Genomic DNA, 51,148 nt, shown 5'->3' with positions numbered 1-51,148 from the left:
GCCAGTTAAGGCTTAAGCTGGTCAGCTACCTGAAAGGGGGGCACGAAGCCCCCGTGCTTCAGTCGGGGGTGCTGACTAGAACTACCTCTATTTCTGTCTCAAAGGTACAGCCGTGCTGGAAGCACGGGGTTGGAAACCGATGATTTCCGATGATAACATAGATTTTCGTAATGTTATCAATTTATCTTTAAGGTTCTTTACAGAACTTTGGGTTACGCAAAAAAACTTTACAAAAAACCATTTACAAGAATGGGGGTCTTAGCTTTACTGTTAAGAAATTAACATATAAGACCAAGATTCTTTTAACTCGATGTCAAAAGAAGTCCCACACCACGCCGTTGGGTTAATGAGAGGCAGTGTAGCAAGAGACTGATATCATTAACACACTATTGGCATTCATTGTCAAAAATGTAATCTTATTGAAACTATGCCCAATCCATTCCTAGGTGTCAGGATTCCTTCTGAGGTACACGAAGCACTCATGGCGCGGGTAAAAATCACTGGACAATCCAAGTCCGATCTGGTCATTGATGCCTTGAGATCCTATCTGGGAATATCACCTCAGCAGGAAAAACTTGATCAATTAGAAGTCAGACTATCGGCCTTAGAATTTAAATTGGAACAGTTGGGGGAAGAATCCCATTCAGATGATTAGACCTACCATGAGCCATTTTAATCTGCTCAAATCGGGTGATTCTGGGCGGTTTTCATCTGCCAAATTTTTGGGTTTGATGTTTCCTAATTTGAGGGATTATCAGCTAGGGTAAAGACCGTAAAATAGGATGACCAATGAAGGAACAGCAATGGTCATTAAGAGGGTGAGAAGAAAGCCAACTCGTGTAAAGTCGGAGAATTTATAACCTCCGGGACTATAAACCATGGTATTAGTTTGGTAGCCAATGGGGGTCATAAAGCTACAGGAAGCGGCGAGAGTGACTGCAAACATAAAGGCATAGGGATTTAATTGCAGGGTTTCAGCTACTCGGACAGCAATGGGAATCATGAGTACTACGGTGGCATTATTGGAGAGAATTTCTGTTAATAAAACTGTGATGATAAAGAAAAATGTTAACACCCAATACCCGGAAAGATGACCCCCGACAGACACTAAATTCTTAGCCAGCCATTCAGTTGCGCCGGAATTTTCCATAGCAATTCCTAGGGGAATTAATCCGGCTAATAGAAAAATTACATCCCAACGAACAGCACCATACATTTCACCGGGTTTTAGACATCCAGTGGCGACCATCAAAATAACTCCGGCTAAAGCACTAACTAAAATGGGAACTATTTTGAAGGCTGCTAGTGCAATTACGCCTAAAATAATGCCAATGGCGATCGCAGCTTTATCGGTGCGTAAGTTTTCGATCTCTCTCTCTTCTAAGACTAACAGTTCCCTAGTGGTTTGTAAACCAATAAAACTCTGTTTTGGGCCTTGGACTAATAATAAGTCACCAAATCTGAGTTTGATTTTTCCTAAGCGTCCTTGGACTAATTCGGCACCGCGACGTATGGCTAATACGGTGACATTATACCGCTGTCTAAAGCGTAAATCTTTGAGGGTAGTACCAATTAGACGGGAGTTGGATAAAATCAAGACTTCGGCGATTTTTTCTTCTCCAGAACTCAGGACTGTTTCTAGGGATTGTTCCCTAAATTTGACATCAGGTAAAAGATCTAAACCTCTTTCGTTTTTAATTTTGAGTAAATCTTCACGGGTGCTACGAATAATCAGAATATCTCCGGGTTTTAAGACTTTATCGGCTACGGGTTGGGGGAGGTGAATTTTGTTGCGAACTAACTCTAATACGTCTAGGTCAAATTTGCGTTGAATTTCACTTTGGCGGAGGGTTTGTCCGACTAAGCTGGATGTATTAGTGACGACTACTTCGCTGAGATATTCCTGCAAATCATAGCTGTTATCGATGCCACTATTCATGCGTGATTCTCGTTTGGGTAGAAGTTTGGGGGCAACGAAGGAAATGTATAATAAACCAATGATAAAGGTTAATAATCCGACACTGGTAAATTGGAAAATATGAAAGTTCTCATAACCTAATTGTTCAGAGATGCCACCAGCGAGGATATTAGTTGATGTGCCAATTACGGTAATCATTCCCCCTAGAATTGAAGCGTAAGAAAGAGGAATCAGGAATTGGGAGGGTGAGTTTTTTTGCTGTTTACACCAGTCTTCGATGATGGGTAGAAAAATAGCGATAACGGCGGTATTATTAATAAAGGCTGAAATGGGTGCGACTAAGCCAACCATCACAAAAAGCTGTTGATTGATGCCGTTTCCTCCCCATTTAATTAGTCGATCGCGTATAATTTGAATGACTCCGGTGCGGGTAATTCCGGCGCTGAGGATAAACATAGCCATAACGGTAATGGTGGCTGAATTGCCAAAGCCAGAAATTCCCTGTTCGGGAGTGACTAAACCCAGGAACATTAATAAAACTGTAACAGCGATCGCCGTTAAATCTACCGGTAGCCATTCAACTATAAAACTAATCAGGGCGAGAACAACTATAGACAGAGTAAGAAAAACTTCCATGGGTGAAGATATGGTAAGGTGGCTGTTCACAAAGGTAACGTTTGATCATACAGCCAATTAGAACAGGTGTCAGGTATAGGGGAGTGAATAACCCTAGACCTGCGAAAAAGGACGATCAGTAGATCGTCCCTTGGGTTAAAGGCTGGGGGCTACAATGAGTTAATTTTTGGATTTGCTATTTCCGCCGCCATTGCTATCATCAGCAACAGTAGCTAAAACTCTTTGGGCTAGTTGTTCGGGGACTTCCTGTAAATGGTCAAATTTCCAGTTAAAGTAACCGACCCCCATAGTTAGCGATCGCAATTCTACAATCAGATCTTGCATTTCCGCCTGTGGTAAATAAGCCGACACCTGATCCCAACCTTTCCAGTCAGCCACAGGTTCATAGCCCAAAATTTGACCACGGCGAGTAGTAATCAATTGGAACAGTTGAGAGGTAAAGTCATTAGGGGCGCATACTTCCACCGTAACAATAGGTTCAAGCAAAGTGGGGTTACATTTAGCCATACCCGTTTGCATAGCCAGCCTGGCGGCTTGTTTAAAAGCCTGTTCGGAACTATCCACAGAGTGATAGGAACCATTAGTCAGGGTGACAGAAACATCAACGACGGGGAACCCTAGGGGACCTTGTTGGAGGTATTCTCGCACGCCCATTTCCACGCCGGGAATGTATTGTTTTGGCACCGCGCCGCCGACAATGGTTTCACTAAAGTTAAAACCTTCACCGCGAGGTAAGGGGGTAATATCTAAATAAACATCACCAAATTGTCCATGTCCGCCGCTTTGGTGTTTGTAGCGCCCGTGGGAGTTGGTATTAGAACGGATCGTTTCTTTATAGGGAATTTGAGGCGGCGAGGTAACTATGGGTAAGTTGTACTTGCGGCGTAGGCGATCGAGGGTTACTTTTAGGTGAATTTCTCCCTGTCCCCAGAGGATAACCTGGTGAGTGTCGGTGTTTTGTTCCCAAGTTAGAGAGGGATCTTCCTCGATCATTTTGGTGAGGGCGGCGCTGAGTTTTACTTCATCTTTGCGATTTTCTGGGGCGATCGCAAATGCCAATACTGGTGGCAAAACCTGGGCTTTCGGTAACGGTGCTTTGAGGCGATCGGGTTGAGTGGTCAAAGTATCCCCGGTTTTGATGCCTTCCATACGCGCCAAGGCGACAATTTCCCCGGTTTTGGCAACTTGCACGCCCTGGGTTTGTTGTCCCAGCAGACGGTACATTCCGGCTGCGCGTATACCATTAAGAACAATGCCCTCGGTAAGTTCTCCCTGCCAGACTCGCACTAGGGAGAGTTTACCACCTTGGGGGGTGTAAAAGGTTTTCAGGACTTGGGCGATCGGGATATCGCTGGTTCCTTTGAGTCCCCGACGTTCGGCGGTTAAGCTGGGTTCTGGGGCTTCTCGGACTAGGGCATCAAGAAGCGATCGCACTCCATATTCTAATTCAGCCGCTCCGAAAAATACGGGAACAATCAAATCCGCGCCCAATTCCATTTTTAGGTCTTTGACAATTTCCTCCGTGGGCGGTTCAATTTCTTCGAGAAGTTCTTCCAAAAGGTGATCATCAAAGTTAGATAATTGTTCTAACATCTCCTGGCGGGCGGCGTGTTCCAGGTCTTTTAGTTCTTCCGGCATGGGAACCGGATCTGAGGCGGCACCAGGATGGTAGTTATAGGCTTGTTCTGTGACCAAATCGATAAAACCAATTAATTCTGAACCTTTGGCGATCGGATATTCTTGGGGAACTATGGGGCGACTCGATACAGTTTTCAGGGCATTTAATAACTCTAAAAAGTTGAGGTTGCAGCCTTCTTCATCAGAGAAAGCCCGATCCATTTTATTAATGAACACAATATGGGGAATTTCCCAATCATCCAAAAATTTGAATAACGGGGATAGGGTGAGGATGCGTAATGGTTCCGGTTCACAAACCACTATTGCTAATCCTGCACCCATCAGGGCGTTATAGGTTTCTTGGGCAAATTCTACCGAACCTGGACAGTCGAGGAAGGTAAAGTTAATGCCGCCATATTGAGTATAAGCGGCATTGATTTCTACACTCATATTGCGATCGCGAGCCTCAGCTACGCTATCCCCGATCCGATTGCCTTCTTTAGCCGTACCTTTACGGGTAATCGTTCCCGTCGCAAACAGCAGACTTTCTAGCAGCGCTGTTTTGCCGCTCAAATAGGGGCCGACAATCGCGACATTACGATTTTCTGATGCAACATTATTTGTCATCTGACGCTCTCCTGAAACCGGATAAATCAATCATTATAACACGGTGGCAATTGTGATTTTTTGAACGAGAAATCATCTCTCGGAAACTTAATATTTTTTCAACAATTCACAACCGGGATACCGTGGGACTTTGCTGCTCTCAGTTTCCCTTAGTCTCCGGCTCATATTAGGATAGATACTTCCGGTTAGGGATTGAGAGTGAACTACCTTTTAATTTAGGATATTTTGTCACCAATTTTACACCTAGTTAATCAAACAAAACATTATTAATTTTTGCGAATTTTTGTAAATCAATATGGCGTTTTTTCAGGTTAATTTAAGATTTGCTCTCAGACAGAATACCCCCCCATAAAGCACTAAGGGGGGGTGAGGGGTTAGAGCAACTAACTGGATAAACCCATCATGTCGCTGTTATCGTGACCGGGGGCTACCATCGGGTAACAGTCCTCATCACGGGTAACCCGAACATCTAGGATCATCGGACCCTTGTGAGATAGAGCTTTAGCGATCGCCTTTGGTAAATCTTCCCGTTGGCGGACTGTCATAGCCTCAATGCCATAAACATCAGCTAACCGGGCAAATTCTGGGGTTCCATCTTCCAGGTTAGTAGCCTCATAGCGGTCATTATAAAACATATGTTGCCACTGGCGCACCATTCCCAACCAGCCATTATTGAGAATAATCACCTTAACCCCAATACCATACTGAGCAATAGTTCCCAATTCTTGCATATTCATTTGGAAACTACCATCACCGCTAATACAGATAACCGTATCATGAGGATGAGCCACCTTAACCCCCACAGCAGCAGGTAAACCGTAACCCATAGTCCCTAAACCGCCGCTAGTCATCCAACGTCGGGGGCCATTTTTGACGAATTGCGCCGCCCACATTTGATGCTGACCCACATCAGTAGTATAGAAAGCATCAGGACATTGATGGCTAAGTTCCACAATCACCTCTTGAGGAGAGATACCATCTTCCGGGTGAGGAACCGTCAGGGGGTATTGGTTACGCAATTGATTAAGGTGCGAGTGCCATTCCTGGGTTTGTTCCGGCTTAATTTCCGTTCCCAACTGATAGCTACGTTGTAGCATATCCCCCAAAACCTGTCGCACATCTCCCACAATAGGAACATCAGTAGTGCGATTTTTGCCCACTTCCGCCGGGTCAATATCAATATGAATCACCTTAGCGCTATGGGCGAATTGATCTCCAGTACCCGCCACCCGGTCATCAAAGCGAACCCCCACCGCGATCAGCAAATCACATTCACTCACCGCAAAATTAGCATAGGCGGTTCCGTGCATTCCCAGCATTCCCAGAGATAGGGGGTGATTTTCATCAAAAGCACCTTTTCCCATCAAAGTGCTAGTAACTGGTATTTGGAAGCGTTCCGACAATTCGGCGATTTCAGCATGAGCCCCCGCCATAATTGCACCTCCCCCCACATATAGGAGGGGTTTAGTAGCTTCGGAAATCAACTGTAAAGCCTGATTAATTTGTCGAGGATTTCCCCGCACCGTGGGACGATATCCCACCCGTCGCACTGACCCTGGTTCTACCGGAATATAATCAATTTGAGCATTACCCACATCTTTGGGAATGTCAATTAACACAGGTCCCGGTCTGCCACTACTGGCTAGGTGAAATGCCTCAGCCACAATTCTCGGTAATTCCGAAGGTTCGCGGACTAGATAGGAATGTTTAACAATGGGTAGGGTAATCCCAAAAATATCAATTTCCTGAAACGCATCTGTTCCCAAGGCGCTGCGGGGGACTTGTCCGGTAATGGCTAACACCGGGACAGAATCGAGATAAGCAGTGGCTAGACCTGTCACTAAATTGGTGGCTCCCGGTCCAGAAGTGGCTAGACATACCCCCACCTTTCCGGTACTCCGGGCATATCCATCGGCAGCGTGGGCCGCTCCTTGTTCGTGCCGCACCAGATAATGTTTGATTTCCCCGGCTTGTTCGGCTCTATATATTTCGTCGTAAATGGGTAAGTTTGAACCTCCTGGATAGCCAAAAATATGCTGCACACCGTGGCGGCGCAGGCTATCAATCAGGGCAAAGGCTCCTGTTACTCTTTTTACGGCTTGTTTTTGGTCCTGCATAACATTCTCCATCTCTGATGCCTAGGATAAATTATGGTTGGGATTACCTGAGCAATTGTCATCAATTTTTTATATTTGTGACAATTTCTGATTCATACTCTTGCCATTATTGCCATTTTATGCTATGCCAATAATGCCATCCCTAGCTGATTATCACTGCTATTTTACAGTGAGGATTCCGCTAATATAACTGAATTGGATGGGGTTTGCTGTTGCAACATTAAGCCATATTCTAAACCTTCTACGACGGCTTGATAGGATGCGTCTAGGATGTTAGTAGAGACTCCTACGGTAGTCCAACGCTGATGACCATTACTAGACTCTACCAATACACGAGTTTTGGCAGAAGTTCCGGCTTTACCATCTAAAATCCGCACTTTATAATCGCGCAGTTGAAATTCGGCTATTTCTGGGTAGAAATTTTGCAGGGCTTTCCGCAAGGCTGCGTCTAAGGCGGAGACGGGTCCGTTACCTTCGGCTACTTCTAAAAGTTCGCGATCGCTTACAATTACCTTAACCGTAGCTAGGGAGTTACAGGTCGCCATACTTGACTTGTCACAATGCACTTGAAAACCGCGAATTTCAAACCACTGTTTCCGAGTCCCCAAAGCTGACCGCATCAATAACTCAAAACTCGCCTCCGCCGCCTCAAATTGATAACCTTGATTTTCCAATTCTTTCAACTGTTGCAAAAGTTGCCTACTGGTTGGATTATCCCGTTCTAGGTTAATACCATAGTTCCGCGCTTTCGCCAAAACATTGCTTAATCCCGACTGGTCAGAAATCACGATTCGCCGTTTATTTCCCACCTCTTCCGGGGCGATATGTTCGTAGGTTAACGGGTTGCGTTCCACTGCCGAAACATGAATCCCCCCCTTATGGGCAAAAGCTGATAATCCCACAAACGGGGCATGGTCATCTGGAGCTAGATTCACCACCTCACTAATAAATCTACTAGACTCCGACAGTTTACTTAATTGTTCATTGGCGATGCAAGAATAGCCTAATTTTAACTGTAAATTAGGTATCAAAGTACACAAATCGGCATTGCCGCACCGTTCCCCATAACCGTTAATGGTCCCTTGAATCATGGTAGCGCCTTCCATGACTGCTGCTAAAGCATTAGCAACGGCGGTTCCTGAGTCGTTGTGGGTGTGAATGCCTACCTGTACTGAGGTTTCACCCCAATTGGCTAGGGCTGTAACTACGGTTTTGGCGATCGCAGTTACCTCGTGGGGCAGTGTACCACCATTAGTATCACATAGCACTAACCATTCTGCCCCCCCGGCTACAGCCGCTTTTAGGGTTTCTAGGGCATATTCTGGGTTGTTTTTATAGCCATCAAACCAATGTTCAGCATCATAAATTACCCGCCTCCCTTGGCTGCGGAAAAACTCGATTGTATCTTGGATCATTGCCAGGTTTTCCTCTAGGCTGGTTTTGAGGCTTTCCGTAACGTGGAGATCCCAAGATTTGCCAAAGGTAGTAATCCAGATGGTTCCGGCTGATAAAATCGGTTTGAGGCTAGGATCTTCTGCTGCTTTGGTATGGGGGCGGCGGGTCGAACAAAAAGCCACTATTTCCGCTTGGCTGAGGGGTTCTTCCTTCAGTCGCCAAAACAATTGCACATCTTTCGGGTTAGCACCTGGCCAACCACCTTCAATAAACGGAATACCTAGTTGGTCTAGTTTCCGCGCTATCTGGAGTTTATCTTCTAGGGAGAGAGAGAGTCCTTCGCGCTGGGCTCCGTCTCGTAGGGTTGTATCATAAATCCAAAGTTGCTTACTCATAGTCTGTCTTTGGTAGTTGGTGCTGTTTTCAACCATGCGGTGGTATTTTATGCGATCGCTCTTTCCCTCCGCTCTCTAGTATGTCCCCAATTTACCCCATTGGTCTAATATCTAATCTTATTTTCACATTTGATCACCCCGTCGGTCCTTGGACTGTCCCCCTCCTCCTCGTAACCACTAACCCAGTTACAGCCTGTTCAGAAATCATCTGATCACATCTCAAAGTCCCTCTCCCAGAGAGGGAGAGGGATTTAGGGTGAGGGCAATGTATTAAGCGACTGGTGAACAAGCTGTAGTCGCCATTACCCCGAAAAATTACAGCTTTCCCGTAGCGTCAGAACCCGACTAGATCAATCTACTACCGGATAATTATACCCTGACGCACCACTTAATTAATACAATTTTAGTTAATATCAATTTATTTTTACCGTGTTGCCACCATCAGCAAAACCCACCACAGTTCAACTCTCAATTATCGCTCCCTGCTACAACGAAGAACCTAACCTCGATTACTTATTATCTAGGTTGCTGGCTGTGATTGAACCTTTGCAGATTACCTATGAAATTATCTGTGTTAATGATGGCAGTCAGGATGATACTCTCGCCAAACTCATTAAACATCACCATTCCAATCATAACATTAAAGTGATTAACCTGTCAAGGAATTTTGGCAAAGAAATCGCTTTAACGGCGGGTTTAGATCATGCTAAAGGTGAAGCGGTCATTCCTATTGATGCTGACCTACAGGACCCACCGGAATTAATTGTAGAAATGCTGGAAAAGTGGCGAGAAGGTTATGATGTAGTTTACGCCAAAAGGCGATCGCGACAGGGAGAAACCTGGCTTAAACAGATAACCGCCAATGGTTTTTATCGAATTATGCAAAAGATGACTCCGGTTCGCATTCCCCAAGATACTGGAGATTTTCGACTGATGGATCGTCAGGTAGTGGCAGCCTTAAAACAAATCCCCGAAACTCATCGATTTATGAAAGGTTTATTTGCGTGGGTAGGGTTTAAACAAACCGCCCTAGAATATGACCGCTTACCGAGATATAAAGGTCGGACAAAATGGAACTATTGGCAATTGTGGAATTTGGCGATCGAAGGGATTACCTCTTTTAGCGCCCTCCCCCTAAAAGTCTGGAGTTACATGGGATTATTTATCTCATTGGCGGCTTTTCTTTACGCCCTATTTTTAATCATCAGAACTTTGATTTTTGGCATTGATGTTCCCGGTTACGCTTCCTTAATGGTAGCCATTCTATTTATGGGAGGAGTCCAACTTATTAGTTTAGGCGTAATTGGCGAATACTTAGGCAGAATTTATGCGGAAGTCAAAAGAAGACCTCTCTATCTAATTCGAGATACCTATGGCATTGTTGATCATGAATAAAGGTTGGTTAAATTCCATCTGGGAGAGGGTGGGGATAATGGAATCCCCAAAAAAAGCTGCCCAAACCAAGGCAGCTTGTGAATTACTTGAGGTTATAATGGATTCTTGCTAATTTAATCATCTAACATGGTCGGAAGTGGGGCATCATGCGATCGCATGACCTGATCGGGTGATATTTAATAACTGACTGATCCTAACAGCCACTTATTTCTCGCCCAACGATCCAAACGCTTACGCAGTGACAAATCAGCAGTTTTAGTTATGGGTAATCCTAGCTGCTGCTGAAACTTACCCACATATTCCTCAGTCCGATGATCATAAATCTCGCTGTAAGGAATCAGAGGACGAGGTTGGAAGATTAAGTTTAAGTTGTGCTGAAGATTCCGAACAATTTTCGCTAAAATTTCCTGGGTTTCTGGGTTAGCTGTCCCGGTTTGAGGTATATCATAATCTCGCTGAAATGACGAAATATTAGCATATCCTAAGCCTTTAATTGTCTCGGCAAAATCTTTAGGTAAATAAATAGGCTTAACTGGATCTGGTTGGGGTCGATTTTCCCACCAATAGGCTGTATCCTCTAACTTATCGCGGACATAGGTATCAGCCACCCCAGTTACGGGTAAATCATACCTTTTCTGAAAATCCTTAACGGCGGCGGTAGTTTTCGGACCATAAAACTGATTTCCGGGTAAGGGAGGATTCGGCCGCACTACAATATTAAGATGATTATGCAGACTACTGACAATGGCAGCCATCTCGGCTTGGGTCTTGTCTCCGACAATTCCATCAACAACCAAATTGCGATCGTGTTGGAAGGCGCGAATGCCTTGTTGAGCGATCGCATCTGTGGGAGAATCATTATTGACTGGGACACCATAGCCCAAGCCATAAAGAACAAAACGTAGTTCTCGGTTCGTATAGTTGCGCCAATCTACCATTGGTCTAGCCTCACGGTTTGTATAATATGATTCAGTTTAAACCCTCAGCAATACAGGCGATCGCGATCGGGTGACTGAAACCCTGGAAGTCTTCTGCAAACTTCCACCGACCGCCCCCGGAATATTTCTGCCTTTTTGTTGCTATACTGCTACCCAAATTACCATGAAAGCACTATTTCCCTTCACGACCAGCCTCATTCTCGCAGTGGCGATCGCCGCCGTTGCTATATTATCGGTCCAAAATGCCACCCCGGTTTCCCTACAGTTTATGATATTCGAGTCAATTAACATACCTGTAGGGGTAGTTTTGGCCTTCAGCTTGGCGATCGGCTTAATTGCGGGTGCGATCGGTATATTTATCTATCATCAAAGGTAAACTCTCCAAATTTCCCAATTGTCATATTTAGGTCATCTTTCTTTAATAAGGTATATTTCAACCCCCAAGAAAGAAACAACTGAGATGGCTTTTAGCGAGTTATTCCCCCTTGATCACAACTTTATTCCTGGTGCGATGGTTTCTGGGACTGTCGGTAGCCTAATTGATAACGGCGATGACTTTCTATTCTATCCTATCAACGGTTCAGAAGTCATTGTTGATGTCTCCCCTCTCCCCGCATGGCAACTTGGTTTAATGCCTGGAGAAATCATCACTCTCCAAGTAGGAGAATGGAATGGTCGCGAAATCGACACTAACAATATTATCCGTCCTGATGGGTCTACGGTGTTAGGTTTATCTAACATTCCCCCCATGACTGTACCACCTAATATAGACCCTTTAACAGGTGTCGGATTAACTACTCTCTCAGGTACAGTAATTAGCCAAGCTGAACCGGATAGCTTTTTCTTCCAAAGTGATATCGGACCGATTTTGGTAGATGCTATTCCTCAAGGGGAAGGAATGGTAAGTGTAATTCCGGGAGAAATATTAACCATTGTTGGCAATTTTGATGACTATGATTTTGATGCTTACAGTTTGACCCGTCTGGACGGTTCGGCGGTTCTACCATTACAGCCAATGATGGCTTTTCCACCGGCTTCTATTCCTCCCGTAACTCCAGAATTTCTGACTCTCTCAGGTACAGTAATTAGCCAAACTGAACCGGATAGCTTTTTCTTCCAAAGTGATATCGGACCGATTTTAGTAGATGCTATTCCTCAAGGGGAAGGAATGGTAAGTGTAATTCCGGGAGAAATATTAACCATTGTTGGCAATTTTGATGACTATGATTTTGATGCTTACAGTTTGACCCGTCTGGACGGTTCGGCGGTTCTACCATTACAGCCAATGATGGCTTTTCCACCGGCTTCTATTCCTCCCGTAAATCCAGAATTTCTGACTCTCTCAGGTACAGTAATTAGCCAAACTGAACCGGATAGCTTTTTCTTCCAAAGTGATATCGGACCGATTTTGGTAGATGCTATTCCTCAAGGGGAAGGAATGGTAAGTGTAATTCCGGGAGAAATATTAACCATTGTTGGCAATTTTGATGACTATGATTTTGATGCTTACAGTTTGACCCGTCTGGACGGTTCGGCGGTTCTACCATTACAGCCAATGATGGCTTTTCCACCGGCTTCTATTCCTCCCGTAACTCCGGTATTATCCAATCGTATTCAGATGGAAATTACTGATATTAATAATCCCGGATTTGCGCCAATTAATAACATTCCTAACCCCCCCTTAAATCCGGGTAATAGGACATCCCCAACAGTAGGCGATCGCGATTATGATTATGATCGGCCTGATTTTGACTATGACCACGGTAGATCTCGTCGTTTTAACTAATAGTTTCAGCCACTCTCATCTATAAACCAATCCCGGTTTTTCATTTAACACAAAAAACATTGATTTAATTAATTTAGGAGATCCTTCGATGAAACCTTCCTGGAAAATTGCGACCCTGTTATCCTTTGCTGCTATTATCGGTTTTGCTGAAGCTGGTCAAGCTGCGATAAATCCCCCATCACCAACCCTCGTAAATCGGATTGAGATAGACATTGAAGACCTACCCAATATCTTACCTAGGGAGGATGCTAATTTACTAGCAAATCGTTTTAATAATAGCGATCGCGATTTTAATTATGACAATGATCGAGGTCGGAATTCCCGCCGAGTTCGTCGTCCTAATGCTGGTCGTTTTAATGGTCAAACTCCCCGCCGTGTTAACCGTCCTAATGCTGGTCGTCGTCAAAGATAGTCACCACTTGATAAACATTGATAAATTTGTAAATTTAGGCTATACTTATGGTAATCATAAATTACCATCTCAATACTCAAATTTAACTCTTTAGGAGATGCTTCGATGAAACCTTCCTGGAAAATTGCGACCCTGTTATCCTTTGCCGCTATTATCGGTTTTGCTGAAGCTGGTCAAGCTGCGATAAATTCCCCATCATCAACCCTCGTAAATCGGATTCAGATAGACATTGAAGACCTACCGAATATCCTACTACCTGGGGAGGATGCTAATTTACTAGCTGATTCAGATCGGGATAATGATGTCGATTATGACTATGATAATGATAGGGGTAGTGCTTCCCGTAACCGTCGTCGCAGATGGTCTTAACTAAATTATCAGCCTTTAACTGTTGTCAATGGCGGCTATACTTAGGGGGATGAATCGTCCCCCATCCATAAGGTTAGTAAAATCTCGTTTTCTATCTATCAATGCAGACCTTAACCGAATTATTACACCCTTTACCAATTAGCGAATTTTTCGATAAATATTGGACTGAAAAATCTGTGCTAATTCCGGGTGCTAATCATCAAAAATTTGCCGATTTGTTTTCCTGGCAAAAACTCAATAATTTACTCAACTATTATCCCTTAAAACACCCAGAAATCAGATTAGCTAAAACTGGGGAAACTTTGCCAGAAATTACCAACAATGAACAGATAATTAAACAATGTCAGGAAGGTGCTACTCTCATTATAGATCGACTTCATGAAAAAATAGAAGCGATCGCCAAAATGGTAGCCTTATTACGCATAGAAATCGGACATCGTAGCCAAGTCAATAGTTATTGTTCATTTCCCGGACATCAAGGCTTTGCTTGTCATTACGACTCCCACGAAGTTTTCATCCTGCAAATTTCCGGTAGAAAACACTGGCGAGTTTTTTCAGATACCTTTATTTATCCCCTGAGTGAAAATCGATCTTCCCAGTTTTCTCCCCCTGATACTCAACCCTATATAGACGCAATTATTAACCCTGGCGATCTGCTTTATATACCCCGTGGACATTGGCATTATGCGATCGCAATTGATGAACCTTCTTTGCATTTAACCCTAGGAATTGACTGTCAAACTGGTATTGATTTTAGTGATTGGTTAACCAGTCAATTGCAACAACATCCACAATGGCGCAAAAATTTACCTTTATTAAATAAATCCCATCGAGAAAACTGTCGCCAACATCTACAAAACCTAGTCCAAAACTGGCTAGAGATATTAGAGTCAGAGGATTTAATTAATCGCTATTTAGATGAACAACTTTTACAAGGACAACCCGACTTACAATTAGGCTTTCCCAGTCAAATTGGCTATGATATCTTCCCCCAAGGTCAGGAAACTAAATTCTATCGTCCTCAACAACCCGTCTATATTACGCAATTAACTCCCACGGGTAAATTTGAAATTAAAACTGGGGGTAAGAAAATATCTCTGACCGGACTTGACCAACATATATTAGAGAAAATTTTTACATCCACAGAATTTAGTGGCTTAGACATACAACAATGGTTACAAGATTTTGACTGGGATACAGAAATTGTTCCCCTACTGTCGCGTTTGGTTAAAGCTGGAATTTTGCTGGTTATCTCCCATCCATAAACGGCGTTTATTAATCACTGCTTTTGGGTTGAAAAACCATTATATATGCCGGCACATTTTCCCATGATAATATAATAGAGCAAGTCGGCTAGTTTGTCAAGAGGAAATCATCGGAAATTTGGGGAGGATAAACGTGATCAATTTCGGCGACCAACCAAGAACCAAAAGTTGCCAAAAAATCGACAATTTCCTGGGGTGAATCAAGGGGATTAATTGACCAATTTAAGGCTTGATACATGAGTGTTTTTTGTGCGGGATAATATTCGGAAAAAATCTGATAACAAGGATATAAATCACGGGTATAACATTGATGACGTTCCATGACAATTTCTAAGCCAGACCGGAGGATCCTTTTCATAATCCACTGACCGAGTTTATGAACATAAGCAGTTTGTTCATTAGGTGGCTTTTGAGGGGTTGTATATAATAGGTCAAAACTGACTTCCTGGATATCTTCGGACAAATCAAAAGCATGACTAACCGCATCGATATCAGGCTTAAACTTTGGCAATTCTGGGGAGATATCTTGTCCGTAAACACAGGCGGCTTGAGTGACAATTAGCATTCGCAAACCCCCATAACCATAATCATCAAAATCCCGTAAGCGATCGCCTGAAATAGGTGACAATTCGACTCCCTTACAGAAGGGATATTTTGGTCTAACGTGCTGATTAAAACCATCAAACCAATGGCGATCGCAGTCTTGATAATTCCCGGAAACCACGGCGAAACTATCAACATCAGAAATGAAGGGAATAGCTTGTCCTACAGCGACAGACCCGCGAATATAAATGTTATGAACTTGGTCAGACCAATGATTAAGATAAGCTGTGACAATTTCATCAACTAGCGATCGCCAAGGTTCCACAATTTTGTCAATATTAGCTTTCCGAATAATAAAGCCTTGTTCATCAACTCCCAAAACCGAGCCAATTTTAGCAATTTTAGCCATAGTTCAATCATCCCGTAGGTATAGTTAATATTATCACCCAAGTTAATCATAACTGTAATGCTGATCACCAATTAGCCGCTGTCATTTTTTGGTCATATTTGCAGTTTACTATGTAGGGTAATGGAGTTAACCACCATTAAATTTTATGAAACCAACCATTACAGCCTTACTAACTTCTGCACTGTTAACCATAGGGGTTCCAGCCGTGAATGCACAAGTTTCTATTCAAGATTTGCAGCGTCATTCAGGAGTGACTATATCTGGTACAATTCGCAGTGTTGTAGGTAATGACTTTATCTTAGACGACGGAACTGGACAAATTATTGTTGATGCTGGACCCATGCGCCATCATCAACTGAATTTACAACCCGGAGAACAGGTCACAGTCACAGGTAAATATGATGACTATGACTTTGATGCTTTCACTATTACTCGCAGTAATGGCGAAGTGATTTTTATTCGCGATCCACAGGGTCCCCCACCTTGGTCAGGTGGTTACAGAAGACGGAATTCTGCTTCCCAAAGCTCTCGATAACAACAGTTCATAAGCATTAATTACCGTGAATTCCTGTCCTCTCCCTCACCGGGAGGGGATGGCTTGACATGGCTGCCAAAATTTAGCTATTAATATAATAACTATATATGGTCTATTTTGGTATAAGTAAAAATGCGGATTTTATTGGTAGAAGACGATCCAGAACAACGGGAGCCAATTCATGCAGCTTTAACTCGTTATGGACATATTGTTGATGGGGTAGAAGATGGCACAACCGCCTTGTGGTTAATGAATGAAACCGAGTATGATCTGTTGATTTTAGATTGGATGTTACCGGGAGAAGATGGTATTATTTTATGTAAAAATTATCGCCAAATGGGGAAAACATCACCAGTGTTAATGCTGACAGCTAAAGATACGACGGCTGATAAAGTTATGGGACTAGACGCTGGCGCAGATGATTATTTAGTTAAACCAGTAGACCTACAAGAATTGTTAGCTAGAATTAGAGCTTTAAGAAGGCGATCGCCTCTTTGGGTGGGGGATATATTAGCAGTCAAAGGATTATCATTAAATCTCGATACTATGATTTTAACATGGGGGAATGATAGCTTAAAGCTGAAAAGTCGCGACTTTCAACTCTTAGAATATATGATGCGTCACCCCCACCAAGTTCTCACTCATAATCAAATAGAACAAGCACTCTGGGAATGGGGAGAAGAACCGGAAAGCAATGCGGTAGTAGCGAGAGTTAAACGACTGCGTAAAACCCTGAAAGCCATAGAAATTGACAGTTGGATTGAAACGGTTTATGGTATGGGTTATCGTCTCGAGCCTCGGACAGATTAAAGATTAAATAATATATATCTATGGTTAAGCTAATTACCAAACTCCAAAAACGTTGGCTATCTCTACCGATTAAATGGCGGGGTACAGCAATTATTGCGATTCCCGTGAGTTGTTTATTGATAGTATTGTTAGCCTTTTCTTGGTTGAAATTTCACATAATTGAAGACGAGGCTTGGGTACAACATACCCAGAATGTTAGATTAGAAACTAAACAACTTTTAAACGCTTTACTTGATGCGGAAACGGGGGTGAGGGGATATGGACTGACTCAACGAGATGAGTTTTTAGAGCGTTATCATCATGCTAAAAGTAGAATTCCTCGAGTTTTAGACACTTTACAAGATTTGGTACAAGACAATGCTGAACAATCAGAATACTTGGAAGATGTCAGGTTTTATATTGATGAAAATATCGCTAATTTTGAAAAAAAAATAATCCTCCAACAAGAATTAATTAGGATTCGCGGACAAAATGATACTTTAGTACCCATCGAGTCTTTATATGATTGGCTGGCTAAAGGTCAAGAAACGATGAATCAAGCACGTCAAGCTATTGATATCTTTGCCGAAAATGAAGAAAAGCTACTAATTGAACGCATCCAACATCGAGATGAGTATCGACAATTAACCTGGATTTTCTTATGTTTTTCTGGGGTAATTAGTGCGATCGCTACTATGTTTACTATTCATCTTTTCTCTAACTTAGAAAAAGAATTATCCCAGAGACAAATTAACTTGAAAGTCACCAATCAACGTTTGGAAAATGTTTGTGACCAACTGCAAAGATTTACCGCTAATGCTTCCCATGAATTAAGAGCGCCTTTAGCGGCTGTATTAAGTAATGCTCAGGTGGCTTTACTAGAATTAGATGATGTGGATGAAATCCCCCCATCGTTACATCGAAGACTGGAAAACATCGTCAAAACTACTAAACAGATGAGTTCCTTGGTCAGTGATTTATTATTTCTCGCCAGACATGAAGGCTTACTAGCACCTGAGTCTATACAAAAAGTCAATGTCAATCAACTGCTATTGGCGATCGCCTCGGAGTGGATAACTCCCCTCAAAAGTCAATCATTAGAATTAATAACTAACCTACCATTAACCCCCGTTTGGGTATTAGCCGATCGCAGTTTATTAAAACAAGTGATCACCAACCTTCTCAGCAACGCTAGTCGCTACACTCCCCCCGGAGGAATTATTAAAATTAACTTGCACAACTCGGAAAAATATGCTATATTCGAGGTGGAAGACTCTGGAATTGGCATTGCGGCTGAAGCATTGCCTCATGTGTTTGAGCGATTTTATCGAGCGGATTTAAAGCGTTCTAAAGCCTCCGGTGGTTGGGGATTAGGATTAGCGATCGCCCAACAAATTGTCGAGGCTCATGGGGGCGAAATTAGCGTAGTTAGTACCCTAAATGAAGGTACTAAATTTACGATAAAATTGCCCCGGATCCACTAATTGAGTAACTCCTAAGACTTCAAGCCGGGTAAACCCCAACTCTGAACCACCTTAGCGATCGCATCCCTGGTCGCTTCCGCCCCAAAACCCCAAGCCATGAGAGTAAAATAGTCCCGAGAAGGGTTAGCGCCAAAAGTCGAATTTGCCACATATAACTCAGTAAAACCGGCTCCGGCTAATAGCACCACCGCCAACAGATAACTCGCCCAAACAAAAACTCTAATCCGCAAATTAGCCGAGGCTGCTTGTTCACTCCAAGAAGCGTTGTAATGAGTAGCCGGAGGGAGAGCCACTAAAGACAAACCCGACATAAATCCTAATCCTTTAGAAACCAAATCCGACTCAGCCAGACTTTGTTCATCTACCTGAACCTTTAGCTGTTCTAACTGACGACAGACAGTTTCATCTTTTTGTAACTCCATGGGGGTTAAACGGTCAACCTGGCGATCGAGTTGGCGAATAATTGCAGCCAGAGGCTTTTGGTCATCATCAGTTTCAACGGGGAGGCGTTTTTGTAGTTCCTCAATATCCTTTTTTAAAGGAACATAACTGTTAATTTGTTTGGCGATCGCCTCCAACTCCTCGCGCAATTGAGGCGGACCTTCCAACTCTGGCGCAGTGTTCAGAGCATCATCCAAATTCCAGCTTACCATCCGCACAAAGGTAGTGGTAGCATCATAATCCTCTAACTTCTGCTTGAGGCGATCGCTATATTCAAACTGCGCCAACCAATCAGACCTTCCCATCACCCAACGTCGCCAAGTTCCCTCAGCGCGATCAATAATCAGCGCCGCCTCTTCCCAGCGTTCCCCCTGAAGTTCCATCTTCACTTCAACTAAATAAGCATTGATGCGACCCTTAAACGCCTTAGCCTTCTCAAGATCTGGGTCTTCCTCCATCTGAGCATAAACCTGTCCTACCCGCATCAAAATCTGATCTCTCGGTCGTCCTTGGTCGCGATAAGCAGAGATGCGAATTCCTAATACTGTCCCCAATACCAGCACTGCCAGCGGAAAAAACCAATCATCCTTAACCCTTAACGTCACCGGAATCGCCAGTTGTCCCCCAGAGTAACTTAGCCGCACAGTTCCCACAAATTCACCACTATCAGTCGCCTGGCGTAAATTAAACACCACGGGTACAATCACCTCATTCGCCTTACCCAGAATTGGCTGTATTTCTCCGGCGGCGATGGCTGCCCCAGGAAACACCGATACCCCATTAGTTCCATTCAGGTCAAACGGAAGCACCTGTAAATCTCTGACGGCGCTATCGGTTCTAATATAAAGCTGGCGGACTTGTTTGGTGGTGCGATCGCCAGCAATGGTCAACTGCTCCGGTTCCACAGTCTGAGCGATCGCCACATTTCCCGTCAGCAAAGCCATGACTGGAATTAGACAACTAGTCAAAACAGATTTAAACGACTTCATCCTAGATTACCCTCAAGCGTCCATAAATCAATATCCAGCTTTTCGATGAAACCTTCTGTATTTTCCCGGAATATTTTAATATGCTCCGTCGCCATGTGTTGTTCCCACAACAAACGACTTTCCCAATTCTCATAGAACAAAAATAAAGTCGGATCATCAATCGACCGATGTAAATCATAATTTAGACATCCACTTTCAGCTAAAGTCAGCGGAATTAGTTTCAGTAACTCCTGATGAACTGTCTCTTCTACTCCGGCTTTAGCTTTGATTCTCGCGACAACTGTTAATTGACTCATGGCCAGCGTTCCTTATAGTTAAGACTTACCCAAAGCTACCCACAAAGCCGCTTTGGTCTCTAAGATAGCTTGTACTAGGGGTGATAGTTAGCGCTCACCCGCCGCCAAGATCGGCGAACCTTAAATAAATAGCACTCCCCCCCCAGCAGAAGGTCGGCTGTTTTCCCCAAAGGCTTCGGGATACGCACCTCCCCTTCTATCATTCCCCAAAATGCGATCGTCATAGAGCCAGATCATAAATGTTAAAAATAGACTTGACGAAAGCACAGATATCACATACAATCAAGAATCGTGATCAAATTGTAGCATAACTGTTGGAGTAGGGATAGCTAACCTATAGGATCTGCCAAGCAGATACAACCTTATAGCGAGAACTTCTCATAAGACATCAATGGCTTTAAGCTACAGCAGCTTCGCCGAACTTGCCAAGCGCCAACAGTAAACTGGGTCAAACCTGATGCTAGTTTGACCCTGAGCAACAGAAACGGATACTGAGTAGATATCTGCTCAAGTCCTAGCGACATCGGGCCGCACTGGGGCTTATGCTTCAGTCTGGGAACAGCTTAAACAAGTTGATAGCCTGAAATACTTCCAGGCAACCAAGCACGTCTATCCTTGCTCCTGAGCCGGAAAGACGGTCGGTTTGCCTGCCCAAAATCGGGTTTAAATTATGATGCCACAAGCATCGTTAACTGGCGGGTTAACCATGATTTAGTCAGTGGAAAATTCCGCCCTATTGTAATGCGTAGAAAAGAGAGGCCAGTTTAAGTGTCTGTAGGTATCCTCGGCACCAAGCTAGGCATGACTCAGGTATTTGACGCAGAGACAGGAAAAGCGATTCCGGTCACCGTAGTTCAAGCCGGGCCATGCACAATCACCCAAGTGAAGACCGAAGCCACCGATGGCTATACGGCCATCCAGCTAGGTTATGGTGAAGTTCCTAACAAAACCCGGAAATTAAACACCCGAAAATCCCCAGACAAAGAGGTTAATAAATACCTCAGCCATGCTGAACAGGGACACCTAACCAAATCCAACAGCCCCTTAGTTCGTCACCTTAAAGAATATCGGCTAGAAAGTACCGATAACTTTGAACTAGGTCAGGAAATCAAAGTAGATACCTTTGAACTCGGACAAATGGTAGATGTGACGGGCATTAGCATGGGTCGGGGTTTTGCGGGAAACCAAAAACGTAATAACTTCCGACGTGGACCAATGGCTCACGGTTCCAAAAACCACCGCCTACCAGGTTCCATCGGACCCGGAACCACACCAGGGCGCGTTTATCCCGGCAAAAAAATGGCGGGACGTTATGGCGGGAAACAGATTACCACTAGGAAGCTGACTATCGTGCGGATAGACCTAGAAAGGAACCTGTTGCTAATTAAAGGATCAATCCCCGGCAAACCCGGTGGCTTGCTTAATATCAAACCAGCCAACCTGGTGGGTGGCAAGTAGAGAGAAGACAGGGGGAAAAATGGTTGACTGTGTAATTCGCAACTGGGAAGGGGAAGAAGTCGGACAGACTACCCTGGAACTAAAAGTTGCTAAAGAAGAAAATGCCTCCCACATCGTCCATAGAGCCTTAGTACGTCAGCAGGCGGCAGCCAGACAGGGAACAGCCAGCACCAAAACTCGCTCAGAAGTGCGAGGCGGTGGCCGTAAACCCTGGAGACAAAAAGGAACAGGACGGGCAAGGGCAGGTTCAATTCGTTCTCCACTATGGCGCGGTGGTGGTGTGATCTTTGGGCCAAAACCGAGAGATTACAGCGTCAAAATGAACCGCAAAGAACGTCGGTTGGCTTTGAGAACGGCGTTTCAGAGTAGGGCAGAGGATATCGTGGTGGTGGAAGAATTTGTGACGCAACTGCCACGTCCTAAAACTAAAGACTTGACAGATGCTTTGGCACGTTGGGGAGTTTCACCAGAAGCTAAAGTGCTGCTGGTACTACCTGAAAAACAAGAAAACGTCTATTTGTCGGGTCGGAATGTGGCGAAAATTAGAATTTGTCTGGCAGATAGCTTGAATGTCTATGATGTTCTGGCAGCAGACAAAATAGTAACCACTGCTAATGCCCTGGCGAAAATTCAGGAGGTTTATGGTGACTGAGTTTAAAACCCGTGATTTAGCTGATGTGATCCGACGACCAATTGTAACTGAAAAAGCCACAATTCAAATGGAGTTGAATCAGTTTACTTTTGATGTGGATCCTAGGGCGGATAAACCAACTATTAAGGCGGCAGTTGAACTGCTATTTCCAGTTAAGGTTTTGAGTGTTAATACCCAGAATCCTCCCCGGCGACGACGTAGGGTCGGCCGTTTCGTCGGGTACAAACCTCGCTATAAAAGAGCGATCGTTACCCTGGAAGATGGGGAAGCCTTGAGAAAAGTCCTCTTCCCTGAAGTTTAATGGTGTCGGGTAAAACGCGGGTGTGCCACCTTCTGAATAACTATCAAAAAAAAGCGGCACCGAGAACCCACCTTTACCCTGGTAATTATTGAACACCGACATGAAGGGCGATCGAGTTTTCTTTCCCTATCCAGAAATCTAGATCTCTAACTTCCACAGAAACAGACATAGGATCGACTATATGGCAATTCGTTCTTACCGACCTTATACCCCAAGCACACGCCAACATACTGTCTCGGAATTTACAGAAATTACTAGATCCGAGCCGGAAAAATCCCTAACCGTCTCTAAACACCGCCTTAAAGGTCGTAATAATCGCGGTGTGATTACCTGTCGCCATAGGGGTGGTGGACATAAAAAACTATATCGGATTATTGACTTTCGCCGGGATAAACATAATGTACCCGCTAAAGTCGCTGAGATTGAATACGACCCCAACCGTAACGCCAGAATTGCCCTACTTAACTATGTGGATGGCGAAAAACGCTATATTCTCCACCCTGTCGGCTTGGCTGTCGGGACTGTGGTTATATCTGGACCTGATGCCCCTATTGAAGTGGGTAACGCTCTCCCCCTATCCCACATTCCCTTGGGTACATCAATCCACAACGTGGAAATGATTCCCGGTAAAGGCGGACAAATGGTGAGAGCAGCCGGAGCCTCGGCTCAGATTATGGCTAAAGAAGGGGATTATGTAACCCTGAAACTGCCATCTGGTGAACAACGGAAAATCCCCGCCCGTTGCTATGCGACGATTGGACAAGTGGGTAATGTGGATGCCAGAAATATCAGCATTGGTAAGGCTGGACGTAATCGCTGGTTGGGTAAACGTCCCACCGTGCGCGGTAGTGTTATGAACCCTGTTGATCACCCCCACGGTGGTGGTGAAGGACGCGCCCCCATTGGTCGCAGTGGCCCGGTTACGCCTTGGGGTAAACCAGCCCTGGGAGCGAAAACCAGAAACAAGAAAAAACGCAGCACTGCTTTAATTGTTCGCCGTCGTCGGAAATCCTCGAAACGAGGCAAAGGTGGCCGTCAGAGCTAATCGCCAAGCCTTGCAGACTGCTATCTGGCTGCATTCCTGGTAAAGGCATCAAAAGAAAATCGGACTAAGCCCCCCACCCCTACCCTGCCCAAAGGGTAATGGGTAGCCTCCGCCCACAGCCTAGATCACCATTGGAATCCTAAACATATACCATGTCTCGATCGCTCAAAAAAGGTCCATTTGTGGCCGATCATCTGCTCGTCAAAATCGAAAAACTCAACGCTGACAATCGTAAGGAAGTGATCAAAACTTGGTCGCGCTCCTCCACCATTGTTCCCCAAATGGTTGGTCATACTATCGCTGTTCATAACGGCCGTCAGCACGTCCCTGTATTTGTTAACGAACAAATGGTGGGACATAAATTGGGAGAATTTGCTCCCACTCGGACATTCCGAGGTCACGCTAAAAGTGATAAAAAAGCTCGCCGATAAGCGGCGCTTCGTTCGCCTGTAGGACTGTGGAGTAGCGGCGGATTATGCGGTATTTTCGGAAAAAACGCGGCTGGGGCTGGTTCTGCCCGTAACCTTAATTCCCCAAAGCGTGTTTTGAGAAACCCGCCCAAGTCCAAAGCGCCCTGACAATTTCTGGGTTGAGCGACCCTAAACCACACCTACATCACGCCCGAATCAAGGAGAAAGATATGGCTAGTTCCAACTCAGAAGTAAAAGCGATCGCTCGTTACATCAGAATGTCCCCATCAAAAGTCCGGCGGGTACTTGATCAAATTCGCGGACGTAGCTATCGCGAAGCCCTGATTATCCTGGAGTTTATGCCCTACCGCGCCTGTACTCCTGTCTTGAAAGTTCTGCGATCGGCTGTTGCTAACGCTGAACATAACCAGGGTTTAGACCCCGCCACTCTCATCGTTTCCCAAGCCTTCGCCGATGCCGGACCAAGCCTTAAACGCTACCGCCCTCGCGCCCAAGGTCGAGCCTATCCCATTCGCAAACCCACCTGTCACATTACCGTGACCGTCGCGGAAGCCCAATAACAACTCCTAGCTTCCCCAGGGTCAGTGGGTTAAGCATTAAACCCTTACCTTGCATGGATAAGCGCCTATCTGGTCGTTTTATGTACAGACTAAATTATTAAGCTGCTATGGGACAAAAAATACATCCAATTGGTTTCCGCCTTGGAGTTACCCAAGAACACAAATCTCGCTGGTTTGCCGATGCTAGTCAGTATCCGCAACTGTTGCAGGAAGACCACACCATCCGTAAGTACATTCAGAAAAATCTCAGCAATGCTGGCATCTCAGATGTTCGCATTGAACGCAAAGCTGATCAAATTGACCTGGAAGTGCTAACCGCTAGACCGGGTGTGGTAGTTGGTCGTGGTGGTGCCGGAATTGACTCCCTCCGCCAAGGACTTCAGAAAGAACTGGGCAGCAATCGCCAGATCCGCATTAACGTTGTGGAAGTGTCCCGCGTTGATGCTGATGCTACCCTCATCGCTGAAAATATCGCCGCTCAACTTGAAAAACGGGTTTCCTTCCGTAGAGTTGTCCGCCAAGCTATTACCCGCGCCCAAAAAGCTGGCATTGAAGGCATTAAAATCCAGGTCAGTGGCCGCTTGAACGGAGCAGAAATTGCTCGGACTGAGTGGACCCGTGAAGGTCGTGTTCCCCTACACACCTTACGAGCTGATATTGACTATGCCTACTGCACCGCTCTCACTATTTACGGCATCCTCGGTGTCAAAGTTTGGGTGTTTAAGGGAGAAATTATTCCCGGTCAGGAAGAAACCCCCGCACCTAATACAAGAGCGCCGAAAAGTCGCCGTACACCCAGACGGCAAAAGTATGATGACCGGTCTAGTGATACATAAAAAGTTCTAGTAGGCGCGATCTCGATAGGTTCATAACCCAAAACCTAACACTTATCTCCCTCATGGGTACGCCTCTGTCTCATTAACTTCACTCACTACTATTTGCGATCATGTTAAGCCCAAGAAGAACTAAATTCCGCAAACAACAGCGGGGTCGAATGCGGGGTCAGGCAACTCGCGGCAACAATATCAACTTTGGTGATTTTGCCCTACAAGCCCTTGAACCCTCTTGGATTACCTCCCGCCAAATTGAAGCAGCCCGTCGGGCAATGACTCGTTATATTCGCCGGGGTGGGAAAATCTGGATTCGTGTATTCCCTGATAAACCTGTCACTATGCGTCCCGCAGAAACCCGTATGGGTTCCGGTAAAGGGGCCCCTGAATACTGGGTCGCTGTTGTTAAACCTGGACGCATCATGTTTGAAATTGCAGGTGTTTCTGAAGAGGTCGCCCGCGAAGCTATGCGCCTAGCCTCCTTTAAACTCCCGATTAAGACTAAGTTTCTCACACGGGAAGATTCACAGTCCTAATACTGATTGCATTGACCTGAAAACTGCCCGCTAATTGTACCGAGGAGATAATTATGGCTCTTTCTAAAATTGAAGAAGCCCGACAGTTAAATGATGATGACCTCTCTGAGCAAATCCTGGAAATTAAAAAACAACTCGCTAATCTGCGCCTCCTGAAAGCTACAGGACGCTTGGAAAAACCTCATGAAATTAGACACACACGACATCGATTGTCACAGTTACTCACCGTGGAGAGGGAACGACAACTTCCAAATCAAAGTCCGGCTTAGTATTCCCTAATTCATTAGTCTAAGGCCCTAGGGAATAGGAAATGGGAAATACTGGTCAGTAATACCCATTACCCATTACCCATTACCTAAACAATCATTCATCTCTTATTTCTCACAATCATGGCAGTTAAAGAAAGAGTTGGCGTAGTCGTCAGCAATAAAATGCAAAAAACTGTGGTGGTAGCTATTGAAAACCGCTCCCCTCACCCTAAATATGGGAAAATTGTCGTTAATACTAAACGATATAAAGCCCACGATGAAGATAATACTTGTCAAGAAGGCGATCGGGTTCGCATTCGAGAAACCCGCCCCCTCAGTCGCACTAAACGCTGGAATGTAGTTGAAATTATCAACAAAAATAACCAGTAATTCTCACCGGTTTCTGTTTATCTTGAACCCCAAATTACGCTTACAGAGACAATACCATGATTCAACAGCAGTCCATACTTAATGTGGCAGATAACAGCGGCGCGCGCAAACTTATGTGTATCCGCGTCCTGGGTGGGGGTAATCGTCGCTACGGCACTATTGGTGATGTCATCATCGCTGTCGTTAAAGATGCAATTCCCAACATGGCCGTCAAAAAATCCGATGTCGTTCGAGCTGTCATTGTTCGCAGTCGCCAAGGACTACGCCGAGATAGCGGTATGAGTATTCGCTTTGACGATAATGCAGCCGTTATCATTAACCAGGATGGCAACCCCAGGGGAACCCGTGTATTTGGACCTGTGGCACGGGAACTACGGGACAAAAATTTCACTAAAATTGTTTCCCTTGCACCGGAGGTACTCTAAATTATGCCCAAGCGTCAGCGCAAATTAGCTCCGCCCCGGGGCTACAAAATGCACGTCAAAAAAGGGGATACTGTCCAGGTAATTGCCGGACGAGATAAAGGAAAAGTTGGGGAGGTGATATCCACTCTACCTAAATTGAGTAAAGTAGTTGTCAAAGATGTTAACGTCCGTACCAAGCACGTTAAACCTCAACAAGAGGGTGAAGGTGGCCGTATTGTCAACTTTGAAGCTCCTATTCACAGTTCTAATGTGATGCTGTATTCGACCAAAGAAAAAGTCGCTAGTCGTATTTCCTACACCTTTACGGAAGACGGGCGCAAGGTCAGAATGCTCAAAAAAACCGGGGAAGTTATTGATTAATCAATGGCACACTTTCTCCCCCGGGGCGGGTTTCCCACCAGCCCTGACTGGACAGGTGGACTCTGTTAAACACTCGTTTTGATTATCCCTGACCAAGCCCAGGGAATGTATTTAGGACAGACAGCAACTATGACATCTCCACTCAAAACCATCTATCAGGAAACCATCGTTCCTAAATTGATGGAACAGTTCAAATATGAGAACATCCATCAGGTTCCCAAGGTTGTTAAAGTTACCATTAACCGAGGACTGGGCGAAGCATCCCAAAATGCCAAGGCTCTGGAATCTTCAGTTAATGAATTGGCGATTATTACCGGACAAAAACCAGTAGTGACCCGCGCTAAAAAAGCGATCGCCGGCTTTAAAATCCGTCAAGGAATGCCCGTTGGGGTAATGGTGACACTCCGTTCTGATCGGATGTATGCCTTTATGGAACGTCTAATTCACCTAGCCCTACCTCGCATTCGAGACTTTCGTGGCATTAGTCCCAAAAGTTTTGACGGTCGGGGTAACTACAGTCTGGGGGTCAAAGAACAACTGATCTTCCCAGAAATCGACTACGATCGCATCGATCAAATTCGAGGTCTGGATATTTCAATTGTCACCACAGCCCAGACAGATGAAGAAGGGCGTGCTTTACTTAAAGAAATGGGAATGCCCTTCCGGGAGAACTGAGGCAGTAAAATAACGAGACAACTATGGCGACGAACGACACTATTGCAGATATGTTAACGCGCATCCGCAACTCTTGCATGGCGCGGCATCAAACCACAGAAATTCCATCCACCAAAATGACCCGCAGTATTGCCAAAGTCCTCCAGGATGAAGGCTTTATTGCCAACTTTGAAGAAGCAGGTGTTGGTGTCAAAAAACATTTAGTGGTTTCACTAAAATACAACACCAAAACCCGCACCCCCACAATCCGCACCCTTAAACGAGTGAGCCGTCCAGGTTTGCGCGTTTACAAAAACCGCAAAGAACTCCCCCGGGTTTTAGGTGGAATTGGAATTGCGATCATTTCTACCTCCCGTGGGGTAATGACCGACCGAGAAGCCCGCCTTCAGGGCTTAGGCGGAGAAGTGCTTTGCTATGTGTGGTAAATCCATTACCCACAGCCTCGCACTCCGCAGACCCCTAAACACTGCTCATCGACCATTAAACAAGGATTATGTCTAGAATTGGTAAGCGTCCAATTCCGATTCCCGCCAAAGTTACCCTAACCTTAGACGGCCAAAAAGTCACAGTCAAAGGACCAAAAGGGGAGCTTTCCCGCGTATTACCCAACGAAGTGATCCTCTCCCTCGAAGAAGACACACTAATCGTTAAGCGTCGGGATGAATCCCGAGTCGCCCGTCAGCGTCATGGTCTCTGTCGCACCCTGGTAGCCAACATGGTGGATGGAGTTTCCCAAGGATTTGAACGGCGACTGGAAATCCAAGGAGTGGGATATCGGGCTCAGGTTCAAGGTAAAAACCTGATCTTAAATGTCGGCTACAGCAAACCGGTGGAAATGGTTCCCCCTGAAGGTTGCAGCGTAGCCGTTGAAAATAACACCAATGTGATTGTTAGCGGAATTAATAAAGAACTCGTCGGCAACATGGCTGCGAAAATTCGCGCCGTGCGACCCCCTGAACCCTATAAAGGCAAGGGCATTCGCTACGCCGGAGAACAAGTCAGACGTAAAGCTGGTAAGGCAGGGAAAAAATAGATCATGAAACTTACTCGTAACGATTCCCGTCAGCGCCGTCACCGTCGAGTTCGGCGCAAAGTCCTAGGCACTTCAGAGCGTCCTAGATTGGCTGTGTTTCGCTCTCACAAGCACATCTATGTACAGGTGATCGACGATAGCCAGCAACACACCTTAGTTGCCGCGTCTACCTTAGACCCCGAAATAACTGCCGACTTAAAAACTGGGGCCACCTGTGATGCCTCTGTTAAAGTTGGTCAATTAATCGCTAAACGCTCCCTATCTAAAGGAATTGAGCGCGTAGTATTTGACCGGGGAGGTTACATCTATCACGGCCGCGTTAAAGCCTTGGCAGACGCAGCCAGAGAAGCCGGGTTAGAATTTTAATAAGCTGACGGGCAATTTATAATTGCCCTTAACAATCAGGAACTAAAAGTATGGCAGAACAGCAACGTCGTAAAAAAAATACTCGCACCAAAGAAAAAGAATCCGAATGGCAAGAACGGGTTGTTCAAATTCGCCGTGTAACTAAAGTAGTTAAAGGCGGTAAAAAACTCAGCTTCCGTGCCATTGTTATCGTCGGCAACGAAAAAGGCCAGGTGGGTGTCGGTGTCGGAAAAGCAGCAGATGTCATCGGAGCCGTCAAAAAAGGTGTCGCCGATGGCCGCAAAAATGTCGTCGAGATTCCCCTAACCAAATCTAACTCTCTACCTCACCCCGCCAATGGTGTGGGAGGCGGAGCCCAAGTCATTGTTAGACCCGCTGCCCCTGGTACAGGGGTAATCGCTGGGGGTGCTGTCCGCACCGTGCTAGAACTAGCCGGGGTTAAAAACGTTCTAGCTAAACAGCTAGGCTCCAGTAATCCCCTGAATAACGCCCGCGCCACCATTAACGCTCTCTCAGGATTGCGGACTCTATCGGATGTGGCTAAAGAACGGGGCATCCCCATCGAACAGCTTTATGCTTAATCATAAGTGGACCATCGGGGCAATTCCTCAATTGCCTCTCACTGATAACCCATCAATTGCAATGCACTGAGACAACCATGAGATTACAAGACGCAAAGCCCAAAGCTGGCTCTCAAAAACGTCGCCGTCGCCTTGGTCGTGGGGTTTCTGCCGGACAAGGAGCTAGTTGTGGCAAAGGAATGCGCGGTCAAAAATCGCGTTCCGGTGGCAGCACCAGACCCGGATTTGAAGGAGGTCAAAACCCCCTCTATCGACGACTACCTAAATTAAAAAGCTTTCCTCTGGTCAACCGAAAACAGTACACTACCATTAATGTGGGTCGTCTGGATTCTCTGAGTGTCAACAGCGAAGTAACTCTATCCTCTCTCATTGCGGCCGGAATTATTACTACTGACCGGGGACCGCTCAAGATTTTGGGAGATGGAGAACTAAATGTAGCACTTCAGGTTAAAGCAGCAGCCTTCACCCAAAGCGCTCGATCTAAAATTGAAGCAGCCGGGGGAAGTTGTGAAGTCTTAGGAGCCAGAAACACCAGCCCGGAAGGTTAAGCATTAGCTTGCTCTGTACATTCCCAATAGTGTTTTCAAGAGGTAGTCCTTCATGGTCGTCAGTCGAGAAAAAACGCCAACTGCACAGGAAACATTCATGCAGATGGCTCAGGCTGCTGGTTTACGGGGTCGTATTCTCGTAACCATTGGTCTGCTCATTCTAGTTCGTTTGGGCGTGTTCCTGCCTATCCCAGGCATTGATCGGCAAGCATTTAGCGAAAATATTCAAAACACCCCCTTTATCGGTTTTCTGGACCTATTTTCCGGGGGTGGATTTTCAGCCCTGGGTATTTTTGCTCTGGGAATTCTCCCCTATATTAACGCCTCCATTATCATGCAGTTGATGACGGCGGCTCTCCCCACTTTAGAAGATTTGCAAAAAAACGAAGGGGAAGCCGGACGGCGGAAAATATCCCAAATTACCCGCTATGTGGCCTTGGGTTGGGCTATCTTGCAAAGTATTGGTATTGCCATTTGGGTCAGCCCCTTTGCTCAAAACCCCAATCAACCACAGTTCATAGTCATGGCTGAAGTAGTCCTGGCTCTAGCTGCTGGGTCTATGTTTGTCATGTGGGTATCGGAACTGATTACAGAACGGGGTATCGGTAATGGCGCTTCCCTGCTCATTTTTATCAACATCGTAGCGGTTCTACCCCAATCATTGGGCAGTACCATTGAATTAGCTCAAAGTGGTGATAGCGCTATTGTAGGACGAGTTGTGATCTTGTTATTGATTTTCCTAGCAATGATTGTTGGGATTGTTTTTGTACAAGAGGGAACCCGTCGTATTCCTATTGTTTCCGCCCGCCGACAAGTGGGTCGCAAACTTTATCGCGAAAAAAGTAGCTATCTACCTTTGCGTCTAAATCAAGGCGGGGTGATGCCGATTATCTTTGCTTCGGCAGTTTTGATTCTTCCGGCTTCTATCTCCCAGTTTGCTAATAATCCGGTTCTGGTACAAATTTCTACTTATCTGAGTCCCGGAGGACCTGCTCCTTGGCTCTATATTGCCTTTTACTTGCTGATGATTCTGTTCTTTAGCTATTTCTACGCTTCTTTAATTATGAATCCCGTAGATATGGCTCAGAACTTGAAGAAAATGGGAGCTAGTATTCCCGGAATTCGTCCAGGTCGCGCCACCAGTGAGTATATTGAGCGGGTTCTGAATCGCTTAACCTTTTTGGGAGCGGTTTTCTTGGGTTTAGTAGCAATTATTCCTACTGTAGTCGAAAGCGCTACCAGAGTTCCTACTTTCCGAGGCTTTGGTGCTACTTCTCTACTGATTCTGGTCGGGGTTGCTATTGATACCGCCAAGCAGGTTCAGACCTATGTAATTTCTCAAAGATATGAAGGGATGGTGAAAAAATAATGCGGGAATTGATTTTTTTGGGGCCGCCTGGTTCGGGAAAGGGAACACAAGCGGCTCGTATGGCTGAGATTATGAAAATTCCTCACATTTCTACTGGAGAGATTTTGAGGGATCATGTCTCTAAGCAAACTCCCCTGGGTCAACAGGCTAAAACCTATATGGATCTGGGTGATTTGGTTCCGGATCAACTGATTTTGGATATGGTGACTCACCGTTTATCAGAGCCTGATGCTGAAACGGGTTGGATTCTCGATGGGTTCCCTCGTAATGTCAGCCAGGCTCAGTTTGTCCAAGAGCATTTGTTGTCGGTTGATGAGAAAACGGGCAAAATTCCAGATAAAGATCACGTCTGGGTCATTAATTTAGAGGTTCCAGATGATGTCATCCTGAAACGATTGCTGGTGCGAGGTCGTGAAGATGACCATGAAGAAACGATTTTACATCGCCTTCAGGTTTATCGGGAACAGACGGCTCCCTTGATTGAATTTTACAGCAGTCGTAACCAACTGCATCATATCAATGGCGATCGCACCATGGAAGAAGTAACCGATAGTTTAAAAGAGGTAATTACCAGCTAATCATTGGCATGGAGAATCCAGGTTCACCAATCTGGGCACCAAATCTCCCCCCGGCGGTTCCCATCGTGGCTTAGTCATTTGTGTTGATGACATGGATGATTACCAGATTTTGATAAGATATGTTAACACGCTCAGGCCCTAGCCCGGACGCTATTCTGCCTGGTTGGATGATTTTAGTCGCCTACTGGGGGGTTTATTTACCGAATTGAGGAACTAACAGTTTGTCTAAACAAGACTTAATAGAAATGGAAGGAACTGTTACCGAGTCCCTTCCCAACGCTATGTTTCGAGTCGATCTCGATAATGGTTTTAATGTACTAGCACACATTTCGGGTAAAATCCGGCGCAACTACATTAAAATTCTACCGGGCGATCGCGTCAAGGTAGAATTAACCCCCTACGATCTCAGCAAAGGTCGGATCACCTATCGACTGAAAAAGAAATAGGTTCCCCTCATAGCTGAATCGCTCCAGGTTGATTTACCTCAATCCTGGCTAAAAATTTTTAGCCTGTGGTATAATTAAGAATTTGTTGTAAACTACTATTAGTAGTTAGTGTCGTTCTATATAGCGTTAGCATCCCCCTGTAAAAACCAGGCTGGTCAACAGCCATGTTTCCGGGGAACTAAGTTATGGACAATAGTTGAATTTCCTAGGGGATAGGGGGGTCGCTAATCTCAAGCACTAAAACCTAAGAGTTAAAAATCAACAAGGGGACTACCTGCGCGTAGGGCTGAGTTGTCAAATAATACTCTGGGGAAAGTACCGCCGACCAGTAACACCATAGTAGCGAAGTAACTTTGTGCTGAAAACAGCCTAAATCAGGCTAACCATAGAAAGATACAGCACCTCTGTCTTTCTTCCCCAGTAGGGTAAGGCAAATTCATGAGCCATAAAATTGTAATCGGCCAGCTAAATCTAGTGGTTTCCCAACTCCCATGAGGTTGACATGAAAGTTAGAGCATCAGTGAAGAAAATTTGTGAAAAATGTCGCGTCATTCGCCGTCGAGGGCGAGTGATGGTGATTTGCTCGAATCCCAAACATAAGCAAAGACAAGGATAGTGATGATGAAGGTAGTGAAGTGCGTCAGAGAGGCAGAATGCACGCAGATTCAATGATTATTAATTGGTCTGGCGCACCCTACCCATATTAACTGTTGATGTCTATTGTACACAGAGGGAAGAAAAGCAAAGTAGCGGGAAAGCTAAATTAAGTATCCCACTAACCCAAGCCAGTGATACCCTCGTCAAACGCACTTAATGGCTGTTATGATGGCCGCGCGAGGCGGCTCAGTCACTAAGCTAGGAAGTGTGAAGTTAGCCTTCACGGTCTGATCACTGGCAGGATTAAATAGAACAACTCGGCACTGTAATTAATTTTGGCACAGCACGATTATTAGGGAGAAAAAAACGTGGCACGGATAGCCGGAGTAGACCTTCCACGCGATAAGCGTGTTGAGATTGGTCTGACCTATATCTACGGAATTGGATTATCTCGCTCCAAAGAAATCTTAGCGGAGACGGGTGTCAACCCCGACACTCGGGTTAAGGATTTAACTGATGCGGACGTAGCAGCTTTACGTTCTGTAATCCAAACTAACTACCAAGTAGAAGGAGACCTGCGGCGCTTAGAAGCGATGAGCATCAAGCGTTTAATGGATATTGGTACTTATCGTGGTCGTCGTCACCGAATGGGATTACCGGTTCGGGGTCAGCGGACGAGGACGAATGCCAGAACCCGGCGTGGAGTTCGCCGAACTGTAGCAGGTAAGAAAAAAGCCGCCTCCAAGAAATAGTCTATGGAGAGGCTTTCCATGGGCCAACTGTATTAATCAATTATTCAGTAGGCAAGTTAATCAACTCAATAGGTCGTTAAAGAGACAACTATGGCGCGACAAACTAAAAAAACTGGACCAAAAAAGCAAAAACGGAATGTCCCCAACGGGGTAGCTTACATTCAGTCTACGTTCAACAACACAATTGTTAGTATTACGGATCAAAATGGGGAAGTAATATCTTGGGCTTCCGCCGGGTCTACAGGATTTAAGGGAGCGAAAAAAGGAACTCCCTTTGCAGCCCAAACAGCGGCTGAAAGTGCTGGCCGTCGAGCGTCCGACCAAGGTATGCGCCAAATTGAAGTAATGGTCAGCGGTCCTGGATCAGGTCGAGAAACAGCAATTAGGGCATTGCAGGGAGCGGGACTAGAAATTACTCTCATTCGTGATGTCACCCCAATTCCTCACAATGGTTGTCGTCCCCCCAAACGTCGTAGGGTGTAAAAAAGCCTGGTGGCGTGCGCCCAAACTAAAGCCGTAACAGGTTTTGAAAAATGAGAAGTTACATCCCCGATACTTTTCATTTTTCATTGGTAATGGGTTAGGTCTAATTTTTGGGGTAAGAGTCGAACGGAGGTCAATCGGTGGCGCAGTTTAAGATTGAGTGTATTGAATCCAATATAAGCACTGACCGTAGTCAGTATGGCAAATTTGTCCTGGGACCGTTAGATCGTGGCCAGGGAATAACCGTTGGAAATGCACTAAGGCGGGTGCTGCTGTCAAATTTAGAAGGGACTGCCATTACAGCGGTCCGAATTGCTGGCGTTAACCACGAATTTGCAACGATTGAAGGGGTTCGGGAAGATGTCCTAGAGATCATGCTGAATTTGAAAGAAGCAGTTCTCAAAAGCCATACCTATCAGAAGCAAATTGGCCGTCTCTTGGTGCAAGGTCCAGCAACCGTAACAGTCGGCCATTTTGATTTACCCTCGGAAGTGGAGGTGGTCAATAAAAATCAATATATTGCTACCTTATCCCCGGGGGCAACTCTGGAGATGGAATGTCAGATTGAAAAGGGGACAGGGTATCGAGCGGTTGATAGACATCGGGATGATTCTGCGGCTTTGGATTTTCTCCAAATTGATGCAATTTTCATGCCGGTACGGAAGGTAAACTACACTGTAGAAGATGCCCGCGATGGTGGATCTTTGGAGAAAGATCGGCTGACGTTGGAAATCTGGACGAGTGGCAGTTTGACTCCCCAAGAAGCGATCAGTCAAGCGGCTGCGATTTTGGTGGATCTATTCGGTGCCCTGAAAGATATCAACCTAGAATCAATTACGAGCGATCAAAGGGATGATATCGATCCTACCAGCCAGATCCCGATTGAGGAGCTACAACTTTCGGTTAGGGCTTATAACTGCCTAAAACGAGCGCAAATCAACTCGGTGGCGGACTTACGAGATTATACAGAGGAAGATCTCCTAGAGATCAAAAATTTCGGTCAAAAGTCTGCTGAAGAGGTGATCGAAGCTCTCCAAAACCGCCTAGGAATTACTTTACCTAAGGAGCGAGCAGCTAAATCTTGAGTAGGTGAGTGCCATAGAAGGTCACGGCTCGAAATGAGTTGTGAGTGCCTGTTTATGGCTGGTTTCGGAACTAAATCTAAGTAACTTATCTAAATAATTTGTCATGCGTCATCGTTGTCGTATTCATCAACTTGGTAAACCTGCGGACCAGCGAAAAGCCCTTTTGCGATCGCTGACTACCGAACTCATCCGTCATGGTCGTGTAACTACGACGAAAGCACGAGCTAAAGCTGTGCGCTCTGAAGTAGAACGGATGATTACTCTAGCTAAAGATGGAACACTCGCCTCTCGTCGCCAAGCGATGGGCTATATCTATGACAAACAACTGGTTCATGCGTTGTTTGAAGGAGCAGCCCAGCGCTATGGCTCCCGTAAAGGGGGATATACTCGCATTGTGCGAACGGTTCCTCGCCGGGGAGATAACTCGGAAATGGCAATCATTGAGCTGGTTTAAGGCGATTGTCAGGGAGCCGGTGACTCAAGCTGAACTCAAGGGAAGGCGGATTGTCAATGACTGATAAACAGCGCATTGCTCTGATTATCCAATACGATGGAACCCACTTCCACGGATGGCAACGGCAACCCAATCAGCGCACGGTTCAGGAGGACATAGAAACAGCTATTGGCAAGGTTTTAAAGCAGGAGCGAGTCCCCCTCCATGCAGCAGGTCGCACGGACTCTGGAGTTCATGCAGCAGCCCAGGTGGCTCATTTTGATGCCCCAGCCCATATTCCTGCCTATCGGTGGGCAACCATTCTCAATAGCCGATTGCCAGCGGATGTCCTGATTAGGGCATCGGCTCCGGTAGCGAAGGATTGGCACGCCAGGTTTGACGCTCAATGGCGACGCTATCGCTATAGCCTTTACACGGATGCTCGACCTAACTTGTTTATCCGTCGGTTTACCTGGCACTACTATCATCAGCGGTTGGATGAAAGCCTAATGTTGGCAGCTCTCAAACCATTACTGGGCTATCACCATTTATCAGCATTCCAACGAGCTGGTTCTAGTCGCCCCCATGCTTGGGTGGATGTCCAGGATGTGCAATGTTGGCGGAGCGAAGCATTTATTCATATTGAAGTTCAAGCGAGCGGATTTCTGTATGGAATGATGCGATTACTGGTGGGGCTGCTGGTACAGGTGGGGGCGGGGGAGCGATCGCTAGAAAACTTCCAAGATATCTGGGTCAACGAACGTCGGGAAATTGTCAAATCGGCAGCCCCTCCCCAGGGGTTGTGCCTACTACGGGTAGGCTATCCGAATTTCCCCTTTACTCCTGATATCTGGTTCGATACTTTTCCTAAATTTATCCTAGGAAAAACTGAACCACAATCACCATTAACTTAGGAGAACTGCAAGATCATGATGACTAAAACCTATCTGCCGCCGGTTGACTCCATTGAACGAAAATGGTACGTCATTGACGCGGCGGATCAAAGACTGGGCCGCCTGGCTACAGAAATTGCTCAAATCATTCGTGGCAAAAATAAACCCACTTACACCCCCCACATGGATACAGGGGATTTTGTAATCGTGGTTAACGCTGACAAAGTGGCAGTAACTGGCAAAAAAGGGGAGCAAAAAATCTATCGTCGCCACTCGGGTAGACCGGGAGGGATGAAGACAGAGACTTTTGATCAACTGCAAAACCGAGTCCCGGAACGAATTATTGAGAAAGCAGTTAAGGGAATGCTCCCCAAAAATGCTTTGGGCCGCCAACTATTTACGAAGCTAAAAGTTTATTCTGGTCCGACTCATCCCCATCAGGCTCAAGATCCTGAAGTGCTGAAAATTGACACAATTCCCACAGGAGGTAAATAATGCAGGCTATAGATACAGGTAAGGCAGTTTACTGGGGTACAGGTCGCCGGAAATCAGCGATCGCTCGTGTGCGTTTAGTTCCGGGCAGTGGCCAGGTAATTATTAATGGTCGCGAGGGCGAATCGTATCTGCAATTTAACACGAGCTATCTTTCAGCTACTAAAGCACCCCTAGAAACTTTAGGGCTAGAAAATGATTACGATGTTCTGGTAAATGTCCAAGGTGGGGGTCTCACAGGTCAAGCGGAGTCCATCCGCTTAGGTGTGGCTCGTGCTTTATGCGAGTTAAGTCCTGATAATCGCCAACCACTGAAAGCAGAAGGCTATTTAACCCGTGACCCTCGCGCTAAAGAGCGGAAAAAATACGGCTTGCGGAAAGCTCGCAAGGCTCCCCAATACTCGAAACGCTAGAGAGTTTTGGCTATCAATCCAGACTCAAGCGCGATCGTGTAAACTATCCTAGACAGGGGGTGGTAATATTGCCCATCCCCAGGTGGGTGCAGAATCTCAATTTATTAGGTTTTGTGACTCAGCCTGTCGCGAGCCAATTATGGCTATAATAGAAAGAAAGTAAAATTTGTTGATTTTGACTTGGTAGCTTAAACCATGCCTAAACCTGATATTCATCCCGAATGGTATCCAGAAGCTGAAGTAATCTGTAACGGCGAAGTCGTTATGAAAGTTGGTTGCACACAGCCATCACTGCACGTTGATATCTGGTCTGGAATCCACCCATTCTATACTGGAACTCAAAAGATTATTGACACAGAAGGACGAGTTGAACGCTTCCTGCGTAAGTATGGCATGATTGATGAGAGTCAAGCCACAGGAACGGAAGCGGATCAATCGAAAAAATAGCCGGGTTGTCGATTGTTTGTCGTCTGTTGTCCGTAGCGTCTGACTACTGGCAACCGACCGATTTTTGGTTTCCGGTTTATCCCTAATATTTAGCAGTGTAAAATAAGTTGTAAACCACCATTAAGTAAGGGTTAATGATGGTGATGGAGGTAATGCCAACGCCTAATTATCGAATATTTAATGATGTAAATCACCCACATTTACCGATAATTTTGATGGTAAAAAGCTGCAAAATTCCGATATTTAAGATATCTTTATACCCGGGGTTCAAGACGGAGACAAAGACAATTTAAGCTAAATTATGCTTCGACAACCGACTACTAACAAGAGGCAACCGAACCGCCATGGCAGAAACTTATTTACTAGATAAACTCAAATCCGTTGAGCAAACCTTTCAGGAGTTAACTTTACGATTAGCAGATCCTGAAATTGCGACAGATCCTGATGAATTTCAACGGGTAGCCAAAACTCGGTCTTCCCTGGAAGATGTGGTTAATGCCTATCAAGATTGGAAAACAACTCAGACGGAGTTAGCCGGGGCCAAACAAATCCTCCGAGAGACGGGGAATGATCCTGAACTCAAGGAAATGAAAGAAATGGCAGCTTTGGAGGTAGAAGAACTAACCACGAAGTTGCAAGAGTTGGAAACACGCCTGAAAATTCTCCTGCTACCCCAAGATCCTAATGATGATAAAAATATCATGTTAGAGATTAGGGCAGGTACTGGCGGCGATGAAGCGAGTATTTGGGCGGGGGATTTGGTGCGGATGTATTCCCGCTATGCTGAAACTAAAGGTTGGCGGGTAAGGCTACTGAGTGAGTCCCTGGCTGATATGGGGGGATTTAAAGAGGCGATTCTGGAAATTCAAGGCGCGCGCGTTTATAGTCAGCTTAAATTTGAAGCGGGAGTTCATCGAGTCCAACGAGTTCCTGTAACGGAAGCAGGTGGGAGGGTTCATACTTCCACAGCAACGGTGGCAATTATGCCAGAAGTTGATGATGTGGAAGTGCAAATAGACCCGAAAGATATTGAGATGACTACGGCTAGATCCGGAGGTGCAGGTGGTCAGAACGTAAACAAGGTGGAAACGGCAGTTGATTTGTTCCACAAACCGACGGGTATTCGGGTATTCTGTACGGAAGAACGCAGTCAGCTAAAAAACCGGGAACGGGCTATGCAGATTTTGCGGGCTAAGTTATACGAAGCTAAACTGCGGGAACAACAGGATGCTGTGACTTCCATGCGGCGATCGCAGGTGGGGACAGGTTCAAGGTCGGAAAAAATCCGCACCTATAACTATAAGGATAATCGGGTGACAGACCATCGTCTGGGTCATAATTTCTCGTTAGCCCCAGTATTAGAAGGGGGAATAGGAGATTTGATCCAAGCGTGTATCATTCAAGATCAACAGGAACGATTGGCACAATTAGCAGAATCAACTGCTCCTGCATCTGTATAATAATGGCGATCGCTATTTTATGATTGGGGAAAGAAACCGGGTTGATGTGAGAGTTTTTCGTTTCTGATCAAAGATTTAACCAAGAAACCCGGTTTCTAGTTGGGGGTTCTGCGATCGTGTTACGGGAAGCAGAGTTGAGTGGAAAAACAGCACCATTACTTCCGAGATAGCAAACAGTGCAGTCTGATGTTGAGAAATGGCTAAAAACAAACTCAAACTGATGGTAGTTGATGACGAACCCGATAACCTCGATTTGCTGTATCGGATATTTCGCCGCGAATTTCAGGTGTTTCGAGTAGATAGCCCAACGGCGGCTTTACAATTACTGGAAACTGAAGGGGAAATGGCGATCATAATTTCCGATCAGAGTATGCCAGAAATGACCGGACTTGAGTTCCTCAGTAAAACTGTGGCCCGTTTTCCCGACACAATTCGGATTTTGCTGAGTGGATACTCCCCAGAAACCCTAGAAGCATCCGGCGAAAATTTAGAGGCGGCGCAATTGTTTCAGTGTATTACTAAACCGTGGGACCCCACAGTGTTTGAGGCTACCATTAAAGATGCTAAAGCAGTTTACCAGCAGCGACAAGGTGCAGAAAATCCATAAACAACCAAGGCCTAATTTGATCACGTTTGGCCATGACTCCAGAAATGGTTGATTTTTGTTAAGATCCAATGCGGGTATGTAATTTTTGGCTTTGATGACAGTGTAGGGGGGTGATGCCATATCTTTCCAGGAAATGGATCTACGGTCGAACCTATCCTTACACGATTTCCTGACCCCACCCTTGAACATATTTTCGTCCTAGGAGACTGTTGATGCTGCGACTAGAACATATTAGCAAAATCTATCCCACAGGTACTATTCTTAAAGATATTAACTGGGAAGTTAAACCGGGCGATCGCATTGGTTTAGTGGGGGTAAATGGGGCGGGAAAGTCTACCCAACTTAAAATTATAGCCGGAGAAGTTGAACCCACATCCGGGGAAGTTATTAAGCCATCAAGTCTACATATCGCCTATTTAACCCAGGAATTTGAAGTTGATCCGGCGCGCACCGTCCGAGAGGAGTTTTGGAGGGTTTTTAATGAGGCTAACGCTACCCATGCAGCTTATGGTGAAGTTCAGCGAGAAATGGAAACGGCTGATCCGGATCGCCTGGATGAATTAATCCATAAATTGGATAAACTCCAACGGAAATTTGAATCCCTTGATGGCTACGGCTTAGAAGCTAAAATTGAGAAGATTTTACCAGAAATGGGGTTTGACTCGGAAGATGGCGATCGCTTAGTTAGCGCCTTTAGTGGTGGCTGGCAAATGCGTATGAGTTTAGGTAAAATTCTTCTGCAAGAACCAGATTTATTACTACTGGACGAACCGACAAACCACCTCGACCTAGAAACGATAGAATGGCTAGAAATTTACCTGAAGGGTTTAACTACCCCCATGGTAATTGTTTCCCATGACCGCGAGTTTTTAGACCGTCTCTGTACTCAAATTGTCGAAACCGAACGGGGAGTTTCTCGGACTTATTTGGGTAACTATTCCGCCTATTTGCTACAAAAGGCGGAAGCTGAGGCTGCTCAATTAAGCGCCTATGAACGTCAGCAGAAGGAACTCGAAAAACAACAGGAATTTGTCGAAAGATTTAGGGCGAGTGCCACCCGTAGTACCCAAGCAAAAAGCCGCGAAAAACAGTTAGATAAAATTGAGAAAATTGAGGCTCCTACAGCTTCTTTAAAAACGCTGAAATTCCACTTTCCAGAGGCTCCCCGTAGTGGCCGGGATGTGGTTAAAATTCAAGATTTGGTGCATACCTATGATGAGAAAATCCTGTTTTTGGGGGCAGAACTGCTAATTGAAAGAGGCGATCGCGTAGCTTTTTTGGGTCCTAATGGTTGCGGTAAATCTACCTTGCTTCGGATGATTATGGGGCTGGAAACCCCCAGCGAAGGAAGTGTATCTCTAGGAAAACATAATGTGATTCCGGGTTACTTTGAACAAAATCAAGCCGAAGCCTTAGACTTGACCAAAACAGTTATGGAAACTATCCATGATGAAGTTCCCGACTGGAAAAATGAGGAAGTTCGCACCCTCCTCGGTCGGTTTTTATTTAGTGGTGAAACTGTCTTTAAAAAAGTGGGTTCTTTGAGTGGTGGAGAAAAGGCGCGGCTGGCTTTGGCTAAAATGTTGCTCCAACCTGTGAATTTGTTGATTTTGGATGAACCAACTAATCACTTGGATATTCCGGCTAAGGAAATGATGGAATCAGCTTTACAGGAGTATGAGGGAACGGTTCTGCTGGTATCCCATGACCGTTACTTTATTTCTCAGGTGGCCAATAAAATTGTGGAAATTCGTGATGGTGAGTTTCGGGTTTATCTGGGAGATTATCACTATTATTTGGACAAGTTGGCTGAGGAAAAAGAACAGGAACGACAAGCTAAGTTAGCAGCCGAAAAAGCCGCGAAAAAAGCAGCTAAGGCGGCTAAGGCGGCTCAGAAAAAGGCAGCGGCTAAGGGTAGATAGTTTTATAAATCTGTAATTCCCCCTAGACCAATTTAGGGGGATATCAAACTCGGCTTTCGGGTGTTTATTAATTGGGTGGGGTTGAAATTATGCGATCGCTCTGTCAGGTTTCCTCGCTTGAGTACAACTGAGGTTAAGTTATGTTAAATTGGGTCTGTTGTAGTGATTTTTACCTATGGTGGCGATCGCATTGGCATCCTACACTTCTTTTAGACTCCAAGGGGGTGCAACTAAACTGCTAATTTTGTCAGCAACCATTAGTGTGTCGTAACTATCGCCATCAATTGTAAACAAAATTCCATCCACCAGCAGCCTAGGCGAATAGTCCCGCAGTAATTGAAACAAACAGGGTGAAACTTTATGAATTTCCAGTTTCAGTGTTTTCATGTCGTTGCCTCACTTGATAGTTTAATGAGCCATTAACACCTATTATAATTGATCCCTATGGTTTTGGGGGATTCTTGGGAAAGTATTAGTAATACTCAATTCGGCTATCTAAATCAGCCAATAAATTAATCATATAATCACCTCAAACCACAGTTTTCATGGTATAATAGCGTTTTCGCCTCATCAGCTATTTACTATTTCAGGCAACTGTGAAAAAAGCGTGAAAAGCGACATAATTTAATATTACGCTTCCCTGGTGGACCTGGTATTGATCAGATACAACTGTGCTGGAATTGGTAAAAGAGCGATCGTAAAGGGAACTAAACTGGGTAAACTATAGGTATTCGGAGAAGTTGGGTGCGTTACACCACCACTCATGGATCAACTCTTAAATAGGGAATTCAGGGTAGAGGTAGGTAGCGCACCATTTTTATTAAACTAGACCCCTCGTGTCATGAATACTGTCTTACTGGTTGAAGACTCCCTCACCCAAAGGGAATGTCTCTCCTACCAACTAACCTGGAGTGGTTTGGAAGTCATACCCGCCTCTGATGGCTTGGAGGCTTTAGATAAGTTACAGCAGGTGTGTCCAGATGTGATTTTGTTGGACGTGGTGATGCCTAAGCTGGACGGCTACAAAACCTGTCGTTTGATTAAATCCAACCCTGACACTCAAAATATCCCCGTTATATTTTTAACCGGAAAAGAACAAAATCTAGCCGTGTATGAAGGCATTAAACACGCCGAAGCCTATGTCAGTAAACCCTGGCGACCTAAAGAACTTTTGCAGACGATTAAATGGGTGACAGTTGCTGCTAAATCTCAACCCACAGTTAATTCTGCTCAAGCCTGGTTCAACTATTTTTTCTTAATTGTCAAGATTATTGATGTCTGTTTTATCTCTAAAGGTAAACCAGATAAGTATGCACTCCAAATAGTTAAACTTTATCAGTCGGCAATTCAAGCCCTTGAACATACCCTAACATTCAATCCTAATTATCCTCAAGCGCGTCAATATTATCGGATAATTAATCATAGATATAAACTTTTTACTAAAGAATTGCAGGCAAATCATTCCTGCCAAATATGTCACTATTTTTATGGGCAGGATGGCATCAATTGTGCAGTGCATCCTCAAGGATCAAAATCTGATAGGTGTCCTGATTGGGAATTGTAGGGGCGTAAAATTTACCAGGATTAAATTGAAAAATCCCCAAACTTAGCCCCACCAACTTTACATATTTTCTGGCAGTTGTATTAGTTCACTCATCGCTTTTTCGAGTTCGCTCATGAGAGACCTTTTATCTGTGGCTATTCTAGCATAACAATCCGGCGGTGCCAACTCCGGCTGGAAATAAATTAACTTAATCCGATTTGGACTAATGCAAATCATCAAAACTTCTATCTCTGGTTTATATCCGTCGATAATTCCCAGGATTTCCTGTAATTTATTATCCGCATTTTGGTTAAGGAGTTCAATGGCTGATTTCGGACAAAAAACAAAGTGAGGAGTTGGCTTGAGGTCAATACCTAAAGTTCCCTGTTCGCTTTCCCCTTCTAGGTGAACTCCCCAAGCTAAGGCGGCTAGTTGCGGATGGTGATTTTCCACAAAGTGATCGAGTTGTTTTTGCCAGCCATTTTGATCTACAGGGGTGGGGGTAATATTCATGGGACTAGAATTCCATTAATTTCTCAATCCATTGTATATTTATTCGTCCTAGGAGGGTATCCTAAGTTTTAGGGAATTGATGGTCACGCTTACATTTACAGTTACGCGGTTGCCCCAAATATTGATACTCCGCTTAGATGCTTGAGTATTTAACATAAAAAACCATAACTCATTCCCATTTCTATAACTCAACCGGAAAATTACGCCCACTAATTGTCCGGATCTATAGAGTGCAAGTTGAAAACGGAATTCAGCGCGATCGCTATTCTGTTTAGCTATTTAAACTTACCCATTTTGCACCCATGAGTTTTACTGCCTTTGAATTTGAAGACGTTAATTTTAATCCGGATCTTCAGTCAGATACTACGGGAATTTCTCCTGATCCGATTTCCACAGCAACTGGTATTCAGGCGCAAAATTCCATAACTGTCTTAACTAATGGTCAAATTTCATCAGAACCCACTGATAACTCGGATTTTATCCTAGGTACAGAATTCGATGATATCATCTTTGCTTTAGGGGGAGATGATACTATCTATGGTTTAGATGGCGATGATATTCTTGGTGGAAATGAAGGTAATGATTTCTTACATGGAAATCAGGGTAATGATACCCTCTATGGCGGTCAGGGGGATGATACCCTTAGAGGTGGTAAAGGCAATGATGTGCTATTTGGTGATCTGGGTGATGACCTCTTATTTGGCGATCGCGACAATGATACATTATTTGGAAATCAAGGTAATGATACCCTCTATGGCGGTCAAGGGGATGATCTCCTCTACGGTGGTCAAGGGGATGACTTATTATTTGGCGATCGCGGAAATGATACATTAATTGGCGATCAGGGTTCTGATACTCTCACAGGTGGAGAAGGAAATAACTGGTTTTATCTGGGTTTGAATACGGGAGGATTTACCCCTGACCGCAGCAATTTTATTATGGATTTTGATATTAATAAAGACTCTATTGGTTTATTAGATAATCTTACTTTTGCATCTTTAAATATTTATCAAGGTGCCGGTATATATGCGACCGATACAATTATTCAAGACCGCGCTACTAATGAGTTTTTGGCGATTATTAAAAATGTAAATAGCGATGGTTTCAAGGCTACCATCTTCCCTTCAGATGAACCTACACCGACACCGGAACCCACACCAGAATCGACAGTTTTACCAACTCCTGAACCGACTCCTGAGCCGACTCCTGAACCCGAACCAACTCCTGAACCAGAACCGGAGCCGGAACCTGAACCTACTCCTGAACCGGAGCCGGAACCTGAACCTACTCCTGAACCAACTCCCGAACCAGAACCGGAGCTGGAGCCAGAACCAGAGCCGGAACCCGAACCCGAACCGACTCCTGAACCGGAGCCGGAACCTGAACCCGAACCAGAACCGGAGCCGGAACCTGAACCAACTCCTGAACCCGAACCCGAACCGACTCCTGAACCGGAGCCGGAACCTGAACCCGAACCATTACCGGAACCTGAACCCGAACCATTACCGGAGCCGGAACCGACTCCTGAACCGGAACCAACTCCAGAACCCGAACCCGAACCGACTCCTGAACCAACTCCAGAACCGGAACCAACTCCAGAACCGGAACCGGAACCCGAACCCGAACCAACTCCAGAACCCGAACCCGAACCGACTCCTGAACCAACTCCAGAACCGGAACCAACTCCAGAACCGGAACCGGAACCCGAACCCGAACCGACTCCTGAACCAACTCCCGAACCAGAACCGGAGCTGGAGCCAGAACCAGAGCCGGAACCCGAACCCGAACCGACTCCTGAACCGGAGCCGGAACCGGAGCCGGAACCAGAACCGGAACCCGAACTTGCAGTTGTAGGGTTTACTATGGAGGAAATAGAAGTTGTTGAAAGTGACGGTAATATTATAATTACAGTCGAAAGAACAGGAGACACAAGTAGTACAGTAACTGTAGATTATGCGACAGTAGATGATACAGCGATCGCCGGAGAAGATTACATCGCTAGTAGCGGAACCCTAATTTTTTCTCCAGGTGAAACCATCCAAAATATTGACATCCAGATTATCGACGATAATCAAGTAGAAGATACGGAACAATTTAGGATTGTGCTGAGTAATCCTACTGGTGGTTTAACTTTAGGCGATCGCGATTCAATAATCTTGAGTATTATTGATGACGATGTAGAGCCGTCAGTTATCGAATTTAGTGATGCCGTTTTCAGTGTTAATGAAGATGGTACACCTATCTCCGAAATTACGGTAATACGAACTGGTGAAAGTATTGGCGAAATTAGTGTTGATGTCATCCAAACTGATGGAACAGCTACCGCTGGGGAAGACTATATTAATACTCCCATTACCATCACTTTTGCCGATGGAGATACCACACCGAAAACCGTCACAATTCCTATTATTGATGATGACATCTTTGAACCAACAGAAACCGTGATTCTGAGTCTGAGTAACCTGACAGGAAGTGCGAACTTGGGAACCCAAGAAACCGCTACTCTGTTCATTGTTGATAATGACTCTACCAATAACTTACAACTTGAAAGCGCAACCTATCTAGGAACACCTGGAAATGATAGTGCTAATGCGGCGGTTATTTCTCCTGTAGATTCGGCTATTATCATTGCTGGAAACTTTGACGGTGTGGGTCAGATTAAACGCTTGGAGGATGGAAATACAGAACCTTTATCAATTACCAACTTAGGAGGAAATGTCCGACATCTTGATGTAGACCGAGACAGTGGAGAAATCGTGGCTGTGGGTGATTTTGGCATTCGGGTTTATGATAGTACGGCGGCAAATATCTTGTGGTCAGACACGGGAATTTTTGACCGAGTTTCTATTGCTAACAATGGTACTATTGCTACCCTAACTAATAGTAGCGATACGGTGACTCTGTGGAGTTCGACAGGAACCCAACTGGCTACTACTACCCTGACCGGAACTGATATCCGTCCCGCAGATATTGCTATTGACCCCAATGGCGATCGCATTTTTGTCACCGGATTTAATCAAGTCACTAGCAACTTACAAACCCCATTTTTACGCGCCTTTGATACCGGATTAAATCAACTCTGGAATACCTGGGATTATAGCGCCTCTCAAATCACCGGACAGAATTTAGGTGCTGATACCCGTGGAGAACGAATTACCTTTGGACAAGATGGCGGACTCTATTTCCTCGGAAAAACCGATGGCGGAAATAACGTCTTTCAAAGGGATGGTCAAGACATCACCCAAAACCTATCAACTATGGTGAATGTTGATCAATTTAATAGCTTTTCTGGCGCGGGTGCTGGTTCCTTTACTTTTCATGCTAAAATAGATCCCAATAACGGAGATATCGAACGCGGTCAATTTATTGTTACCCGCACTGCCACTGGTGCTAATAGTTTTAACCCCAGCTCTATTACCGCTGATGAATTTGGACAGGTCTATATTGGTGGTTCTTCCGCATTCCAACTCCAAAATCGCGGTGATAAAACTATTAACGGTCAACCAGTAGGAAACTACACCTTGGGAGAAATGGCGGTTTTGGGACTTTCTCCAGATTATACAATCAGGAGATTCTGGAATCCACTAACCCAACCTGGTGACAATGGCTCAAGAGGAACTGTTAATGCTTTTACGGTTCGCAATGGTCAAGCCGTGATTTTTGGCACAGTTACTCAACCTGAGGTTTTCACGACTCCCACAGCTATTAACCCTAATGCTTTGGGTGGAAATGATACCTACTTAGCTACCTGGAGGGTTTAGTATAGAGTAGGTAAAATTGGGGGAAAATGAGGTGATGTCAGCACTATTAATTAATGTCTGACACCCTCATGATTTAACCCTAATCTGATTGAAGTAACAAACAGATAAAGCCTTAAATGAGAGGTAAATTTAGCTGGTATAAACCAGGTTTTTGTCTGGCTAAACTAGCCCATCAGTTTTGCCGATGAGATGTTGACAAATTACCTAAAATGTGATATATAGGGTTTGTGCTTGTGTGAGCATAAGTTGATTGAAAAAGCGATCGCATCTCATAGTCAACAATTCCCCCATAGCTTAGGCTTGATATGGGGGGGTTGATCATCTCCCAGAGGGATATGGTTAGTAAAATTATTAATTAATTTCCCGGTTGTCCCTTGCCTTTGGAGAATCGAGTTATAATCGAGTTGAGGCTGTAGAGTTTTGACTATCTAAAGAGTGATGGAAGATAAACTACTACGGGGATTAAAAGTACGGTTAGCGGCAATTTTCTGATAATATTCACGCTCGCGCGCAGTAAGTTCATCAGGTGGCACCACCAATAACTTGACAAACTGATCACCACGTCCGCCGCCCTTTGGTTTCGGCCAACCTTTCCCCCTCAGTCGGAGAGACTGTCCAGACCGAAGCCCAGGGGGAATATTCATTTTGACCATACCATCAGGAGTAGGAACCTGAATAGAGGCTCCCAAAACCAACTCATCGGGAGTTATGGGAATTTCGCAGATCAGATTATCGCCATCCAACTTAAAAAAATTGTGGGGTTGAATATCGACAATCAAATATAAATCTCCCCGTTGCTGGGTATAGGGATCAACCTGTCCTTGTCCCCGTATTCTAATCTTACTTCCCGGCTTCACCCCTGGCGGAATGGAAACCTCACCACCAGCCATACGGCGCTGAGTACCGTGGAAGGCTTCACTAAGAGTCAATGTCACCTTAGTCTCAAGATTAGAACCACCCGGAGAGGAAGAGGAAGAAGTAAAATCCTCAAATCCACCATAACCGGGTGATTTGGACTGATTGGTGCGATAGGAATAGCGACTACCAGCGCCCCCAGGACTTCCCGCCGCGCGTCCTAATAGACTATTGATAAACTCATCAAAACTAGCAAACTGGCTAAAATCAAACCCACTGACATCAGGATTATTAGCACTATTAGTAGTTCCCGACCAACCGGAGTTTCCGGCTTGATGCCAATATTGACCAAAGCGATCGTACTTTTGGCGTTTTTCGGGGTCAGAGAGTACCTCATAAGCCTCATTAACCTCCTTAAAGCGGGTCTCCGCAGCCTTATTACCGGGATTCATATCTGGGTGATATTTACGAGCCAATCGGCGATAGGCTTTTTTAATCTCATCGGCGCTAGAATTTTTAGTTAAGCCGAGAACCGAATAGTAATCTTTATAATCTGTCGTCGGCATTATCTACTCTCCTACTGTTCTCATTTCGTGCTTTTGGGTGCGTCCGCACAATAACTTGGGTCTGAAAATTCACTCTAATTCGATCCAGCCTAGCAGAGTTACGTCCTGTTAGCAAATTAACTGAATATTGCTTGACAATACTCAACAATCAGTCTAAGCTAGATAAGTACACAACAAGCGAGCTAAATGCCGAAATATACATCACCGAGTGAAACGGCTCAATACTTTGGTGTATGTTTACATACTTTAAGAAGATGGGAAAAAAACGGCAAAATTCAAGCGCTCAGGACACCATCAGGGCAGAGACGATATGATATTGCCTCCTACACGGTCTCATCAAACGAGAGAACGCAACGGGCAATTATCGCTTATGCCCGCGTTTCAAGTCGCGGACAAAAAGCAGACCTCGCGCGCCAAGTTGCAAAGTTACTCGAGGTCTACCCCAACGCCGAGCTCGTCACTGATATCGCCAGTGGTCTTAATTTCCAAAGAAAAGGACTTAGAGCCATTTGGGAGCGAGTCCGTAAAGGCGATGTCGGATTTATAGCATTAGTCAAGGTGGTTAGGACGCAGCTTTGAGAACGGAATCCATGGCATCATGGAGAGAATCAAACTGCTCAATACAATGGCGAATGCGGGCTTTCAACCACGACCAACATTTCTCTATCTTGTTGAGGTCTGGCGAATAAGGTGGTAGATAGAGCAAACGGCATTGAGCCGCCTCCACTAGCTCAGGAATCCGTCCCCCTTTATGAAACGTTGCATTGTCTAGCACTAGAGTCTGACCTGGCTTCAGTGTTGGAATTAAGATGAACTCCAACCACAACTCAAACACTGTCCGATTACAACAACCCTCAAAGCTAAAGGGGGCTAAGAGTTGTTGATGACACCATGCCGCAATCATGCTCACCCTGCCCTGCCTCTTCCCGGATTTGAGGGCATGGAAGCGTTGTCCTTCCTCACAGTAACCATAAGGATAATCCGAGTCTTGACTATTGATGCCAGCTTCATCGAGGTAAACCAACTCTTCCGGCTCCATATGTTGAATCTGAGCAATAAACGCCTCTCGCTGTTGCTTCCAACGTTCTTGGTAGCCGTAAGTTTTTTTCTGGTGAAGCCAATTTTCTTCAAGGCTCTG

General features: G+C 45.1%; 58 protein-coding genes and 2 pseudogenes. 47 read left to right on the top strand and 13 right to left on the bottom strand.

The annotated features are described in order from the left end of the window. Positions 1–427 precede the first annotated feature (427 nt). Positions 428–655 carry a YlcI/YnfO family protein gene (locus tag ACTIE0_RS05145; protein WP_006670089.1) on the top strand — a complete coding sequence of 76 codons (228 nt, stop codon included), beginning with the start codon at positions 428–430 and terminating at the stop codon, positions 653–655. A 99-nt stretch (positions 656–754) separates the two neighbouring features. On the opposite strand, the gene ACTIE0_RS05140 is transcribed toward ACTIE0_RS05145, so the two are convergent. The 4 genes from ACTIE0_RS05140 to cimA all read right to left on the bottom strand — a co-directional run bounded on the left by ACTIE0_RS05140 (position 755) and on the right by cimA (position 8,705). Beyond that, positions 755–2,554: an SLC13 family permease gene (locus tag ACTIE0_RS05140; RefSeq protein ID WP_006670088.1), complete on the bottom strand. Its 1,800-nt coding sequence runs from the start codon at positions 2,552–2,554 to the stop codon at positions 755–757. A gap of 159 nt (positions 2,555–2,713) precedes the next feature. Continuing rightward, positions 2,714–4,798 (bottom strand): elongation factor G, encoded by a 2,085-nt coding sequence (locus ACTIE0_RS05135; protein WP_006670087.1) that lies wholly within the window; start codon positions 4,796–4,798, stop codon positions 2,714–2,716. A 383-nt stretch (positions 4,799–5,181) separates the two neighbouring features. After that, entirely contained in the window at positions 5,182–6,915 is a 1,734-nt protein-coding gene (ilvB, locus tag ACTIE0_RS05130; protein WP_006621362.1) for a biosynthetic-type acetolactate synthase large subunit, read from the bottom strand. 164 nt (positions 6,916–7,079) lie between these two features. After that, positions 7,080–8,705, bottom strand: coding sequence for a citramalate synthase (cimA, locus tag ACTIE0_RS05125; RefSeq protein WP_035759840.1), 1,626 nt, complete (start codon positions 8,703–8,705; stop codon positions 7,080–7,082). 429 nt (positions 8,706–9,134) lie between these two features. On the opposite strand from cimA, the gene ACTIE0_RS05120 reads away from it, so the two are divergent. Continuing rightward, complete coding sequence (locus ACTIE0_RS05120) at positions 9,135–10,100, top strand: glycosyltransferase family 2 protein (RefSeq protein ID WP_006621359.1); 966 nt, start codon at positions 9,135–9,137, stop codon at positions 10,098–10,100. 176 nt (positions 10,101–10,276) lie between these two features. Here ACTIE0_RS05120 and ACTIE0_RS05115 read toward each other — a convergent pair whose 3' ends face one another. Beyond that, positions 10,277–11,038 (bottom strand): peptidoglycan-binding domain-containing protein, encoded by a 762-nt coding sequence (locus tag ACTIE0_RS05115; RefSeq protein ID WP_006670086.1) that lies wholly within the window; start codon positions 11,036–11,038, stop codon positions 10,277–10,279. 70 nt (positions 11,039–11,108) lie between these two features. Between ACTIE0_RS05115 and ACTIE0_RS05110 the strand changes: the two genes are divergently transcribed. The 5 genes from ACTIE0_RS05110 (at position 11,109) to ACTIE0_RS05090 (ending at position 14,870) form a co-directional block, all read left to right on the top strand. Continuing rightward, the gene (locus ACTIE0_RS05110) at positions 11,109–11,414 is read left to right on the top strand and encodes a LapA family protein (RefSeq protein WP_235720254.1); all 306 of its coding nucleotides are present in this window, start codon (positions 11,109–11,111) and stop codon (positions 11,412–11,414) included. Positions 11,415–11,498: 84 nt separating this feature from the next. Continuing rightward, on the top strand, positions 11,499–12,824 hold the full coding sequence (locus ACTIE0_RS05105) for a hypothetical protein (protein ID WP_006670084.1): 1,326 nt from the start codon (positions 11,499–11,501) through the stop codon (positions 12,822–12,824). 88 nt (positions 12,825–12,912) lie between these two features. Beyond that, a complete protein-coding gene (locus tag ACTIE0_RS05100; protein WP_006621354.1) occupies positions 12,913–13,236 on the top strand; it encodes a hypothetical protein in 324 nt (107 codons plus the stop codon). Positions 13,237–13,341: 105 nt separating this feature from the next. Then, entirely contained in the window at positions 13,342–13,605 is a 264-nt protein-coding gene (locus ACTIE0_RS05095; RefSeq protein ID WP_006621353.1) for a hypothetical protein, read from the top strand. 101 nt (positions 13,606–13,706) lie between these two features. Continuing rightward, positions 13,707–14,870 carry a cupin domain-containing protein gene (locus ACTIE0_RS05090; protein WP_006670083.1) on the top strand — a complete coding sequence of 388 codons (1,164 nt, stop codon included), beginning with the start codon at positions 13,707–13,709 and terminating at the stop codon, positions 14,868–14,870. Positions 14,871–14,958: 88 nt separating this feature from the next. Here the strand turns inward: ACTIE0_RS05090 and ACTIE0_RS05085 are convergent, their stop codons facing one another. Further along, entirely contained in the window at positions 14,959–15,822 is an 864-nt protein-coding gene (locus ACTIE0_RS05085) for a hypothetical protein (protein ID WP_006670082.1), read from the bottom strand. Positions 15,823–15,967: 145 nt separating this feature from the next. Between ACTIE0_RS05085 and ACTIE0_RS05080 the strand changes: the two genes are divergently transcribed. The 3 genes from ACTIE0_RS05080 (at position 15,968) to ACTIE0_RS05070 (ending at position 18,630) form a co-directional block, all read left to right on the top strand. Continuing rightward, positions 15,968–16,357 carry a NirD/YgiW/YdeI family stress tolerance protein gene (locus tag ACTIE0_RS05080; protein ID WP_006621350.1) on the top strand — a complete coding sequence of 130 codons (390 nt, stop codon included), beginning with the start codon at positions 15,968–15,970 and terminating at the stop codon, positions 16,355–16,357. Between the two features lie 132 nt (positions 16,358–16,489). Further along, positions 16,490–17,167, top strand: coding sequence for a two-component system response regulator RppA (gene rppA / locus ACTIE0_RS05075; RefSeq protein WP_006621349.1), 678 nt, complete (start codon positions 16,490–16,492; stop codon positions 17,165–17,167). Positions 17,168–17,187: 20 nt separating this feature from the next. After that, on the top strand, positions 17,188–18,630 hold the full coding sequence (locus ACTIE0_RS05070; protein ID WP_006621348.1) for a sensor histidine kinase: 1,443 nt from the start codon (positions 17,188–17,190) through the stop codon (positions 18,628–18,630). Between the two features lie 11 nt (positions 18,631–18,641). Here ACTIE0_RS05070 and ACTIE0_RS05065 read toward each other — a convergent pair whose 3' ends face one another. Next, complete coding sequence (locus ACTIE0_RS05065) at positions 18,642–20,039, bottom strand: hypothetical protein (protein WP_439516853.1); 1,398 nt, start codon at positions 20,037–20,039, stop codon at positions 18,642–18,644. Positions 20,040–20,056: 17 nt separating this feature from the next. Beyond that, the gene (locus ACTIE0_RS05060; protein ID WP_006621346.1) at positions 20,057–20,356 is read right to left on the bottom strand and encodes a putative quinol monooxygenase; all 300 of its coding nucleotides are present in this window, start codon (positions 20,354–20,356) and stop codon (positions 20,057–20,059) included. Positions 20,357–21,124: 768 nt separating this feature from the next. On the opposite strand from ACTIE0_RS05060, the gene rplC reads away from it, so the two are divergent. The 33 genes from rplC to ACTIE0_RS04895 all read left to right on the top strand — a co-directional run bounded on the left by rplC (position 21,125) and on the right by ACTIE0_RS04895 (position 42,772). Then, positions 21,125–21,814 carry a 50S ribosomal protein L3 gene (gene rplC / locus ACTIE0_RS05055; RefSeq protein WP_006670976.1) on the top strand — a complete coding sequence of 230 codons (690 nt, stop codon included), beginning with the start codon at positions 21,125–21,127 and terminating at the stop codon, positions 21,812–21,814. Positions 21,815–21,833: 19 nt separating this feature from the next. Further along, positions 21,834–22,466, top strand: a complete 633-nt coding sequence (gene rplD, locus ACTIE0_RS05050; RefSeq protein ID WP_006621342.1) for a 50S ribosomal protein L4 — start codon at positions 21,834–21,836, stop codon at positions 22,464–22,466. Next, entirely contained in the window at positions 22,456–22,767 is a 312-nt protein-coding gene (locus tag ACTIE0_RS05045) for a 50S ribosomal protein L23 (protein ID WP_006621341.1), read from the top strand. Before rplD ends, ACTIE0_RS05045 begins: the two co-directional genes overlap by 11 nt. A gap of 181 nt (positions 22,768–22,948) precedes the next feature. After that, positions 22,949–23,812, top strand: coding sequence for a 50S ribosomal protein L2 (gene rplB, locus ACTIE0_RS05040; protein WP_006621340.1), 864 nt, complete (start codon positions 22,949–22,951; stop codon positions 23,810–23,812). Between the two features lie 152 nt (positions 23,813–23,964). Continuing rightward, on the top strand, positions 23,965–24,243 hold the full coding sequence (rpsS, locus tag ACTIE0_RS05035; protein WP_006617591.1) for a 30S ribosomal protein S19: 279 nt from the start codon (positions 23,965–23,967) through the stop codon (positions 24,241–24,243). Positions 24,244–24,452: 209 nt separating this feature from the next. Next, a complete protein-coding gene (rplV, locus tag ACTIE0_RS05030) occupies positions 24,453–24,803 on the top strand; it encodes a 50S ribosomal protein L22 (protein WP_006621338.1) in 351 nt (116 codons plus the stop codon). A 107-nt stretch (positions 24,804–24,910) separates the two neighbouring features. Beyond that, a complete protein-coding gene (gene rpsC / locus ACTIE0_RS05025) occupies positions 24,911–25,639 on the top strand; it encodes a 30S ribosomal protein S3 (protein ID WP_008057354.1) in 729 nt (242 codons plus the stop codon). 110 nt (positions 25,640–25,749) lie between these two features. Beyond that, positions 25,750–26,169 (top strand): 50S ribosomal protein L16, encoded by a 420-nt coding sequence (gene rplP, locus ACTIE0_RS05020; protein WP_006618093.1) that lies wholly within the window; start codon positions 25,750–25,752, stop codon positions 26,167–26,169. A gap of 53 nt (positions 26,170–26,222) precedes the next feature. After that, complete coding sequence (rpmC, locus tag ACTIE0_RS05015) at positions 26,223–26,438, top strand: 50S ribosomal protein L29 (RefSeq protein ID WP_006621336.1); 216 nt, start codon at positions 26,223–26,225, stop codon at positions 26,436–26,438. 120 nt (positions 26,439–26,558) lie between these two features. After that, entirely contained in the window at positions 26,559–26,807 is a 249-nt protein-coding gene (rpsQ, locus tag ACTIE0_RS05010) for a 30S ribosomal protein S17 (RefSeq protein ID WP_006621335.1), read from the top strand. A gap of 56 nt (positions 26,808–26,863) precedes the next feature. Then, on the top strand, positions 26,864–27,232 hold the full coding sequence (gene rplN / locus ACTIE0_RS05005; protein ID WP_006621334.1) for a 50S ribosomal protein L14: 369 nt from the start codon (positions 26,864–26,866) through the stop codon (positions 27,230–27,232). A gap of 3 nt (positions 27,233–27,235) precedes the next feature. Next, positions 27,236–27,592: a 50S ribosomal protein L24 gene (gene rplX / locus ACTIE0_RS05000; protein WP_006670296.1), complete on the top strand. Its 357-nt coding sequence runs from the start codon at positions 27,236–27,238 to the stop codon at positions 27,590–27,592. A gap of 129 nt (positions 27,593–27,721) precedes the next feature. Next, positions 27,722–28,267 (top strand): 50S ribosomal protein L5, encoded by a 546-nt coding sequence (gene rplE, locus ACTIE0_RS04995; RefSeq protein WP_008057353.1) that lies wholly within the window; start codon positions 27,722–27,724, stop codon positions 28,265–28,267. Positions 28,268–28,290: 23 nt separating this feature from the next. Then, a complete protein-coding gene (gene rpsH, locus ACTIE0_RS04990) occupies positions 28,291–28,692 on the top strand; it encodes a 30S ribosomal protein S8 (protein WP_006621331.1) in 402 nt (133 codons plus the stop codon). Between the two features lie 68 nt (positions 28,693–28,760). After that, positions 28,761–29,300 (top strand): 50S ribosomal protein L6, encoded by a 540-nt coding sequence (rplF, locus tag ACTIE0_RS04985; protein WP_006621330.1) that lies wholly within the window; start codon positions 28,761–28,763, stop codon positions 29,298–29,300. A 3-nt stretch (positions 29,301–29,303) separates the two neighbouring features. Continuing rightward, positions 29,304–29,666 carry a 50S ribosomal protein L18 gene (rplR, locus tag ACTIE0_RS04980; RefSeq protein WP_006621329.1) on the top strand — a complete coding sequence of 121 codons (363 nt, stop codon included), beginning with the start codon at positions 29,304–29,306 and terminating at the stop codon, positions 29,664–29,666. A 50-nt stretch (positions 29,667–29,716) separates the two neighbouring features. After that, positions 29,717–30,247 (top strand): 30S ribosomal protein S5, encoded by a 531-nt coding sequence (gene rpsE / locus ACTIE0_RS04975; RefSeq protein WP_006618084.1) that lies wholly within the window; start codon positions 29,717–29,719, stop codon positions 30,245–30,247. Between the two features lie 77 nt (positions 30,248–30,324). After that, on the top strand, positions 30,325–30,795 hold the full coding sequence (rplO, locus tag ACTIE0_RS04970; RefSeq protein WP_006621328.1) for a 50S ribosomal protein L15: 471 nt from the start codon (positions 30,325–30,327) through the stop codon (positions 30,793–30,795). 52 nt (positions 30,796–30,847) lie between these two features. Next, positions 30,848–32,164: a preprotein translocase subunit SecY gene (gene secY / locus ACTIE0_RS04965; protein WP_006670293.1), complete on the top strand. Its 1,317-nt coding sequence runs from the start codon at positions 30,848–30,850 to the stop codon at positions 32,162–32,164. Continuing rightward, entirely contained in the window at positions 32,164–32,742 is a 579-nt protein-coding gene (locus ACTIE0_RS04960; protein ID WP_006621326.1) for an adenylate kinase, read from the top strand. The genes secY and ACTIE0_RS04960 overlap by 1 nt, the downstream gene beginning before the upstream one ends. Before the next feature lie 221 nt (positions 32,743–32,963). Continuing rightward, positions 32,964–33,188, top strand: coding sequence for a translation initiation factor IF-1 (gene infA, locus ACTIE0_RS04955; protein ID WP_006618080.1), 225 nt, complete (start codon positions 32,964–32,966; stop codon positions 33,186–33,188). 502 nt (positions 33,189–33,690) lie between these two features. Then, on the top strand, positions 33,691–33,804 hold the full coding sequence (rpmJ, locus tag ACTIE0_RS04950) for a 50S ribosomal protein L36 (protein ID WP_006618079.1): 114 nt from the start codon (positions 33,691–33,693) through the stop codon (positions 33,802–33,804). Positions 33,805–34,153: 349 nt separating this feature from the next. After that, entirely contained in the window at positions 34,154–34,537 is a 384-nt protein-coding gene (gene rpsM / locus ACTIE0_RS04945; protein ID WP_006621324.1) for a 30S ribosomal protein S13, read from the top strand. A 90-nt stretch (positions 34,538–34,627) separates the two neighbouring features. Then, positions 34,628–35,020 carry a 30S ribosomal protein S11 gene (gene rpsK, locus ACTIE0_RS04940; RefSeq protein WP_006618077.1) on the top strand — a complete coding sequence of 131 codons (393 nt, stop codon included), beginning with the start codon at positions 34,628–34,630 and terminating at the stop codon, positions 35,018–35,020. A 140-nt stretch (positions 35,021–35,160) separates the two neighbouring features. Beyond that, complete coding sequence (locus ACTIE0_RS04935; protein ID WP_006621323.1) at positions 35,161–36,105, top strand: DNA-directed RNA polymerase subunit alpha; 945 nt, start codon at positions 35,161–35,163, stop codon at positions 36,103–36,105. Between the two features lie 103 nt (positions 36,106–36,208). Continuing rightward, entirely contained in the window at positions 36,209–36,559 is a 351-nt protein-coding gene (gene rplQ / locus ACTIE0_RS04930; RefSeq protein ID WP_006621322.1) for a 50S ribosomal protein L17, read from the top strand. Between the two features lie 56 nt (positions 36,560–36,615). Next, positions 36,616–37,452, top strand: a complete 837-nt coding sequence (truA, locus tag ACTIE0_RS04925; protein WP_006621321.1) for a tRNA pseudouridine(38-40) synthase TruA — start codon at positions 36,616–36,618, stop codon at positions 37,450–37,452. 15 nt (positions 37,453–37,467) lie between these two features. After that, a complete protein-coding gene (gene rplM, locus ACTIE0_RS04920; RefSeq protein ID WP_006621320.1) occupies positions 37,468–37,926 on the top strand; it encodes a 50S ribosomal protein L13 in 459 nt (152 codons plus the stop codon). Further along, positions 37,926–38,336, top strand: a complete 411-nt coding sequence (gene rpsI / locus ACTIE0_RS04915) for a 30S ribosomal protein S9 (RefSeq protein ID WP_006621319.1) — start codon at positions 37,926–37,928, stop codon at positions 38,334–38,336. The genes rplM and rpsI overlap by 1 nt, the downstream gene beginning before the upstream one ends. A 195-nt stretch (positions 38,337–38,531) precedes the next feature. After that, the gene (gene rpmE, locus ACTIE0_RS04910; protein WP_006621318.1) at positions 38,532–38,783 is read left to right on the top strand and encodes a 50S ribosomal protein L31; all 252 of its coding nucleotides are present in this window, start codon (positions 38,532–38,534) and stop codon (positions 38,781–38,783) included. A 344-nt stretch (positions 38,784–39,127) separates the two neighbouring features. Next, on the top strand, positions 39,128–40,243 hold the full coding sequence (prfA, locus tag ACTIE0_RS04905) for a peptide chain release factor 1 (RefSeq protein ID WP_006670290.1): 1,116 nt from the start codon (positions 39,128–39,130) through the stop codon (positions 40,241–40,243). A gap of 196 nt (positions 40,244–40,439) precedes the next feature. Next, positions 40,440–40,850, top strand: a complete 411-nt coding sequence (locus ACTIE0_RS04900; RefSeq protein WP_006621316.1) for a response regulator — start codon at positions 40,440–40,442, stop codon at positions 40,848–40,850. Between the two features lie 212 nt (positions 40,851–41,062). Then, entirely contained in the window at positions 41,063–42,772 is a 1,710-nt protein-coding gene (locus ACTIE0_RS04895) for an ABC-F family ATP-binding cassette domain-containing protein (RefSeq protein ID WP_006621315.1), read from the top strand. Positions 42,773–42,970: 198 nt separating this feature from the next. On the opposite strand, the gene ACTIE0_RS04890 is transcribed toward ACTIE0_RS04895, so the two are convergent. Further along, positions 42,971–43,159 carry a hypothetical protein gene (locus ACTIE0_RS04890; RefSeq protein ID WP_006621314.1) on the bottom strand — a complete coding sequence of 63 codons (189 nt, stop codon included), beginning with the start codon at positions 43,157–43,159 and terminating at the stop codon, positions 42,971–42,973. Positions 43,160–43,613: 454 nt separating this feature from the next. Between ACTIE0_RS04890 and ACTIE0_RS04885 the strand changes: the two genes are divergently transcribed. Continuing rightward, positions 43,614–44,336: a response regulator gene (locus ACTIE0_RS04885; RefSeq protein ID WP_006621313.1), complete on the top strand. Its 723-nt coding sequence runs from the start codon at positions 43,614–43,616 to the stop codon at positions 44,334–44,336. A gap of 57 nt (positions 44,337–44,393) precedes the next feature. Here the strand turns inward: ACTIE0_RS04885 and ccmS are convergent, their stop codons facing one another. After that, positions 44,394–44,828 carry a beta-carboxysome assembly chaperone CcmS gene (ccmS, locus tag ACTIE0_RS04880; RefSeq protein ID WP_006621311.1) on the bottom strand — a complete coding sequence of 145 codons (435 nt, stop codon included), beginning with the start codon at positions 44,826–44,828 and terminating at the stop codon, positions 44,394–44,396. Between the two features lie 302 nt (positions 44,829–45,130). On the opposite strand from ccmS, the pseudogene ACTIE0_RS25010 reads away from it, so the two are divergent. After that, positions 45,131–45,712, top strand: a pseudogene (locus ACTIE0_RS25010) (calcium-binding protein); the annotation flags it as partial. 161 nt (positions 45,713–45,873) lie between these two features. On the opposite strand, the gene ACTIE0_RS25005 reads toward ACTIE0_RS25010, so the two are convergent. Continuing rightward, entirely contained in the window at positions 45,874–46,692 is an 819-nt protein-coding gene (locus ACTIE0_RS25005; protein WP_488193802.1) for a hypothetical protein, read from the bottom strand. Here ACTIE0_RS25005 and ACTIE0_RS25000 point away from each other — a divergent pair. Next, positions 46,580–48,589 carry a Calx-beta domain-containing protein gene (locus tag ACTIE0_RS25000; protein WP_488193801.1) on the top strand — a complete coding sequence of 670 codons (2,010 nt, stop codon included), beginning with the start codon at positions 46,580–46,582 and terminating at the stop codon, positions 48,587–48,589. The genes ACTIE0_RS25005 and ACTIE0_RS25000 overlap by 113 nt on opposite strands. A 428-nt stretch (positions 48,590–49,017) precedes the next feature. On the opposite strand, the gene ACTIE0_RS04870 is transcribed toward ACTIE0_RS25000, so the two are convergent. After that, on the bottom strand, positions 49,018–50,010 hold the full coding sequence (locus tag ACTIE0_RS04870; protein ID WP_006621307.1) for a DnaJ C-terminal domain-containing protein: 993 nt from the start codon (positions 50,008–50,010) through the stop codon (positions 49,018–49,020). A 186-nt stretch (positions 50,011–50,196) separates the two neighbouring features. Here ACTIE0_RS04870 and ACTIE0_RS04865 point away from each other — a divergent pair, with 186 nt between their 5' ends. Beyond that, positions 50,197–50,589: a recombinase family protein gene (locus ACTIE0_RS04865; RefSeq protein WP_439516852.1), complete on the top strand. Its 393-nt coding sequence runs from the start codon at positions 50,197–50,199 to the stop codon at positions 50,587–50,589. On the opposite strand, the pseudogene ACTIE0_RS04860 reads toward ACTIE0_RS04865, so the two are convergent. Then, positions 50,573–51,148 (bottom strand): annotated as a pseudogene (locus ACTIE0_RS04860) (IS630 family transposase); the annotation flags it as partial. The gene ACTIE0_RS04865 and the pseudogene ACTIE0_RS04860 overlap by 17 nt on opposite strands.

This window comes from Limnospira sp., assembly GCF_051859755.1.
Lineage (GTDB): Bacteria > Cyanobacteriota > Cyanobacteriia > Cyanobacteriales > Microcoleaceae > Limnospira > Limnospira fusiformis.
This window is presented reverse-complemented; position numbering and strand designations above follow the sequence as displayed.

Bases quoted from the DNA above. Each gene is read 5' to 3' on its own strand.
- ACTIE0_RS05145 (WP_006670089.1), top strand. From the start codon at position 428: ATGCCCAATCCATTCCTAGGTGTCAGGATTCCTTCTGAGGTACACGAA.
- ACTIE0_RS05140 (WP_006670088.1), bottom strand. From the start codon at position 2,554: ATGGAAGTTTTTCTTACTCTGTCTATAGTTGTTCTCGCCCTGATTAGT.
- ACTIE0_RS05135 (WP_006670087.1), bottom strand. From the start codon at position 4,798: ATGACAAATAATGTTGCATCAGAAAATCGTAATGTCGCGATTGTCGGC.
- ilvB (WP_006621362.1), bottom strand. From the start codon at position 6,915: ATGCAGGACCAAAAACAAGCCGTAAAAAGAGTAACAGGAGCCTTTGCC.
- cimA (WP_035759840.1), bottom strand. From the start codon at position 8,705: ATGAGTAAGCAACTTTGGATTTATGATACAACCCTACGAGACGGAGCC.
- ACTIE0_RS05115 (WP_006670086.1), bottom strand. From the start codon at position 11,038: ATGGTAGATTGGCGCAACTATACGAACCGAGAACTACGTTTTGTTCTT.
- ACTIE0_RS05105 (WP_006670084.1), top strand. From the start codon at position 11,499: ATGGCTTTTAGCGAGTTATTCCCCCTTGATCACAACTTTATTCCTGGT.
- ACTIE0_RS05100 (WP_006621354.1), top strand. From the start codon at position 12,913: ATGAAACCTTCCTGGAAAATTGCGACCCTGTTATCCTTTGCTGCTATT.
- ACTIE0_RS05095 (WP_006621353.1), top strand. From the start codon at position 13,342: ATGAAACCTTCCTGGAAAATTGCGACCCTGTTATCCTTTGCCGCTATT.
- ACTIE0_RS05090 (WP_006670083.1), top strand. From the start codon at position 13,707: ATGCAGACCTTAACCGAATTATTACACCCTTTACCAATTAGCGAATTT.
- ACTIE0_RS05085 (WP_006670082.1), bottom strand. From the start codon at position 15,822: ATGGCTAAAATTGCTAAAATTGGCTCGGTTTTGGGAGTTGATGAACAA.
- ACTIE0_RS05080 (WP_006621350.1), top strand. From the start codon at position 15,968: ATGAAACCAACCATTACAGCCTTACTAACTTCTGCACTGTTAACCATA.
- rppA (WP_006621349.1), top strand. From the start codon at position 16,490: ATGCGGATTTTATTGGTAGAAGACGATCCAGAACAACGGGAGCCAATT.
- ACTIE0_RS05070 (WP_006621348.1), top strand. From the start codon at position 17,188: ATGGTTAAGCTAATTACCAAACTCCAAAAACGTTGGCTATCTCTACCG.
- ACTIE0_RS05060 (WP_006621346.1), bottom strand. From the start codon at position 20,356: ATGAGTCAATTAACAGTTGTCGCGAGAATCAAAGCTAAAGCCGGAGTA.
- rplD (WP_006621342.1), top strand. From the start codon at position 21,834: ATGGTTGACTGTGTAATTCGCAACTGGGAAGGGGAAGAAGTCGGACAG.
- ACTIE0_RS05045 (WP_006621341.1), top strand. From the start codon at position 22,456: ATGGTGACTGAGTTTAAAACCCGTGATTTAGCTGATGTGATCCGACGA.
- rplB (WP_006621340.1), top strand. From the start codon at position 22,949: ATGGCAATTCGTTCTTACCGACCTTATACCCCAAGCACACGCCAACAT.
- rpsS (WP_006617591.1), top strand. From the start codon at position 23,965: ATGTCTCGATCGCTCAAAAAAGGTCCATTTGTGGCCGATCATCTGCTC.
- rplV (WP_006621338.1), top strand. From the start codon at position 24,453: ATGGCTAGTTCCAACTCAGAAGTAAAAGCGATCGCTCGTTACATCAGA.
- rpsC (WP_008057354.1), top strand. From the start codon at position 24,911: ATGGGACAAAAAATACATCCAATTGGTTTCCGCCTTGGAGTTACCCAA.
- rplP (WP_006618093.1), top strand. From the start codon at position 25,750: ATGTTAAGCCCAAGAAGAACTAAATTCCGCAAACAACAGCGGGGTCGA.
- rpmC (WP_006621336.1), top strand. From the start codon at position 26,223: ATGGCTCTTTCTAAAATTGAAGAAGCCCGACAGTTAAATGATGATGAC.
- rpsQ (WP_006621335.1), top strand. From the start codon at position 26,559: ATGGCAGTTAAAGAAAGAGTTGGCGTAGTCGTCAGCAATAAAATGCAA.
- rplN (WP_006621334.1), top strand. From the start codon at position 26,864: ATGATTCAACAGCAGTCCATACTTAATGTGGCAGATAACAGCGGCGCG.
- rplX (WP_006670296.1), top strand. From the start codon at position 27,236: ATGCCCAAGCGTCAGCGCAAATTAGCTCCGCCCCGGGGCTACAAAATG.
- rplE (WP_008057353.1), top strand. From the start codon at position 27,722: ATGACATCTCCACTCAAAACCATCTATCAGGAAACCATCGTTCCTAAA.
- rpsH (WP_006621331.1), top strand. From the start codon at position 28,291: ATGGCGACGAACGACACTATTGCAGATATGTTAACGCGCATCCGCAAC.
- rplF (WP_006621330.1), top strand. From the start codon at position 28,761: ATGTCTAGAATTGGTAAGCGTCCAATTCCGATTCCCGCCAAAGTTACC.
- rplR (WP_006621329.1), top strand. From the start codon at position 29,304: ATGAAACTTACTCGTAACGATTCCCGTCAGCGCCGTCACCGTCGAGTT.
- rpsE (WP_006618084.1), top strand. From the start codon at position 29,717: ATGGCAGAACAGCAACGTCGTAAAAAAAATACTCGCACCAAAGAAAAA.
- rplO (WP_006621328.1), top strand. From the start codon at position 30,325: ATGAGATTACAAGACGCAAAGCCCAAAGCTGGCTCTCAAAAACGTCGC.
- secY (WP_006670293.1), top strand. From the start codon at position 30,848: ATGGTCGTCAGTCGAGAAAAAACGCCAACTGCACAGGAAACATTCATG.
- ACTIE0_RS04960 (WP_006621326.1), top strand. From the start codon at position 32,164: ATGCGGGAATTGATTTTTTTGGGGCCGCCTGGTTCGGGAAAGGGAACA.
- rpmJ (WP_006618079.1), top strand. From the start codon at position 33,691: ATGAAAGTTAGAGCATCAGTGAAGAAAATTTGTGAAAAATGTCGCGTC.
- rpsK (WP_006618077.1), top strand. From the start codon at position 34,628: ATGGCGCGACAAACTAAAAAAACTGGACCAAAAAAGCAAAAACGGAAT.
- rplQ (WP_006621322.1), top strand. From the start codon at position 36,209: ATGCGTCATCGTTGTCGTATTCATCAACTTGGTAAACCTGCGGACCAG.
- truA (WP_006621321.1), top strand. From the start codon at position 36,616: ATGACTGATAAACAGCGCATTGCTCTGATTATCCAATACGATGGAACC.
- rplM (WP_006621320.1), top strand. From the start codon at position 37,468: ATGATGACTAAAACCTATCTGCCGCCGGTTGACTCCATTGAACGAAAA.
- rpsI (WP_006621319.1), top strand. From the start codon at position 37,926: ATGCAGGCTATAGATACAGGTAAGGCAGTTTACTGGGGTACAGGTCGC.
- rpmE (WP_006621318.1), top strand. From the start codon at position 38,532: ATGCCTAAACCTGATATTCATCCCGAATGGTATCCAGAAGCTGAAGTA.
- prfA (WP_006670290.1), top strand. From the start codon at position 39,128: ATGGCAGAAACTTATTTACTAGATAAACTCAAATCCGTTGAGCAAACC.
- ACTIE0_RS04900 (WP_006621316.1), top strand. From the start codon at position 40,440: ATGGCTAAAAACAAACTCAAACTGATGGTAGTTGATGACGAACCCGAT.
- ACTIE0_RS04895 (WP_006621315.1), top strand. From the start codon at position 41,063: ATGCTGCGACTAGAACATATTAGCAAAATCTATCCCACAGGTACTATT.
- ACTIE0_RS04890 (WP_006621314.1), bottom strand. From the start codon at position 43,159: ATGAAAACACTGAAACTGGAAATTCATAAAGTTTCACCCTGTTTGTTT.
- ACTIE0_RS04885 (WP_006621313.1), top strand. From the start codon at position 43,614: ATGAATACTGTCTTACTGGTTGAAGACTCCCTCACCCAAAGGGAATGT.
- ccmS (WP_006621311.1), bottom strand. From the start codon at position 44,828: ATGAATATTACCCCCACCCCTGTAGATCAAAATGGCTGGCAAAAACAA.
- ACTIE0_RS04870 (WP_006621307.1), bottom strand. From the start codon at position 50,010: ATGCCGACGACAGATTATAAAGATTACTATTCGGTTCTCGGCTTAACT.
- ACTIE0_RS04865 (WP_439516852.1), top strand. From the start codon at position 50,197: ATGCCGAAATATACATCACCGAGTGAAACGGCTCAATACTTTGGTGTA.